Source organism: Kribbella ginsengisoli (genome assembly GCF_039537185.1).
GTDB lineage: Bacteria > Actinomycetota > Actinomycetes > Propionibacteriales > Kribbellaceae > Kribbella > Kribbella koreensis.
In genome coordinates this window covers 230,687-288,357 of record NZ_BAABAA010000009.1, presented here as the reverse complement: position 1 = coordinate 288,357, position 57,671 = coordinate 230,687, and the positions used below count along the sequence as shown (strand labels likewise).

At 68.8% G+C, this 57,671-nt stretch carries 49 protein-coding genes (2 of these 49 running past the window's edge); 36 read left to right on the top strand and 13 right to left on the bottom strand.

Annotation, left to right across the window (positions count from 1 at the left end; translation table 11 throughout):
• Together ABD768_RS30305 and ABD768_RS30300 are read right to left on the bottom strand one after the other, a co-directional pair.
• A protein-coding gene (locus tag ABD768_RS30305; protein WP_344846336.1) for a GGDEF domain-containing protein crosses the window boundary here: on the bottom strand, nt 1–384 show its start. The gene continues 807 nt to the left of window position 1, outside the view; 384 of the gene's 1,191 nt are visible here — the first part of the coding sequence; it begins with the start codon at nt 382–384; its stop codon lies off the left edge, out of view.
• Between the two features lie 304 nt (nt 385–688).
• Nucleotides 689–1,930: an MFS transporter gene (locus tag ABD768_RS30300; RefSeq protein WP_344846334.1), complete on the bottom strand. Its 1,242-nt coding sequence runs from the start codon at nt 1,928–1,930 to the stop codon at nt 689–691.
• 149 nt (nt 1,931–2,079) lie between these two features.
• On the opposite strand from ABD768_RS30300, the gene ABD768_RS30295 reads away from it, so the two are divergent.
• From ABD768_RS30295 to ABD768_RS30250, 10 genes are all read left to right on the top strand, one after another.
• Nucleotides 2,080–2,274, top strand: coding sequence for a hypothetical protein (locus ABD768_RS30295; protein WP_343965964.1), 195 nt, complete (start codon nt 2,080–2,082; stop codon nt 2,272–2,274).
• A 145-nt stretch (nt 2,275–2,419) separates the two neighbouring features.
• Nucleotides 2,420–3,808 carry a replication-associated recombination protein A gene (locus ABD768_RS30290; RefSeq protein WP_343965961.1) on the top strand — a complete coding sequence of 463 codons (1,389 nt, stop codon included), beginning with the start codon at nt 2,420–2,422 and terminating at the stop codon, nt 3,806–3,808.
• 483 nt (nt 3,809–4,291) lie between these two features.
• Nucleotides 4,292–5,425, top strand: coding sequence for a Gfo/Idh/MocA family protein (locus ABD768_RS30285; RefSeq protein ID WP_344846331.1), 1,134 nt, complete (start codon nt 4,292–4,294; stop codon nt 5,423–5,425).
• Entirely contained in the window at nt 5,422–6,588 is a 1,167-nt protein-coding gene (locus ABD768_RS30280) for a DegT/DnrJ/EryC1/StrS family aminotransferase (protein WP_343965956.1), read from the top strand. The genes ABD768_RS30285 and ABD768_RS30280 overlap by 4 nt, the downstream gene beginning before the upstream one ends.
• Complete coding sequence (locus ABD768_RS30275) at nt 6,585–7,280, top strand: acyltransferase (protein WP_344846329.1); 696 nt, start codon at nt 6,585–6,587, stop codon at nt 7,278–7,280. Before ABD768_RS30280 ends, ABD768_RS30275 begins: the two co-directional genes overlap by 4 nt.
• A gap of 83 nt (nt 7,281–7,363) precedes the next feature.
• Nucleotides 7,364–7,963, top strand: coding sequence for a sugar transferase (locus tag ABD768_RS30270; RefSeq protein ID WP_343965952.1), 600 nt, complete (start codon nt 7,364–7,366; stop codon nt 7,961–7,963).
• Nucleotides 7,960–9,666 carry a murein biosynthesis integral membrane protein MurJ gene (gene murJ / locus ABD768_RS30265; RefSeq protein WP_344846327.1) on the top strand — a complete coding sequence of 569 codons (1,707 nt, stop codon included), beginning with the start codon at nt 7,960–7,962 and terminating at the stop codon, nt 9,664–9,666. Before ABD768_RS30270 ends, murJ begins: the two co-directional genes overlap by 4 nt.
• Nucleotides 9,663–11,204 carry a hypothetical protein gene (locus tag ABD768_RS30260; protein ID WP_344846325.1) on the top strand — a complete coding sequence of 514 codons (1,542 nt, stop codon included), beginning with the start codon at nt 9,663–9,665 and terminating at the stop codon, nt 11,202–11,204. Before murJ ends, ABD768_RS30260 begins: the two co-directional genes overlap by 4 nt.
• Nucleotides 11,201–12,583 carry a tyrosine-protein kinase domain-containing protein gene (locus ABD768_RS30255; RefSeq protein WP_343965945.1) on the top strand — a complete coding sequence of 461 codons (1,383 nt, stop codon included), beginning with the start codon at nt 11,201–11,203 and terminating at the stop codon, nt 12,581–12,583. Before ABD768_RS30260 ends, ABD768_RS30255 begins: the two co-directional genes overlap by 4 nt.
• Nucleotides 12,570–13,580, top strand: coding sequence for a hypothetical protein (locus ABD768_RS30250; RefSeq protein WP_344846323.1), 1,011 nt, complete (start codon nt 12,570–12,572; stop codon nt 13,578–13,580). Before ABD768_RS30255 ends, ABD768_RS30250 begins: the two co-directional genes overlap by 14 nt.
• Here the strand turns inward: ABD768_RS30250 and ABD768_RS30245 are convergent.
• The 4 genes from ABD768_RS30245 to ABD768_RS30230 are packed head-to-tail and all read right to left on the bottom strand — an operon-like array spanning nt 13,536 to nt 18,604.
• Nucleotides 13,536–14,747 carry a glycosyltransferase family 4 protein gene (locus ABD768_RS30245; RefSeq protein ID WP_344846321.1) on the bottom strand — a complete coding sequence of 404 codons (1,212 nt, stop codon included), beginning with the start codon at nt 14,745–14,747 and terminating at the stop codon, nt 13,536–13,538. The genes ABD768_RS30250 and ABD768_RS30245 overlap by 45 nt on opposite strands.
• 4 nt (nt 14,748–14,751) lie before the next feature.
• Complete coding sequence (locus tag ABD768_RS30240; protein WP_344846319.1) at nt 14,752–16,179, bottom strand: polysaccharide deacetylase family protein; 1,428 nt, start codon at nt 16,177–16,179, stop codon at nt 14,752–14,754.
• Entirely contained in the window at nt 16,179–17,384 is a 1,206-nt protein-coding gene (locus tag ABD768_RS30235) for a carboxylate--amine ligase (RefSeq protein WP_344846317.1), read from the bottom strand. Before ABD768_RS30235 ends, ABD768_RS30240 begins: the two co-directional genes overlap by 1 nt.
• The gene (locus ABD768_RS30230) at nt 17,381–18,604 is read right to left on the bottom strand and encodes an FAD-dependent oxidoreductase (protein WP_344846315.1); all 1,224 of its coding nucleotides are present in this window, start codon (nt 18,602–18,604) and stop codon (nt 17,381–17,383) included. The genes ABD768_RS30235 and ABD768_RS30230 overlap by 4 nt, the downstream gene beginning before the upstream one ends.
• A gap of 233 nt (nt 18,605–18,837) precedes the next feature.
• On the opposite strand from ABD768_RS30230, the gene ABD768_RS30225 reads away from it, so the two are divergent.
• The 10 genes from ABD768_RS30225 to ABD768_RS30180 all read left to right on the top strand — a co-directional run bounded on the left by ABD768_RS30225 (nt 18,838) and on the right by ABD768_RS30180 (nt 28,657).
• Entirely contained in the window at nt 18,838–19,260 is a 423-nt protein-coding gene (locus ABD768_RS30225; RefSeq protein WP_328325242.1) for a DUF948 domain-containing protein, read from the top strand.
• Nucleotides 19,257–19,496, top strand: coding sequence for a DUF6167 family protein (locus ABD768_RS30220; protein WP_344846313.1), 240 nt, complete (start codon nt 19,257–19,259; stop codon nt 19,494–19,496). The genes ABD768_RS30225 and ABD768_RS30220 overlap by 4 nt, the downstream gene beginning before the upstream one ends.
• A 4-nt stretch (nt 19,497–19,500) precedes the next feature.
• Nucleotides 19,501–22,170 carry an alanine--tRNA ligase gene (alaS, locus tag ABD768_RS30215; RefSeq protein WP_344846311.1) on the top strand — a complete coding sequence of 890 codons (2,670 nt, stop codon included), beginning with the start codon at nt 19,501–19,503 and terminating at the stop codon, nt 22,168–22,170.
• Between the two features lie 94 nt (nt 22,171–22,264).
• Entirely contained in the window at nt 22,265–22,723 is a 459-nt protein-coding gene (gene ruvX, locus ABD768_RS30210) for a Holliday junction resolvase RuvX (RefSeq protein WP_344846309.1), read from the top strand.
• Nucleotides 22,720–23,922, top strand: coding sequence for an endolytic transglycosylase MltG (mltG, locus tag ABD768_RS30205; protein WP_343965925.1), 1,203 nt, complete (start codon nt 22,720–22,722; stop codon nt 23,920–23,922). The genes ruvX and mltG overlap by 4 nt, the downstream gene beginning before the upstream one ends.
• Nucleotides 23,923–23,926: 4 nt before the next feature.
• Entirely contained in the window at nt 23,927–24,751 is an 825-nt protein-coding gene (locus ABD768_RS30200; protein WP_343965923.1) for a shikimate dehydrogenase, read from the top strand.
• Nucleotides 24,738–26,207, top strand: a complete 1,470-nt coding sequence (locus ABD768_RS30195) for an FAD-binding oxidoreductase (RefSeq protein WP_344846306.1) — start codon at nt 24,738–24,740, stop codon at nt 26,205–26,207. Before ABD768_RS30200 ends, ABD768_RS30195 begins: the two co-directional genes overlap by 14 nt.
• Nucleotides 26,208–26,238: 31 nt before the next feature.
• Nucleotides 26,239–27,273, top strand: coding sequence for a DUF2330 domain-containing protein (locus tag ABD768_RS30190; RefSeq protein ID WP_343965918.1), 1,035 nt, complete (start codon nt 26,239–26,241; stop codon nt 27,271–27,273).
• Nucleotides 27,274–27,365: 92 nt separating this feature from the next.
• A complete protein-coding gene (locus ABD768_RS30185; RefSeq protein WP_344846304.1) occupies nt 27,366–27,851 on the top strand; it encodes a hypothetical protein in 486 nt (161 codons plus the stop codon).
• An 86-nt stretch (nt 27,852–27,937) separates the two neighbouring features.
• Nucleotides 27,938–28,657 (top strand): prepilin peptidase, encoded by a 720-nt coding sequence (locus tag ABD768_RS30180; RefSeq protein WP_344846302.1) that lies wholly within the window; start codon nt 27,938–27,940, stop codon nt 28,655–28,657.
• 114 nt (nt 28,658–28,771) lie between these two features.
• On the opposite strand, the gene ABD768_RS30175 is transcribed toward ABD768_RS30180, so the two are convergent.
• Entirely contained in the window at nt 28,772–29,887 is a 1,116-nt protein-coding gene (locus ABD768_RS30175; RefSeq protein WP_344846300.1) for an ADP-ribosylglycohydrolase family protein, read from the bottom strand.
• A 147-nt stretch (nt 29,888–30,034) separates the two neighbouring features.
• Here ABD768_RS30175 and ABD768_RS30170 point away from each other — a divergent pair, with 147 nt between their 5' ends.
• From ABD768_RS30170 to aroB, 5 genes are all read left to right on the top strand, one after another.
• A complete protein-coding gene (locus ABD768_RS30170; RefSeq protein WP_343965913.1) occupies nt 30,035–30,241 on the top strand; it encodes a hypothetical protein in 207 nt (68 codons plus the stop codon).
• Nucleotides 30,242–30,283: 42 nt separating this feature from the next.
• A complete protein-coding gene (locus tag ABD768_RS30165) occupies nt 30,284–30,718 on the top strand; it encodes a VOC family protein (RefSeq protein WP_343965911.1) in 435 nt (144 codons plus the stop codon).
• A 73-nt stretch (nt 30,719–30,791) separates the two neighbouring features.
• Entirely contained in the window at nt 30,792–31,997 is a 1,206-nt protein-coding gene (gene aroC, locus ABD768_RS30160) for a chorismate synthase (protein WP_344846297.1), read from the top strand.
• On the top strand, nt 31,994–32,545 hold the full coding sequence (locus ABD768_RS30155) for a shikimate kinase (RefSeq protein WP_344846295.1): 552 nt from the start codon (nt 31,994–31,996) through the stop codon (nt 32,543–32,545). Before aroC ends, ABD768_RS30155 begins: the two co-directional genes overlap by 4 nt.
• Nucleotides 32,542–33,681: a 3-dehydroquinate synthase gene (gene aroB, locus ABD768_RS30150; protein ID WP_344846293.1), complete on the top strand. Its 1,140-nt coding sequence runs from the start codon at nt 32,542–32,544 to the stop codon at nt 33,679–33,681. The genes ABD768_RS30155 and aroB overlap by 4 nt, the downstream gene beginning before the upstream one ends.
• Here aroB and ABD768_RS30145 read toward each other — a convergent pair.
• From ABD768_RS30145 to ABD768_RS30135, 3 genes are read right to left on the bottom strand one after another with little or no spacing between them, the layout of a single operon-like run.
• The gene (locus ABD768_RS30145; RefSeq protein ID WP_344846291.1) at nt 33,674–34,744 is read right to left on the bottom strand and encodes a hypothetical protein; all 1,071 of its coding nucleotides are present in this window, start codon (nt 34,742–34,744) and stop codon (nt 33,674–33,676) included. The genes aroB and ABD768_RS30145 overlap by 8 nt on opposite strands.
• Nucleotides 34,741–35,373: an RNA polymerase sigma factor gene (locus ABD768_RS30140; RefSeq protein WP_343965898.1), complete on the bottom strand. Its 633-nt coding sequence runs from the start codon at nt 35,371–35,373 to the stop codon at nt 34,741–34,743. Before ABD768_RS30140 ends, ABD768_RS30145 begins: the two co-directional genes overlap by 4 nt.
• A 19-nt stretch (nt 35,374–35,392) precedes the next feature.
• Nucleotides 35,393–37,498, bottom strand: coding sequence for a HelD family protein (locus ABD768_RS30135; protein ID WP_344846289.1), 2,106 nt, complete (start codon nt 37,496–37,498; stop codon nt 35,393–35,395).
• Between the two features lie 60 nt (nt 37,499–37,558).
• On the opposite strand from ABD768_RS30135, the gene ABD768_RS30130 reads away from it, so the two are divergent.
• From ABD768_RS30130 to ABD768_RS30120, 3 genes are all read left to right on the top strand, one after another.
• A complete protein-coding gene (locus ABD768_RS30130) occupies nt 37,559–38,182 on the top strand; it encodes a TetR family transcriptional regulator (protein ID WP_344846287.1) in 624 nt (207 codons plus the stop codon).
• A gap of 90 nt (nt 38,183–38,272) precedes the next feature.
• Entirely contained in the window at nt 38,273–38,719 is a 447-nt protein-coding gene (aroQ, locus tag ABD768_RS30125; protein ID WP_343965891.1) for a type II 3-dehydroquinate dehydratase, read from the top strand.
• Nucleotides 38,720–39,006: 287 nt separating this feature from the next.
• On the top strand, nt 39,007–39,687 hold the full coding sequence (locus tag ABD768_RS30120) for a LuxR C-terminal-related transcriptional regulator (protein ID WP_343965888.1): 681 nt from the start codon (nt 39,007–39,009) through the stop codon (nt 39,685–39,687).
• Between the two features lie 71 nt (nt 39,688–39,758).
• Here ABD768_RS30120 and ABD768_RS30115 read toward each other — a convergent pair whose 3' ends face one another.
• Nucleotides 39,759–45,566 (bottom strand): choice-of-anchor D domain-containing protein, encoded by a 5,808-nt coding sequence (locus ABD768_RS30115; protein WP_344846285.1) that lies wholly within the window; start codon nt 45,564–45,566, stop codon nt 39,759–39,761.
• Between the two features lie 203 nt (nt 45,567–45,769).
• On the opposite strand from ABD768_RS30115, the gene ABD768_RS30110 reads away from it, so the two are divergent.
• From ABD768_RS30110 to ABD768_RS30080, 7 genes are all read left to right on the top strand, one after another.
• The gene (locus ABD768_RS30110; RefSeq protein ID WP_344846283.1) at nt 45,770–46,345 is read left to right on the top strand and encodes a Pvc16 family protein; all 576 of its coding nucleotides are present in this window, start codon (nt 45,770–45,772) and stop codon (nt 46,343–46,345) included.
• Nucleotides 46,342–48,369: an AAA family ATPase gene (locus tag ABD768_RS30105; RefSeq protein WP_344846281.1), complete on the top strand. Its 2,028-nt coding sequence runs from the start codon at nt 46,342–46,344 to the stop codon at nt 48,367–48,369. The genes ABD768_RS30110 and ABD768_RS30105 overlap by 4 nt, the downstream gene beginning before the upstream one ends.
• A complete protein-coding gene (locus ABD768_RS30100) occupies nt 48,369–51,401 on the top strand; it encodes a hypothetical protein (protein ID WP_344846279.1) in 3,033 nt (1,010 codons plus the stop codon). Before ABD768_RS30105 ends, ABD768_RS30100 begins: the two co-directional genes overlap by 1 nt.
• A 111-nt stretch (nt 51,402–51,512) precedes the next feature.
• The gene (locus ABD768_RS30095) at nt 51,513–53,057 is read left to right on the top strand and encodes a phage tail sheath family protein (protein WP_343965877.1); all 1,545 of its coding nucleotides are present in this window, start codon (nt 51,513–51,515) and stop codon (nt 53,055–53,057) included.
• Between the two features lie 25 nt (nt 53,058–53,082).
• Nucleotides 53,083–53,532, top strand: a complete 450-nt coding sequence (locus tag ABD768_RS30090) for a phage tail protein (protein WP_343965874.1) — start codon at nt 53,083–53,085, stop codon at nt 53,530–53,532.
• Nucleotides 53,532–53,984, top strand: coding sequence for a hypothetical protein (locus ABD768_RS30085; protein WP_343965872.1), 453 nt, complete (start codon nt 53,532–53,534; stop codon nt 53,982–53,984). The genes ABD768_RS30090 and ABD768_RS30085 overlap by 1 nt, the downstream gene beginning before the upstream one ends.
• Nucleotides 53,921–54,139, top strand: coding sequence for a DUF6760 family protein (locus ABD768_RS30080; protein ID WP_343966599.1), 219 nt, complete (start codon nt 53,921–53,923; stop codon nt 54,137–54,139). Before ABD768_RS30085 ends, ABD768_RS30080 begins: the two co-directional genes overlap by 64 nt.
• A 104-nt stretch (nt 54,140–54,243) precedes the next feature.
• Here the strand turns inward: ABD768_RS30080 and ABD768_RS30075 are convergent, their stop codons facing one another.
• On the bottom strand, nt 54,244–55,008 hold the full coding sequence (locus ABD768_RS30075) for a hypothetical protein (protein WP_344846276.1): 765 nt from the start codon (nt 55,006–55,008) through the stop codon (nt 54,244–54,246).
• A gap of 2,019 nt (nt 55,009–57,027) precedes the next feature.
• Between ABD768_RS30075 and ABD768_RS30070 the strand changes: the two genes are divergently transcribed.
• The gene (locus tag ABD768_RS30070; protein WP_343965865.1) at nt 57,028–57,471 is read left to right on the top strand and encodes a phage tail protein; all 444 of its coding nucleotides are present in this window, start codon (nt 57,028–57,030) and stop codon (nt 57,469–57,471) included.
• Between the two features lie 12 nt (nt 57,472–57,483).
• Here the strand turns inward: ABD768_RS30070 and ABD768_RS30065 are convergent, their stop codons facing one another.
• On the bottom strand, nt 57,484–57,671 hold the final stretch of the coding sequence (locus tag ABD768_RS30065) for an ATP-binding protein (protein WP_344846274.1). It continues 2,563 nt past the right edge of the window; 188 of the gene's 2,751 nt are visible here — the last part of the coding sequence; its start codon lies beyond the right edge, outside the window; the stop codon is at nt 57,484–57,486.

Genomic DNA, 57,671 nt, shown 5'->3' with positions numbered 1-57,671 from the left:
GTGGTTGCTCGGGTTGACGGCTGCCAGACTCACCGACGCCGCGGCCGAGCCGACGACCACGCTGGCAGCGGAGAAGATCGTGCGATGGGGAGCGCTGCGTCGCAGCCGGATCCCCGAGTGCAGGAAGCTCAGCGCGGTGATCCCGATCGCGAGCAGCGGTGGCAGCACCAGCACGGCCGCGAAGATCCACATCGACTTCAGATTCGCGTAGGTCGCGCCTTCTGCCGCCGACCAGCGAAGCCGTTCGATCTCTCGGCCCGCCTCGGTCTGGATCGCCGAGCCGAGGGCGAGCACCCCGAACCTGATCCAGTCGTCGCCGCTGATCGAGAGGTCGCGGAACGACGCCGCCAGCAGGACGAACGCCAGCACGTCGATGGCCAGCACATAGAACAGAACAGGCTTGGGCGCCGACCACAGCGCCCAGCGGGCAGGCGCCCATGAAGAAGCGGTGTCAGTCTCGCGCCTACGCCTGCGCTTTGGTCTCCAGTACCTGATACTCGACATAACAGTTCCCCCAGCCCCACTGGTTCTCGTGTAACAGCGTAAACGCGAAGTCACCCATTGTCATCGCCAGAGGGGCCAACGGTAGGCGGACCGTTAGTCCGGGAGGAGGTGGGCTCAGATGCGCGTACACGAATGGCCGTAAACCCGCAGACGTGCCGTCGTGTTCGGGCACCCGGTCACCCGGTCAGCCGGGCTGATCGGCCCGTCCGTAGCCGCGAGCAGCGCCGGCCGCGAAGAGGACACCCAGGACACCTGCGCCGGTCACGACCAAGGCCGGCCGGACGCTGTCGGCGGCGACACCGGCGGCCAGGATCCCCATCCCCTGAGAAACCGTGAGCGCAGTGCGGGCCAGACCGATCACCTGACCGCGCTGCGCGTCAGGAACATCCTTCACGAACGTGGTCTGAGCTGTGATGAGGTACGACGAGCAGGCGCCGGACAGCATCCACAGGGCCACGGTCACCCACAGCCCGGGTGAGACGACGCAGGCGATCAGCGGGGCAGAGGCGCCGATCGCGAGCGGCCCCATCAAGGCGTGGCGCCTTGATGGGGCCAGTCGGCCGAAGCCCCAGACGCCGAGGACGTAGCCGGCCGGGTTCGCGGCGAAGAGCACGCCGACGGCGACCGCGCCGCCGCCGAGCGTCGCGGCGTACGGGGTCGCCAGGCCCTCGACCGAGATGTAGAAGCCGGGCAGGCAGATCAGCGCGGTCAGGTACCGCAGCCTCCGGTTCTGCCAGACGAGCCGGGCTCCCGCGGACAGCGAGCCCCACCAGCTCGGCTTGGCGGTCGGCTCCGTGCCGGCCGCGGCCGGTCGCTCCTTGATGCCGAACCGCAGGACCACCGCCGAGACGGCGAAGGAGATCGCGTTGATGATCAGGGCCTTGCTCGCGCCGAGCCCGGCGACGATCGTGCCACCCGCGACGAACCCGGCGAGCTGGGCGAGTTGCAGGGTGATCGCCGAGACGCCCATCGCGGCCGGGTACCGGTCGCCGCTCATGATGGTGGCCATCGAGGCGATCCGGGCCGACTGGAAAGGTGCCGCGAGCAACTGTACGGCGACCAGCAGTACGCAGAGGATCAGCAGCGGGGTGCCGGGAATCGCCATCAGCCCGACCAGGCCGGCCCTGGCGACGTCGCAGCCGACCATCACGGTACGCCGGGGGTACCGGTCGGCGAGCCCCGACAAGAGCGGGCCTCCGGCGATGTCGGGCAGCAGAGTGAGCGCATAGGTCAGCGCGGACAGACCGGCCGATCCGGTCCGGTCGAACACCAGGACCGCGAGCGCGACGCGGGCCAGTTGATCCCCGATCACCGAGCCCAGCAGCGCTCCCCACAACCAGCGGAACTCCGCTACCGCGAAGACGTCGCGATAGGTCGCCGGCCGGTCGGCAGGATCAGTCGTGCTGGGTTCATGGGGGCGGGCCATGCCGGCCAAGTTACCCAGGGTCGGGGGGCGTCGGCTGGCGGTAGCGGTGAGCCGTTATCCGTTCGAAGCCGGGCGGTCGTGAAACGTTGTCGTCCTCTTCAGCGATACACCGGGCAGGGGAGAACTGGGGACTCATGGGAGAAGACGAAATGGCACGGCGGGTGGGGGCTGATTCCGCGGAGCTGGAGCTCGCGCGCCGGCTGCGTGCGTTGTGGGCGATCGTCACCGTACCGGTGCCGATGGCGACCGAGCACGGGGACGAGGAGTTACTCGATCGCTTGATCAGCTGCAGCCCGAGGCCACGCCGGATCCGCCGGCGATGCCGGTACCGGAAGAGAATCTGAGCAGCGCTGCCCGAGAGGTGCAAGGGTCAGGTTCGGGCCGTGGAGCCAGTCCGCCAGCGGGCTCGCCGGTACCGGAGGGCTGGCCCTTCGCCTTGTGGTCGCGGTGGTTTCGTGGACTGTCGGTGGCGGCGGTTAGGGTCGGGGGGTGAGTGATGGGTTGTTCGAGTTGCCAGGCGTGCCTGCTTCCAGTCGTGGGGGTGGGAGTCTGGCCGACGCCGATCACACCTCGGCGCCGTTGGCGGTCCGGATGCGGCCGCGCGGTCTGGACGAGCTGGTCGGCCAGCAGCATCTGCTGAGTCCGGGGTCGCCGTTGCGGCGGCTGGTCGAGGGGGACCAGCCGATGTCGTTGCTGTTGTGGGGGCCGCCCGGGACCGGGAAGACCACCATCGCGGCGGTGGTGTCGCACGCCACCAACCGGAAGTTCGTCGAGCTGTCGGCGGTCACCGCGGGGGTGAAGGAGGTCCGCCAGGTGATCGACGCCGCCCGGCGCGACCTGACCCGGGCCGACACCGTCGAGACCGTGCTGTTCATCGACGAGGTCCACCGCTTCACGAAGGCCCAGCAGGACGCGCTGCTCCCGGGCGTGGAGAACCGCTGGGTGACGCTGGTCGCGGCGACCACCGAGAACCCGTTCTTCTCGGTCATCTCGCCGTTGCTGTCCCGCTCGCTGCTGCTGACTCTCGAGTCGCTGACCGACGAAGACATCGCGGTACTGCTCCAGCGCGCCCTCGTCGACGAGCGCGGGCTGAACGGTGAGTTCGAGCTGGCCGACGACGCCTTGGATCACCTGCTCCGGATGGCCGGTGGCGATGCACGCCGCGCGCTCACGTACCTGGAGGCAGCGGCCGGCGGCGCCAAGGCAAGAGCTGCCGAAGGCAACGAACCGGGCGAGGGCGCGGTGCTCATCGACCTGTTGACGCTGGAGACCGCGGTCGACCGGGCCGCCGTCCGGTACGACCGGGCCGGCGACCAGCACTACGACGTCGCGTCCGCGCTGATCAAGTCGATCCGCGGCTCCGACGTCGACGCCGCGATGCACTACCTGGCGCGGATGATCGAGGCCGGCGAGGACCCCAGGTTCATCGCCCGGAGGCTGGTGATCTCGGCCAGCGAGGACATCGGGATGGGCGACCCGACCGCGCTCGGCGTCGCCGTCGCGGCCGCCGAAGCGGTGCAGCTGATCGGGATGCCGGAGGCAAGGATCAATCTGGCCCAGGCCGTCGTAGCCCTCGCGCTCGCGCCGAAATCCAATGCGGTCATCCTGGCCATCGATGCCGCGATCGCCGACGTCAAAGCGGGCAAGGTCGGCCCGGTGCCGCCGCATCTGCGCGACGCGCACTACGCCGGCGCCAAGAAGATCGGCCACGGCTCGTCGTACCAGTACTCCCACAACGATCCGCGTGGCGTGGTCGGCCAGCAGTACGCGCCGGACGTCGTCGACAAGGTGGACTACTACCAGCCCACCCGGCGCGGCGGCGAAGCGGCCTACGCCGAGGCGCTGACGAAGATCCGGGAGATCCTCCGGAAGCGCTGAGTGATCTGCTGATTTCATTGTGAATAACTCCGGTATTTCCGGAGGATAAACCAAGAGAATTACCGGGCCCGTAACAATTGCCCAGGCCCGATCGGCAACGAGACGCTTCGGTGTCGAATATTTCGCCGTCGAGGCCGGCCCGGATCCCTTCAGGGTGGCTCCGTTCGCGACCCCTGGCAGGTAAAGGAGTTCCGGCCGAAGTCCCGGTGAACAGTGAGAAACTGCCCAGAAGTCGAGCCTTCCAGCCCTTGCGGCTGCCCGTTGGACTGTGATTCTCTGGAGTCGTTCGATTACCCAACGAGTTCGCGACACGCGAGCCGATGAAGGCCTGTACGTGGTCTGAAAGTCGGCCTATTGTTTCGTTGTCGGTTCAATCGACATTTGCTGGCCGGGGGGTCGGTCAGGGGGTCAGCGGGGGCTGAGAGGCACCGCTGGTTGCAGGGTCAGGGGTGGTCTCACTATGGGGGTTTTCCGGCAATGGCAATGACGAACGTTACTGGCCTGCGCGTAGGCGTGGTCGGCTGTGGTTACTGGGGCTCCAAGCACATCAGGGTGCTGCACTCGCTCGAGTCGGTCGGCACCATCGCGGTGATCGACCCGAACCCGGATCGCGCGCTCCAGTTGTCCCGCAACTACCCGGCGCTCGAGGCGTACAAGGATCTGGACGAGGCGATCCCGCACCTGGACGCCGTGATCATCGCCACGCCGCCGAGCACGCACAAACCGCTGGCGCTGAAGGCGATCGCGGCCGGCGTGCACGTGATGGTGGAGAAGCCGCTGGCGACCACCGCCGCCGACGCACGCGAGATGATCGCGGCCGCCGAGGCAGCAGGCGTGGTGCTGATGGTCGGCCACACCTTCGAGTACCACTCCGCGGTCTGGCAGCTGCGCGAGATGGTGCAGAAGAAGGAGCTCGGCGATCTGTACTACCTGGACACCGCGCGGCTGAACCTCGGTCTCTACCAGCACGACTGCAACGTGCTGTTCGACCTGGCGCCGCACGACGTGTCGATCCTCAACTACGTGCTCGGCGCGACTCCGGTCAGCGTCCAGTGCTGGTCGTCGCACCACGCGAACGCCAAGCTCGAGGACGTCGGCTACCTGCGGCTGCACTACAAGAACCCGGACGTGACGGCCAACGTGCACGTCAGCTGGCTGGACCCGTGCAAGGTCCGCCGGGTCACCATGGTCGGCAGCCAGAAGATGGTCATCTTCAACGACCTCGCGTCGGAGGAGCGGATCAAGGTCCACGACAAGGGCGTCTCGCAGGGACCGCAGCTCGGGGACGACCTGACCCAGCCGCCGATGTCCTACCGGTACGGCGACGTGGTGTCTCCGCACCTGGTGATGAACGAGCCGCTGATGGTCGAGGACGAGCACTTCGTCGACTGCATCCTGACCGGGCTGACCCCGCTGACCAGCGGCGCCAACGGCCTGGCGGTGGTCGAGGTGCTGGAGGCTGCCCAGCTGTCGGCGACCCAGGGCCGCGAGGTGCTGATCGAGGAGCTCGCCGGAAACGGGCCGGCCAAGGTCGTGCTGGACAAGGCGAACGGAGTCATCCACCAGAACGGCGTTCTGCACCAGAACGGTTCGGCCCCGGTCGGTGACCTGCGGTGAGCACCGGTACCCCGACCGGCCGGCCGACGCCGGTGCGGTCTTCCGAACCTGTGCCCTTCCTGGACATCTCCGGCGCGACCAACGACGTCGCGGAGGAGATTCGCGCGGGCTGGGACGAGCTGCTGCGCAACGGCCAGTACGTCGGCGGTAAGGCGGTCGCGGCCTTCGAGAAGGAGTGGGCCGAGTACTGCGGAACCGAGTTCGCGGTCGGTGTCGCCAACGGCACCGATGCCCTGCACCTGGCGATCCGTGCCCTGGGCATCGGTCCCGGCGACGAGGTCATCGTGCCCGCGAACACCTTCGTGGCAACGGCCGAGGCGGTCGTCCTGGCCGGCGCGGTGCCGCGGTTCGCGGACGTCGACGACGGCACGCTGCTGCTCACGCCCGAGACGATCAAGGCCGCCGTCACGCCCGCCACCAAGGCGGTCGCGGTGGTCCACCTCTACGGGCAGCTGCCCGACATGACCGCGATCACGCAGATCTGCGACGAGCTCGGGCTCGTACTGATCGAGGATGCCGCGCAGGCCCAGGGCGCGACCTGGAACGGCCGCAAGGCCGGCTCGTTCGGCAAGGTCGGCTGCTTCAGCTTCTACCCGGGCAAGAACCTCGGCGCCTTCGGCGACGCGGGCGCGGTCGTCACCTCCGATGCCGGGCTGACCCAGCTGATGCTGTCCGTCCGTGACCACGGCCGGATGCAGAGCGAGGGTGGGCACTACTCGCACGGCGTGCTGGGGATGAACAGCCGGCTGGACGGCGTACAGGCCGTGGTGCTGTCGGCGAAGCTGCGGCACCTCGACGGGTGGAACCAGCAGCGGCGCGCGCTGATGGCGACGTACCGGGAGCTGATCGATCCGGCCCGGGCGAAGCTGGTCGAGCAGCTCGAGGACGGCGAGGGCGTGCACCACCTGGCCGTCGTACAGGTCGACCAGCGCGACCGCGTCCGTGAACTCCTGCAGGAGCGGGGGATCGGGACCGGCATCCACTATCCCGTTCCCTGCCACGTGATGGGGCCCTACGAGCAGTACGCCGACGGGCCGCTGCCGGTCGCCGAGGCGGCCGCCGCCCGCCAGCTGTCCTTGCCGATGTTCCCGCATCTGTCCCAGGACGACGCGCGCCGGGTCGCCGAGGGACTGAACGAAGTACTCGCGGAGCTGGACCGATGAGCAGCCACCCACCGATCAACGCCGATCCGGGAGTCGAGATCGGCTACCCGGCGGCGCGGGTGGCCGGCGCCGAGCTGACCATCGGCGAGGGCGCCAGACTGCGCAGCGGCACGATCCTGTACGCCGGATCGCGGATCGGCGACCGGTTCGAGACCGGTCACCACGTGGTGGTCCGGGAACAGTGCGAGATCGCCGACGACGTGTCGGTCTGGAGCAACTCGGTGATCGACTACGGCTGCCGGATCGGCGCCGGGGTGAAGATCCACACGAACTGCTACGTCGCGCAGTACACCGAGATCGGCCCGGGCGCGTTCCTCGCGCCCGGGGTCACGATCGCGAACGACCTGTATCCGGGCAGCGCGGAGTCGGCCGAGGTGATGTCCGGCCCGTCGATCGGGGCCGGCGCCCAGCTCGGCGTCAACGTCACCGTGCTGCCGTTCGTCCGGATCGGGGCGAACTGCCTGGTCGGAGCGGGCTCGGTCGTCACCCGCGACCTGCCCGCCGGAACCGTCGCTTTCGGGAACCCGGCCCGCGTCCGCGGTCTGGTCGGCGAGCTGGAGGACATCAGCGCGCGGATCCGGCCGGACGACGGATCGGCCTCGCGCTTCCGGTTCTCCAACGGTTCGGACGCGAGTCCGGCCGAGGACAAGACGGGGCTTGGCGTCAGTGTCACGATGGAGGTAGCGGGATGAGTCTCCTCCGCGGTAGCCGGGCAACCCCCGTAACCCGGCCTATTCCCGTCCGCGGAGTGAGCCGCATCATTCCGGTGGGACTGGTGAAAAGGTCGCTTGACCTGATCCTTGCTCTCACCGGGATGGTGCTGGCTGCGCCGATCCTGCTCGGTATCTACCTGTGGATCCGGTTGACCAGCCCGGGCAAGGGGCTGTTCCGTCAGGTCCGGCTGGGTGCGGACCAGCGCGAGTTCGTGATGTACAAGTTCCGGACGATGCGTACCGACGCGGATCCCAAGGTCCACCAGGAGTATGTCCGCGCGATGGCGGCGGGTGAGGTCGAGAAGGTCGACGGCCTGTACAAGCTGCACCAGGACCCGCGGATCACCAAGCCGGGCAAGTTCCTCCGCAAGACCAGCCTCGACGAGCTGCCGCAGTTGCTCAACGTACTGCGCGGCGAGATGTCGCTGGTCGGGCCGCGACCGGTGCTGCCCTTCGAGGCCGAGCTGTTCCCGGAATGGGCGTTCGACCGGTTCCAGGTCAAGCCCGGGCTGACCGGGCTGTGGCAGGTGAACGGCCGCAACCAGCTCACGATGGATGAGGGCCTGCGCTGGGACCTCGAGTACGTCTCGACCCGGAGTGTCCGGCTGGATCTGCAGATCATCTTCAAGACCATTCCGGCCTTGCTCGGGGGAGCGCGTTGACAACAGCCGATCAGAGCGAGCAGATCACGTCGCCGGAGCCGATGGCCGGTTCCGGCGACGAACTGCGCGAGGACCTGACCAGTGCGTCCGGTACCGCGCGGGACTCGGTCACTGTCGGTGCCTGGACGGCGCTAAGCCGTGGCACCGGTGTCATCCGGGTAGTGGTCATCGGTGCCGTTCTGGGCCCGACGTTCCTCGGCAACACCTACCAGCTGACCAACTCGCTGCCGAACCTCATCTACTACGGCTTCCTGGCCGGCTCATTGTTCGTGTCGCTCCTGGTGCCGGCACTGGTCCAGCACATCGACAACCACCGTCCCAAGGACAGCGCACGCGTCGCCGGAGGCTTCCTCGGGATTGCCATGGTCCTGCTGGGACTGCTCGCGCCGATCGCCGTACTGCTGCTCCCTGAGCTCCTACGCGTCACCTCACTCGGCGGCGTCGGTCTCAGCGAGGTGACGCGAGACAGCGGCCAGATCGGCGTAACCCGGCTCCTGATCCTGCTGACCATCCCGCAGGTCTTCCTGTACGCCGTAGTCGGCTCCGCCACCGCGGTCATGTACGCGCACCGCCGCTTCGCCCTGGCCGCTGCAGCGCCACTGGTCGAGAACATCGGCATCATCCTCGTACTGGTCCTCGTCGGCATGATCTATGGCACCGGTAAGGAGTTGGGCGCTCAGTCGACCGGTGAAGTGCTCCTGCTCGGCCTCGGCTCGACAGGTGCCGTCGCAGCCCATGCAGCGATCCAGTGGTGGGGTGCGCGCCGGGCAGGGGTGCTCCTGCGCCCACGGGCCGGCTGGCGCGATCCGGAAGTGCTCGTGACGATCCGCAAGGCGTTGCGCTCGGTCAGCCAGGCGGGGCTGCTCGCAGTACAGCTCCTGGCGTTGCTACTGGTCTCGAACCGGGTCGCAGGCGGTACTGTCGCAATACAGATGGCATTGAACTTCTACTATCTGCCGATCGCGCTTGCTGCCACCCCGGTCGCCCTGGCGCTCCTGCCGAGGTTGTCGCGGTTGCACCAGAGCGACTCGACAGGTGAATTCACCAGCACGTTCATCGAGGGTTTGGGGCTGGCCTTGTTCATGGCGATCCCTGCGGCGGTCGGCTTCGTAGTACTGGCCGACCCGATCGCGCACACCATCGCGGCGGGCCAGATGGCCTCGCCGGAGGGTCTGCGGATGATCGCCCTGGGGCTCGCTGCGCTGGCGCTCGGGTTGGTGGGGGAGACCACGTTCTACGTGACCACACAGGCTTCCTACGCGCGTGGTGACACCAAGACGCCACTGGTCTCGATGGGCGTCCAGGCGGTCTTCTGCCTCACTCTGTGCGCTTTGGCCGCCTTCGCTCCGGCCAGGCTGCTGGTACCGGCAATCGGCGGCGCGTACGCCATTGGAGCGGTCATCGGCGGTGCACATCTGTTCCTGCGGATGAGCAGGGGCTGGCAGCGGCGGGAGCTGTGGAGCTCGCTGGTCCGGATCACCTTCGGCTCGATCGTGATGGCCATTCCGGCGTACTTCAGCGCACAGCTCATCAGTTCGCATCTTGGCGGCAGGCCCGGGCAGGCGCTCGCGCTGGTCACCGGAGCTGCGGTCGGCGTGATCGTGTACGCCCTCATCCAGCTCCTGTTGCGGTCGCCGGAGTTCGCCTGGCTGACCTCAGGACTCCGCAATCGTGGCAAGACAGCGGTGGTGGAGACCGGATGACGGTAGCCGCTCCGAGTGTGCTGTTGGGGTCCGGTCAGGCGACTGACCGGGCCCGTCGGCTGCGCCTGGACCTCGTCGGCCTGGTGGCGGCGGGTGTCTGCCTCCCCGTGATGCTGGGTGCTCTGGTGGCCGTCTCGGCGATGGCAGCACTCGCGGTGACCGCGGTGATCGGCTTGTCCATCGTCATCTGGCGCAAGCCCGCCGTAGCGGCGTACCTGATCATCTTCATGACTCCGCTGGTCGCCGGTATCGACCGCGGCCGCATCGTTCCGGTACTGCGCCCCAACGAGGCGCTGGCCGTCTTCTTCGCCGGCCTGCTGACCCTGAGGTTCTTCGTCCAGTACCGCCCCGGTACTCCGTTGCGCCTGCGAGTAGGCCGCATCGAGGCGTCCCTGATCGCGATCGCCATCACCACGTCGATCACCCCGCTGGCCTGGATGTTCCTGCAGGGTAAGGAGATCACCGGCGACGACATCACCTACGCACTGGTGCTGTGGAAGTTCCTGGGTGTCTACGCGATCGTCCGGGGGACCGTCCACACCCAGCGGCAGGTCTGGTTCTGCCTCTGGGCGTCGGTGTCGTCGGCCGTGATCCTCGGCGGGCTGGCCATCCTGCAGACCCTCGACGTGCTCGGGGTCCGCGCGCTGCTGATGAGGTACTGGGTGCCGTTCGGGTTCGAGGCGCAGCTGGAGATCCCGCGTGGCAGCTCGACGCTGTCGTTGCCGGCGGCAACTGCCGACGTGCTGATCTTCAACCTGGCGATCGCGGTGGCGATGCTGTGGAAGAGCCGGCGTCATATCGCGCTGCTGGTGATGGCCTGCCTGGTCTTCGTGATCGGCACCTTCGCCGCCGGTGAGTTCTCCAGCGTGCTCGGCCTGGTGGTCGCGGTCATCTGCATCGCGTTCGCGCTGCGCCGACTCGACCTGCTCAAGTACGCGCCGGTCGGGCTGTCGGTCGCGGTGATCGCGGCCTGGCCCGCGGTGACGCACCGGCTGGAAGGGTTCCAGTCCGCGCAGGGCCTGCCGAACAGCTGGATCGTGCGCTGGTACAACCTGCAGACCTACTTCTGGCCGGACCTGTTCCACGGCTCGAACGTGTTGTTCGGCGTCCGGCCGTCGGCCCGGGTCGTGGTGCTGACCCAGGGCACCGGTTACGTCTGGATCGAGAGCGGTTACACCTGGTTGCTGTGGGGTGGCGGGATCCCCCTGTTCGCGGCCTACGTGTGGTTCTGCCGGGTCGCCATCAAGGACCTGTGGATCCGCTGCCGGGACCTGACGGACTGGAGCGCGGTGGCGGCGGTAGGAGCCTTCACCGCTGTTGTGGTGATCATCGTCTTGATGAACTTCGACCCGCACCTGACCTACCGAGGGACCGCCGACCTGCTGTTCGCCCTGCTGGCGCTGGCGGCGATCGGGAAAGATCCGCCGGAAGCTGCCTCGGCTACAGCTGAGGCACAAGAAGTGGAAGATACTGTCGAAAAACCGCAACGGGGAGCGATGATGAGATCAGCAGACACACTCACGGGAGTGGACAGATGAGCCGATCGACCCATCGCACCGCGAAGTCACGCGGGATCGTCCGTAGCTACCTGTGGGTGATCATCCTGATCACTTTGCTCACCACCGCCGCAGCCGGCGCCACGGTGATGTCCAGGCCGAAGATGTACGTCGGTGCCGCCCAGGTGGTCGTCTACCCGGATGCGGCCCGTGGTGGCGGCACCGTGGCGCCTGACATGGGCACCGAGCGTGAGGTCGCGAACTCCGGCCTCGTCTCGGCCGCGGCGGCCAAGGCGATGGGGATCGGCGTCACCGAGGCCACCAAGTCTCTCTCGGTCTCCGTGCCGGTCGACGCCCAGGTACTGCAGTTCAAGTACTCGTCGGAGATCCGCTCGCGGGCACTGGCCGGCGCAGCCGCCTTCACCGACGCCTACGTCGACTACCGCAACAAGGGCCGGTCGGCGAAGCTCGCGGAGGTCATCTCGCCGGCCACCGTGCCGACCGAGCCGGAGGCGGCGAACATGCCGCTGATCATCGGCCTGGGCCTGGTGCTCGGCCTGATGCTCGGCATCGGCTTCGCCTTCGTCTGGGACCGCGTCCGTGGCCGGCTCCGGGGCGCTGCCGACGTCACGCGGCAGACCGGGCTGGAGGTGCTCGCCCAGATCCCGGTCGTCAAGCAGCACTTCCCACTGGCGCCACAGATCGGGCCGTCGACCCCGGAACGCGAGGTCTTCGGCTATCTGGCCGCTCACCTGACCACGCTGACCACGCGCGGCAAGGGTGCTTCGCTGCTGATCACCAGCCCGTCGCCGGGCGCCGGCAAGACCACCGTGGCCGCGCAGCTGGCGATCGCGATGGCGGCCACCGGCAAGGAGGTCGTGCTGATCGGCGGCGACCTGCGGCACCCGGATCTGCATCTGCTCTTCGGGCTCCCGCTGACACCCGGCCTGACCGACGTACTGGCTGATTCGGGCAAGCTCGAGCGGTCCGTGCAGTCGACCGAGTTCGTGAACCTGCGGGTGCTGCCTGGTGGGACCCCGCGGGTCGGCGCGTGGTTCAACGTCGAGGACCTCGAGTTGTTGCTGCAGGCCCTGTCCAAGCACTCCTTCGTGATCGTCGACGCGCCGACCGCGATCGGCGCGACCGAGTCGGCCGTGCTGGCCGGCCGGACCGACTTCACCCTGCTCGTCGTCGACGGCCAGCGGGGCTCGCGCGCAGTGGCCGCCGAGGCCGTCTCCGCCCTCTCCGGTGTGGGCGGCAACCTGATCGGCTGCGTGACGAACACCCCGCGCTCGCGGCGGTTCCAGCGCAAGACGGTGCCGGCGTCCCATGAGCGGCACAGCGGCCAGGGGAGCGTGCAGGGTGACGGTCACCCGGTAGGCGACGGACCGGTCGCCAAGTCGGAACATGTCGGGCACTGATCGGATGCGTCTGGAGGGCCGAATACAGCGGCGCGTAGTACGGGGACTCATCGCCGCGGTGACGCTGGCCGGCGTGTATCTCGCACTACCCGGGCTACACAGCCCGGGCGACGATCCGCCGGCAGCTGACGGCTACTGGCAGACCATGCCCGCAGGATCGTTCGCCCAGCTGCCCACCGAGGCCGAGTGCACCGAGCGCGTGCACCGGTCGGAGTGGGAGCCTCGCCCGGGCAACAGCAAGCCCAACCAGACGATGCCGGCAGTGGAGCAGGTGCACACCTCACTGGCCGTCCGGCCGCGCGCTACTCCCGCAGAGGCGTACGACACCCGCTGGGACAGCCTCGGACTGGCCCGGGTGACCGGACACCACACCGGTACTACGGACGAGAACATTCAATGGGCCGCCTGCAAGTGGGGGCTCGCCGACAACCTGGTGCGCGCAGTCGCCGTGACCGAGTCGACCTGGTACCAGAAGGACCTGTACCCCTCTGGTGCCTGCGTCGAGAAGCGAGGCTGTGGTGACCTGTTCCCCAAGCCGACAGCGGCCTCAGGCGAGTACTGCAACGAGATCAAGCTCGCCGGCTACGACTACCAGCGTGACTACGGGCAGAACCTGTGCCCGAAGACGTTCTCGATCATCGGCGTGATGTCGTGGCAGGACCCGGCCTGGGGGCAGATGGCCGGCAACCAGAACGGGACCTTCCCGTTCAACCGCGACTCGACGGCCTTCGCGCTCGACTACTACGGCGCGTACATCCGTGGCTGCCTCGAGGGCTGGGCCTGGTGGCTGACCGGCAAGGACAACCCGGTCGACCCGGCGAAGCGGCTGGACGGCTGTGTCGGCGCCTGGTTCGCAGGTGCCTGGCACACCAAGCCTGCCGACGACTACACCGCACTGGTGTACAAGACGATGGAGGAGAGGCCCTGGCTGAACAGGACCTGGGCCTCACCGTCAGGCGTCTGCTCCTGGATCCGCCGCTGCGGTAGCAACAACTGACGGCTCCCAGCCGATCGCCTTCAGGTAGATCGGCGTCTGGCGCTCCCAGGACAGCTTCTCCGTGATCAGCTGCCGCCCGGTGTCGCCGAGCTGCTTGCGCGTGGTTGGGTCGTCCAGCAGCTCGACCACCTTCGCCGCGAGCGCCGGGATGTCGCCGGCCGGAGTGAAGACGCCTGCGCCGTCCGCGAGCAGCTTGCTCTCCTGCAGGTCGAAGCAGACCACCGGCAGCCCCTGAGCCATGTACTCCATCACCTTCACCGGCGACACCTCCACCTGCAGGCTGCAGTCGATGCCGAGGTCCGCGGTGGCCAGGTAGCTGAACAGGTCCTTCTCGGGAATCCAGCCAGGGAAGGTGATCCAGCGCTCCAGCCCACGGTCCTTGACCGACTGCTGCAGCTCCTCGACGCACTCGCCGTCGCCTAGCAGGACGAAGCCGACGTCCTCCCGGCCGAGCTCGCGGATCACGTGCTCGGCGACGTCGATCGTCAGGTCCACCCGGTCCTGGCGGCCCATCTTGCCGGCCCAGGCGACCAGGTAGCGGTGCTCGCCGTGCAGACTCGGCTCGGGGACGGCCAGCGAGGTACGGGCCAGCACGGGGCCGTTGTAGACAAGGGAGATCGCGTCCGGCTTGGCGCCGGCTTCCACCATGCGGTTCTTCAGGTAGGAGTTCACCGTGAGGCTGTGGTGGGCGACCCGCTGGGTACGGCGCTCCAGCCAGTGCATGGCCTTGAGCATCAGCTTCGGCGGCTCGTCGTACCGGCTGCCGAGTAGCTCGGGCATCAGATCACGCTGGTCGACCAGGATGCGGGTGCCGGCCCAGCGCAGTACCCAGGCCAGTGGGAAGTAGATGTCCGGCGGCTGGCAGATCTGCAGTACGTCGATCCGCCCGCGCAACCGGAGCTTGGTCAGGTACCAGCTGGCCCAGGCGAAGGATTGCAGGTACTCGCCGACATACCCGACCGGGCCGGATGGCTGCTTGGGTGCCGGGTACTCGAAGATCGTCAGGTTCGGTATGTCGCGGTAGCGGGCGTTGTCGTCGTCCCGCATGGTGATGACCGACAGCTGGACCCCGGCCTCGATCAGGTTGTCCACCTGCTTGCGCAACCGGGTGTCGACGCCCAGTGCGACGTTCTCGACGATCACTGCGACGTGCAACGGCTTCGGCATCTTGCTAGGCCTCCTGGTTTGCGAGCGGGGCGTGCTGAACCCTGGCACGGCCCTCAGCAGGCCCTGTCAACGTCCACCCGTCCGGGCTCTGGCGGAGCTCACTGGACGCGCGGTCACGCCACCAGGACGCCACATCTCGCGGTAGTGCCTTCCATGCCGTCTCATCGCTCTGGAACTCGTCCAGGAGCTGCTGCCAGCCCTTGGCCAGCCGCGGGTCCTCGGCGTAGTCCGGGTGCGCGAGCACCAGCACCATGCCGCGTCGCTCCCGGATGTCGCGGGCCTTGCCGACCCACAGCTCGCCGTCGTCGTGCTGCAGGATCTCGAACAGCGTGTGGTCCTGCGGCAGCGTGATCGGCAGCTCGACCTGGCCCTCGTTGAAGAACGGCAGGTACGTGCAGCAACCGCCCGGCTGCGGCTCGTAGGGATCCGAGTCCGTGTACGACGAGTCGTAGTCGAAGCCCATCGTCGGCATCAGCTCCCACGACCGCTGGGTCGCGGGGGAGCGGAAGCCAACCGCACCCCAGTGGTCCGCGTGCTTGCGCATGGCCGGCAACCGCTGCCCCAGCATGCGCTTGGACGCCACATCCCGGCCATCGTGCCGCAGACCGTGTACGCCGACCTCGCAGTCGTCCGCCTTGACCCTGGCCACCACCTCGTCGGACACCTCGTACCGCTCGGCCACGAAGTTCCAGGAGGAGACATAGCCACGGTCGCGCTCCGGCGCCCGCAACAGCTCCATCTCGTCGCGCCCGAAGCCCGTCTCGACGTCGTGCGTGAGCACCATCGCCCAGGAGTGGCCATCCGGCCACAGATCGATCCACGGCACCGGCGTACCGGCCAGCCGCGTGGTCAGGTCGAACAGCCAGTCGTAGAACGAGTGCAGGCTGGGCTCGAGCGGCCAGGACGGGAACGACGGAGCATTCTGGCGCTTGGCCAGGGTCCGGCGCATCTTGAGCTGCAGCGGCCGGGGGAGGAGCGGGCGGACCACGTAGTAGCCCTTCACCATTCCCTTGCGCACAAGGCGTTTGACGTTGGCGCTGCCGACCGTCTTGTAGCGTTCGGACCACAGGAAGTTCATCGACTCGCCCGGGTCGAGTGGCAGGAACACGTTGCCCTGCTGGTCCTCCCAGACGGCTGCTACCTCGGTGCCGTGGCCGTCGAGGATCGGCTCCACCTTGTGCCAGGTCTCGTCGACCGGCGACAGCGCAGTACCGGTGTAGAGGTGGCAGACGACGGAGAAGCCGGCCAGTTGGTAGCGGCCGGCCTTGTAGTCGCTGCGGGACTTACCGCCGTTGGCCCGGATCCAGGTGAGCTGCTTGCCGGACGTACCGGCGGTGACCACGCCCAGCCGGGTCTCTGGCGAGTCACCGCTCAGGTCGTACGGGACACGCCAGTAGTCGAAGAACGCAAAGGGATGCGTCGACTCGAACATCACAACCCCCGCTTGAAGAACAGGTACGGCAGTAGCGCCACTTCGTACAGGCCTGGCAGTGGGTCGCGCAGGCTGAACACTGCCTCCGTCTGCACGCCGCGGAAGGTCTTCAGGTACGGCCAGACCTTCAGCTTCCCGGCCTTGATGTCCAGTGCCGCGTTGGGCAGGTCAGTGGCGAGCCGTAGCCACCTGACACCTGCACGGGCACGGCACTCGGTCACCGGCAGCCCCAGCTGGTCGCGGTAGACCAGATAGGGGAAGTCGGCACCTGCTGTGTAGCCCAGCGAGTGGTAGCCCCACGTGCGGGCGTTGACGTCCAGCAGTTTGTACTGCCCGTCGCGCTCGTCCTGCTTGTACTCCAGCTCGACCAGCCCGTAGTACCCGATGTCGCGCAGGAAGGTCAGCGAGTGCTTGGCCAGCTCCGGCAGGTCGATCGTCTCCACGAACGTGCTCGCCCGGCCGAAGTCGGACGGGTGCTGACGCAGCCGGCGTACCGTCATCTCCGCGACCGCCTCGCCGTCCTTGAAGAAGGCGCAGTAGCCGAACTGCCGGTCACCGCCGCCCGGGATCAGCTCCTGGACGATGATCTCGGCCTCGCCGACGATGTCGACCGCCTTGCGGTACACCGCCTCGAGCTCGGCCCGGGTGTCGACCCGCCACGCCTTGGCGCGGGTCTCGTAGAAGAAGTTCTCCTTGATCGCCGGCTTCAGGATCACCGGCGAGCTGAGATCGATCTGGTCCAGGTCGGCGAAGGACTCCGGGAACCAGCACCGGGGAATGGGGATCCCGAGCCGCTCCGCCCGCTGGTAGGTCTCTCTCTTGTCCCAGGCCGGCTGCACCGCCTGCCAGGCGGGAGTCGGCAGCTTGTAGTACTCGCTGAGCTCCTCCCGGTTGGCCGCGATCGCGGCGACCGTCTCCTCCCTGGTCGGGTAGAGCACGGCGCCGTGCAGACCGAGTCGCTTGCAGGCGTCGATCAGGATCCGGACCGTCTCGCCGGCGTCCCGGAGCTCGGGCACGCGCTCGTGCCCGGTGACGTACCGGGACACGCGCGAGATGGACCGCTCGTCGTCGAGCACAGTCACCGGTACGCCGTACCGGCCGAGGCTGCGCACGATGCCGAGGCCCTGGTAGTCGCCTCCGACGACTACCGCCCCTACTCCAGAACCCGGTCCGGCAGCGTTCTTGCGGAACGGGTGTCTGTTCATACGCCGTCGCCTGTGGGTTCCAGTCGGCCGGCACCGCTGGTAGCGGTCTTGCGCCGGCTGTTGCGAACCAGCCTGGTGAGCGACTCCGCGCCGTACCAGCCGCCGGCCACGAACCGCATCAGCGGGCCGAAGCTGCGGGCGCCCGGTGCGCCGAGGAAGTGCAGGCCGGGGACGGACGACTCCATACCCGGCTTCATCAGCGGGTAGCCGTCGAGCGTCCGGACCTGCAGCGCCAGCGCCGGGTCGAGGAACGGGTACCGCGTGATGTCGACCTTGTAACCGGTACCGAACATCAGGTGGTCGACCTCGCGGGCACTGCCGTCACTCAGCTCGACGTGCACCCGGTCGCCGACCGCCTTGGCGCTCGTGACCTGGATACCGGTGCCGACCTGTACGTCCGCCAGCCGGGGAATCAGCCAGGCAGCACCGGCCGGCCGGATCGCCCGGTAGGCCAGCGGGTCCTGGATCGAGCGCGGCAGGGCGGTGAACAGGCCCGGCTTGGCGACGATCTTGGACAGACCCATCGGGCCGACGTCGGTCGGCGCGTAGACCAGCGGCACCAGCTTCGGGCCGAGCATGCGGTGGTACTTGCCGCCGTGCAGCCAGTTGATCTTCTCGGCCCGGGCGACGACCTCCACGTCGGCGCCGGACTCGCTCATCAACGCGGCCGACTCGAGCGCGCTCTGCCCGCCGCCGACGACCAGGACCTCCTGGTTCTTGAAGACCGACAGGTCGGCGTGGTCGGCCGTGTGCGAGGCGAGCTCGCGCGGCAGTCCGGACATCACGCCGGGGCGATTCACGAAGTCGGCGATACCGGCCGCGACGACCATCCGCCGGGCCCGCAGCTGGGACTCGTCACCCAGCGTGAGCACGAACCCGTCACCGTCCTTGGCGACCTTCGTGACCCACCGGCGGTCGACGTCCGGTGCCACCTTCGACTGCACCCAGGTGCCGTACGCGATGAAGTCGTCCAGCGGCACCGGCTTGGTCACCTTGGCGCCGGTCTCGGCGATATAGGAGTCGAGATTGAGCGGTCCGTCGTACTCCGCGATACAGGTCGCGGTCCAGTTCGATCTGAGCCACATCCCGGCCGGCATGGTCCGCCAGAACGACATCGGGTCGCCGAAGATGCGGACTTCTTCACCTGCCCGGCGAAGGTGTGCGGCTGCGGCGAGGCCATGCGGGCCCGCGCCAAGGACAGCAATGGCTGTCTCGTCCATTAGGTGGTCTCCCCCCACGTCCTGAACACTCCCCCCGGAGCTTCGGCCAGTATTGCGCATTCGTGGCGCTGCGTCACGGGTCCGCGCGGCGAACTTCTGCCGGATTGCAGATGTGTTGCTGACCCGGCAGTGAGGGTGTCCCTGTGTCCGGGACTGTGCTATCCGCGCGATAAGGTCCCTGAGGTACCCGGGGTCTCGGGACGGGGCAGACGAACGGAAGGCGGATCGTAACCATGAGCGTCGGTGAAGTCGCGGGGCTGATAGCAGCCTGCGCACTGCTCATCTTGGTGGGCCTGCTGGCCTATCCGATCCTCAAGCTCGGCAAGGTGTTCGAAGAGACCCGCGTGATGGTCAAGGGAGTTTCGGACTCCAGCGTTCCGTTGCTCGGCGAGGTGACCAACACGGTCGCGACCACGAACGCCCAGCTGGCCAAGGTGGACACGATCACCGACAACGCCACCACCGTGACAACCAACGCGGCCGCGCTCGCGTCTTTGTTCGCGGCGACCGCCGGCGGTCCGCTGGTGAAGGCGGCCGCCTTCACCTACGGCGTCCGCAAGGCGCTCGGCGAGAACCAGCGCCGCGACGTGTCCCGCCGGGTGAAGGACGAGATGAAGGCCGAGCGCAAGGCGAAGAAGCGGGGTGACGTGCGATGAAGCGGATCCTGTGGCTGATCGTGGGCATCCTGGTCGGTGTGTACGCGGTGACCCGGCTGAAGAAGCGGGCCCAGCAGTTCGCGCCGGAGGGCCTGCAGCAGTCGGCGGAGAAGATGGCCAGCGCGATCCGGCACTTCGGCGACGAGGTACGGGCCGGGATGGCCGAGCGGGAGACCGAGCTGCGCGACGCGCTCGGCATAGACACAGCGGCAAGCGAACGTGAGGACTACCGGTAACACCATGGAAACCAGTGAGATTCGCCGGCGGTTCCTGAGCTACTTCGAGGACCGCGGCCACACGGTGGTGCCCAGCGCGCCCCTGCCGTCGCCGGACCCGAACCTGCTGTTCAACGTGGCCGGCATGGCCCAGTTCGTGCCGTACTTCGTCGGCCAGCAGACGCCGCCGTACCCGCGCGCCACCAGCGTGCAGAAGTGTGTCCGGACCCTCGACATCGAGGAGGTCGGCAAGACCACCCGGCACGGCACGTTCTTCCAGATGAACGGCAACTTCTCCTTCGGCGACTACTTCAAGGAACAGGCCGTCCAGTACGCCTGGGAACTGGTCACCAAGCCGCAGAGCGAGGGCGGCTACGGCTTCGACGAGTCCGTCCTCTACGCCTCGGTGTACTACGAGGACGACGAGGCGATCGACATCTGGAAGCGGGTCGCCGGGCTGCCCGACGACCGGATCGTCCGGCTCGGCATGAAGGACAACTTCTGGTCGATGGGCATCCCGGGTCCGTGCGGCCCGTGCTCGGAGATCCTGATCGACCGCGGCCCGGAGTTCGGCGCCGACCGGGACTGGGAGGCGGGCGACCGCTACCTGGAGTTCTGGAACCTGGTCTTCATGCAGAACATCCGCGGTGAGGGTGGCGGCAAGGAGGGCTACCCGATCCTCGGCGAGCTGCCGAAGAAGAACATCGACACCGGCCTGGGGCTGGAGCGGGTCGCGTACCTGCTGCAGGGCGTCGACAACATGTACGAGATCGACGAGATCTTCCCGGTGATCGAGAAGGCGTCGGAGCTGAGCGGCCGCAAGTACGGCGCGGACCACGTCGACGACGTCCGGTTCCGGGTGATCGCGGACCACGTCCGCAGCGCGCTGATGCTGATCGGCGACGGCGTCACCCCGGGCAACGAGCAGGGCGGCTATGTACTGCGCCGCCTGCTGCGGCGCTCGATCCGGTCGATGCGCCTGCTCGGCTACGAGGACCCGAGCCTGGTGGAACTGCTGCCGACGAGCCTCGTGCAGATGAAGAAGTCGTACCCGGAGCTGGAGGCGGACTTCCCGCGGATCAGCCAGATCGCGTACGCGGAGGAGGAGGCGTTCCGGCGTACTCTCACCGCCGGTACGACGATCTTCGACCTGGCCGTGAAGAACGTGAAGGCTTCCGGTGAGGCGCAGTTGGCCGGCAACCAGGCCTTCCAGCTGCACGACACGTACGGGTTCCCGATCGACCTGACCGTCGAGATGGCCGCCGAGCAGGGTCTGCAGGTGGACACCGACGGCTTCCGGTCGCTGATGAAGGAGCAGCGCGAGCGGGCCAAGGCGGACGCGCGGGCCAAGAAGGCCGGCCACGCGGACACTTCGGCGTATCGCGAGCTGCGTGAGAAGGGCGTCACCGAGTTCACCGGGTACGACGAGCTCGCGACCGACTCCCAGATCCGCGGCGTGCTGCGGGACGGCGCGGTGGCCGGTGCCGCCGAGCAGGGTGAGACCGTCGAGGTGGTGCTGGAGAAGACCCCGTTCTACGCGGAGTCCGGTGGCCAGATCGCGGACGAGGGCCTGATCGTCGGTGACGGGTTCAAGCTGAAGGTGCTCGACGTGCAGCGGCCGGTCAAGGGCCTGATCGTGCACCGCGTCGAGGTCGTCGAGGGTGCTGTCCAGGCTGGGCTTGATGTGCATGCTCAGGTCGACAAGGAGTGGCGGATCTCGGCTTGCCAGGCGCACTCGGGGACGCACGTCGTCCACGCTGCGTTGCGTCAGGTGCTGGGGCCGACCGCGTTGCAGAGCGGGTCGTACAACAAGCCTGGGTATCTGCGGCTCGACTTCGCTTGGGGGTCGGCGCTGGATCAGGCGACCCGGAGTGAGATCGAAGAGGTCGCGAACCTTGCTGTTCGGCAGGACCTGCAGGTCTCGGCGCAGTACATGACGCTCCCGGAGGCTCGGGAGTGGGGTGCGCTGGCGCTGTTCGGCGAGACGTACGACGACTCCGTGCGGGTGGTGGAGATCGGCGGGCCCTGGTCGCGCGAGCTCTGCGGTGGCACGCATGTGAAGCACTCGTCGCAGGTCGGTGCGCTGACGTTGACGAGTGAGTCGTCGGTCGGTGCCGGGGTGCGGCGGCTCGAGGCGTTCGTCGGGATGGACGCGCTGCATTACCTGGGGCGCGAGCGGGCGTTGGTGCGGCTGCTGTCGGAGAACCTGAAGACGCGTCCGGAGGAGCTGCCCGCGAAGGTGGCCGATCTGGCGGAGCGGTTGCGGGTCGCCGAGAAGGAGCTGGAGAAGATCCACGCCGGCCAGGTGCTCGCTGCCGGCGCCGAGCTGGCGAAGGCGCCCAAGGACGTCTTCGGTGTCGCGTATGTCGGTCACCGTGCGCCTGACGGCGTCAACGGCGGCGACCTGCGCAAGCTGGCGCTCGACGTCCGAGGCCGGATGCCCGCCGACAAGCCGGCGGTCGTCGCAGTACTGAGCGTCAACGACGGCAAGCCCGGCGTAGTCATCGCGTTGAACGACGTAGCCCGCGAATGGCGCCTGAAGGCCGGAGACCTGGTCCGGATCGCCGCTGAGCAGCTGGGCGGCCGAGGCGGCGGCAAGGACGACGTAGCCCAAGGCGGCGGCACCGACCCAGCAGGCGCCGACAAGGCCCTAGCAGCCGTAGAACACGCCATCGGCCAACTAGTAACCGGTTAACGATGAACCTCCGCCTCTGTACATCTTCGAGCCGCCGCGCTGCACCGCAGCGCGGCGGTCGGTTGTGCTGGTGGACCTTGGGCGGGGCACACTAGTGCGCCGCGGGGTTCGGGTTGCGCTGGATGTCGGGGATGCGAGGATCGGCGTCGCCAGTTCGGATCCGCACGGGATTCTTGCTACTCCGGTGGAGACGGTACGGGCTGGGGCTGGGGCGCTCGAGCGGATTGTCGGGCTGGTGGTCGAACTGGAGGCGTTCGAGGTGGTCGTGGGATTGCCCCGGTCGTTGTCCGGGGGTGAGGGGCCGGCCGCGGTGAAGGTCCGGGACACCTCGGCGCAGCTTGCCGAGAAGCTCCAGCAGGCGAGTGTTGAGGCGGAGGTACGGCTGGTGGACGAGCGGTTCACCACCGTGACGGCCGAACGGATGCTGCGGGAACGGGGTAAGAAGGGTTCCAAGCGGCGGGCCGTGGTCGACCAGGCCGCGGCGGTCGTGATTCTGCAACACGCGCTCGACTTCGAGCGCGAGACCGGCAACCCACCCGGGAGGCCCCTGTGAACGGGACATCGGTGAACGAAGACCGCGACGACCAGACCGACGACTTCCGGGACAACCTCGGCATGCGCCCGGAGTCCCGGGTCGAGCGCCGGGCCAACCGGCGCAAGACCCGCGCCCGTCGCGGCTTCGGCTGCTTCGCCGGCCTGCTCTCGCTGCTCGTCGTCGGCGCGCTGGTGGCCGGCCTCGCGGTCGGTTTCGGCAAGGGCCGCGACGCGCTGGAGAAGGTCTTCGCCGCCCCCGACTACGAGGGCACCGGCAGCAGCGAGACCGTCACCGTCGAGATCGCCGCCGGTCAGAGCTCCCAGTCGATCGCCGACACCCTGGAGAAGAAGGGCGTGGTGAAGAGCGCCAAGGCCTTCGAGCGGGTCGCCCGCGACGACCCGCGCTCCAAGAAGATCCAGGCGAACCTGTACACGTTGCACAAGCAGATGTCGTCCAAGGCCGCGCTGGAGCTGCTGCTCGACACCGCGAAGTCGGTGCTCGTCACCCGGTTCACCATCCCGCCGGCCCGGACCAAGGCCGAGATCGTCGCCCTGCTGCAGAAGAGCAAGGCGGCCAAGCTCCCGCCGGGCGCCGCGCAGGTCGCGATGAGCAAGCCGGCCCAGCTCAAGCTCCCGTCCTGGGCGAAGAACAACCCCGAGGGCTTCCTGCTCCCCGGCACCTACGACATCCCCAAGGATGCGAACGCCTACACCGTCCTCCGGCTGTCCACGGCCGGCTTCACCAAGGCCGTCGCCGACCTGCAGTTCATCCAGAAGGCGCAACGCAAGAACGTCGACCCGTACCAGGCGGTGATCGTCGCCAGCATCATCGGCGCCGAGACCAACCGCAAGGAGGACTACGCCAAGGTCGCGCGGGTCATCTACAACCGGCTCCGGGTCGGGCAGAAGCTGCAGATGGACTCGACGATCCACTACATCGTCGGCCGTACCGGTGGCGTCTACACCTCCAAGGAACAACGCGAGACCGAGTCGCCGTACAACACGTACCTGCACGACGGACTGCCGCCGACGCCGATCAACTCGCCGGACAAGGACATGCTGCGAGCAGCCGTCAACCCGGCGACCGGCACCTGGAAGTACTTCACGCTGGTCAACCTGGACACCGGCGAGACCCGCTTCGCGACCACCGGGGAAGAGCACCAGAAGAACGTCGACCTGTTGACGGCGTGGTGCAAGGCCCACACCGGTCGGTGCTGACCCGATGACCCGTTGCGCCGTACTCGGTCAACCGATCGCGCACTCGCTGTCGCCGGCCATGCACAGGGCGGCGTACGCCGAACTCGGACTCGACTGGCGGTACGAGTCCTACGAGGTCGGCGAGGACGAGTTGCGCACCTTCCTCAGCACGCTCGGCGACGACGTGCGCGGACTGTCGCTGACGATGCCGCTGAAACGCGTCGCGCTCGAGCTCGTCGACCGGGTCGACCCGGTCGCGGAGTTGATCGGCGCGGCGAACACGATGCTCTTCGAGCCGGACGGATCACGGTCGGCCCACAACACCGACGTACCGGGGTTGGTGTCGGCGTTTGCGGAGCGGGGGATCACCGGCGCCGACACGGCCGTAGTACTGGGTGGGGGAGCGACTGCTGCTTCGACGCTGGCTGCCCTGCGGGGGTTGAAGGTCAGCGAGGTGACGCTGGTCGTGCGCGATCTCGCGAAGGTCGAGCGGCTGAGGGATCTCGCGGCCGAGCTGGGGCTGAAGGTCTCGGCGACGGACTTCAACCAGGTCGAGCAGATCGGTGGCTTCGACCTGTGCATCTCGACCCTGCCCGGCGGTGTCGTGGACCCGTGGGCCGACCACTTCGCGCAGGTCGCGCCGGTGGTCTTCGACGTGGCCTACCACCCGTGGCCGACTCAGCTCGCGATCGCGGCGCACCGGATCGGTACAGAGCTGTTGAACGGCCTTGACCTGCTTGTGCATCAGGCGACCCTCCAGGTGGAGATGATGACCGGTATGTCGCCCGCGCCCCTGGCGGCAATGAGAGCCGCCGCGCGTGAGGAGCTGAACGATCGTGAGCCCAGTTGACCGCCGTACCGTACTGAAGGCAGGCGGGGCGCTTGCCGCAGTAACGCTGACCAGCTGTTCCGAGGTCAAGCCGGCCAGTGCCGGTCCGGCCGGGGCGAACCTGACGGCCGCAGGGCCGGACTGGACCGCGTTCCAGAAGAGCGTCAAGGGCACCGTGTACCGGCCGGGCCAACCCGGCTACGCGACCGTCCGCCAGCTCTTCAACCCGCGCTGGGACGCCGTCGCGCCGGCTGCCGTGATCCGCACGGCCAACGCGACCGACGTCCGCACGGCGATCCAGTTCGCCCGCAAGAACAAGCTGGTCTCGGTGCCGAAGAGCGGCGGGCATTCGTACGTCGGCGCCTCGACGGTCAACAACGGCCTGGTGGTGGACGTCAGCGCGATGCGCTCGATGAGCTACTCGGGCAACGTGCTCACCGTCGGCGCGGGCGCGAAGCTCTACGACGTGCATGCGTTCCTGGACAAGTACGGCAAGTCCCTGCCGACCGGGACCTGCCCGACCGTCGGTATCGCCGGGCTCACCCTCGGTGGCGGGATGGGCGTGCACACGCGGGCCTTCGGCCTGACCTGCGACCGGATCCAGTCGATGGGCGTGATCACCGCCGACGGCGTCGCGCGCAACGTGAGCGCGACGGTCGATCCTGATCTGTTCTGGGCGTTGCGGGGTGGTGGCGGTGGCAACCTCGGCATCGTGACGTCGTTCAAGCTGATCACGATCCCGGCGGCGAAGCTCGGCTTCTTCCGGCTGACCTGGCCGGAGTCGAAGGCGGCGGCCGTCATCAAGGGCTGGCAGAAGTTCGCCCAGGTGGCGCCGATCACCGCCTGGGGCAACGTGCACATCGATGCCAAGAGCAACGGAACGCTGCAGATCCACGTGCTCGGCTGCTCGACCACCGGCAACGGCGCCGCGGCGGCCGCTCAGCTGGAGTCGTACGTCGGCTCCAAGGCGACCACCCGGACCTTCGCGGTCCGGACGCACATGGAGGCGGTCAAGTACCTCGGCGGCGGCACGACCAGCGCGCGCCAGGGCTGGCTGGCCGGTTCCGACGTCCTGAAGCCGATGTCCGCCAACACCATCGCCGCCTTGCTGGGCGCGATGAAGACAGCCGCCCGGGCGAAGCTCCCAGCCGCCGCGATCCTCGACCCACTGGGCGGCCAGTCGGCGAAGATCCCGTCCGGCGGATCCTCGTGGGGTCACCGATCCGCGGTCGGCGTCGTCCAGTGGTACTCCGGACTGCCGGCCCACCCGACAGCCGCCCAGATCAAGGCCGCCCAGACCTTCATCACCAACGGCCACCGTGCGGTGAAGCCTTCATCGGCCGGCGGCTACGTGAACTACGTCGAGGCCGGCCGCTCGGTCAGCACGTACTACGGCGCCAACTACGCCCGGCTCCAAGCGGTCAAGAAGAAGTACGACCCGACGAATTTCTTCAAGAACGCCTACACGATCGCCTGACCCGGCCCCACCCGCCACTAGCCTTCGGGCCATGAAGCTCTGGCGGTTGGTGGCGGGCGTACTCGGGCTGGCTCTGCTGGGAGTCGGTGTCGCGCCTGCTTGGGCGTGCGCTTGCGGCGGGTACCTGCCGGACGCGGAGTCGCGCGCCCGGGTGTTCGGCGAGAACGCCTTGGTCCGCTACGACGGCGGCCAGGAGGAGATCGTGTTGTCGATGTCCGTCCAGGGGCAGTCGAAGAAGGCCGCCTGGATCATGCCGGTGCCCGCGGCCGCGAAGGTGGAGCTCGGCGACGACGGCCTGTTCTACCGCCTGCAGTCGATCACCCGGCCGAAGGTCGTCACCCGCAAGACGTACTGGCCGTTCCGCGATCTGGGGATCATGGGCAGCCGCGGCGACACCGCCGGTGCGCCGCGGGCCGGCGGGGGAGTGGACGTGCGGCAGCAGATGCGGCTCGGCCCGTTCCAGGTCGCGCGGCTCAGCGGATCCAGCGGTACCGCGGTGACCGACTGGCTGCACACGAACGGGTACGCCGCTCCCGAGAGCCTGGCCGCCAACCTCACGCCGTACCTGACCGAGAAGTGGGAGATCGTCGCGGTCAAGCTCGCCCCGAAGGACGACGGCACCCCGATGACCGGCTCGACTCCGCCGCTGCGGCTGACCTTCGCCTCGCCGCGGATCGTCTACCCGATGCGGCTCAGCAAAGGCGCGACGACGGCTCAGACGGTGACCGTGTACGTCGCGGCGCCGTACCGGGTGGACGCCTCGACCCTGCCCGACCCGGACGTGAAGCCCGAGCTCCTGTACGCCGGACGGCTGGCGGGCGAGGACGCTCCACAGCTCGCCTCGTCGGCGTTCCTGACGGCGTACTCGGTGACCTATCGCGAGCCGGAGCGGATCAGCGCCGACTTCGGGTTCACCCAGGCGGCGAGCGACGACGCGTTCGAGCGGGTGACGTACGTGACCGAGAACGACGGGTTGTGGAGCACTGTCGCGGTGCTGTTCGGCGGCGTACTGCTGATCGGCGGGGCCGCCGCGCTCGTCGGGCGCAGGCTGGTGAAGCGCCGGTGAGACTCCGGTGAGATGCCCCCGGGCGAAGGTTGCTGCGAAGGATCCCGTGTTGGGGCATCGGAGCAGGAACATTCTCTTGGGGGAAGACCAGAATGAAGATCCGGGTAACGCTCGCCGTGCTGGTTCTCGGCGGACTGACGCTGCTGACCGGCTGTGGCGACAAGGACACCTCGAAGGCGGCCGCACCGCCGCCGGCGACCAGCCGGCCGCAGACCACCGAGCCGCAGTCGGAGGACACGCCCACCGCGCCGGAGTCGGAGGAGAGCAAGCCGGCCGCGTCCGGCGACGCCAAGGAGTTCTGCAAGAAGCTCGCGTCGAAGGCGGAGGACATGGGCACCGGCAAGCAGGCGTCCGAGCTGAGCGACGACCAGCTGCAGAAGGTCAAGGAGACCATCGAGGACCTCGCCGAGGACGCGCCGGCCGATCTCAAGCCGTCGCTGGAGGCGATGCTGCCGCTGTACGACAAGGCCAAGGCCGGGACGCTGCCGGTCGAGGACCAGAAGAAGGCGGCCGCGGCGAGCCTCAAGTACGTCGAGTGGCTCAGCACGAACTGCGACCCGGCGGACTTCGGCCACTGAGCCGTTTGTTCCACTGAGCGCGTTGTCCACAGGCACGGCGCGGTCCGGGAGCAGGGGCGGTCAGCGATCGTCTAGGCTCCTGGATCGTGCCGGCTGACAACGCTTTGCTCGCCGCAGGGGCCGGTTTCGTCCTCTGCGGCGCCGCTGCGTTCACGCTCGGCCCACTGGTGATGCGCCGGCTCCCGGAGCCGATCCTCGAAGACGGCGACACCAAGATCCGGTACGCCGAGCTGGCCGGCGAAGGCGTTGCCACGAAGGCGGCGTACTGGTGTGGCGCGACCGCAGCCGTCGCCGGCGGGCTGCTCGGCTGGACGCTCGGCACGTCCGCGGGACTGGCCGCTTGGCTGATGCTGGCCGTGGTGGGTTCTGTTCTCGGATACATCGACGCCCGGACGAAGTACCTCCCATCAGCGATCACCTGGCCGTCGTACGGACTCGTCGGGCTGGCGCTGGCGATCGGCGCCCTGGCGACAGGGGATTGGGGATCACTGCTGCGAGCCGTGATCGCCGGGGCGGTCGCCTATGGCCTGTTCGAGCTGCTCTTCACGGTGGTGCGCCGAGGCGTCGGCTACGGTGACGTCCGGCTGTCGGGCCTACTGGGCATGGCCTTGGGCTGGCTCGGCTGGGGTGAGGTGATCGTCGGCCTCTACGCCGGCTTCTTCGTCGGCGCGGTGAACGGCGTCGTCCTGATGGTCGCGAAGGGCTACTCCCGCAAAGACATGCTCCCGTTCGGCCCCTTCATGCTCCTCGGCGCCCTCATCGGCGTACTGGCCGGCCAGCCGTTGGTCCGGCTCTACCTAGGCTGATCGGCGGTCCCTTCAAGGCGACCTCCCAGCCGCGTAAGGTGTTCTGCCACCGGCCGGGACGCCGGGCCTGATCCTCGGGGGACGGGCCGGACGTCCCGGCCGATCCTTTGCCGGTCACCAGCCGGGGTAGCGGGTGGTCCAGGTGGTGTGCGGGCCGTAGTCGCCGTGGAGGTGGGTGGCCCGGGTGAACTCGAGGATGAAGTCGTCGGCTAGTTGGAGGATGGTGCCGCGGCCTTCGAGGGGGTAGACGAGTTCGGGTGGGAGAGCGGTCTCTCCGTGCAGGGTGCCGAGGATGTTGCCGCAGATGGCGCCGGTGGAGTCGCTGTCGCCGGAGTGCGTGACCGCGAGCGCGAGGGCGTCGAGGAACTGTTCGGGTTCGGGGTAGGCAAGGGCGCAGTACACCGCGATGGAGAGCGCTTCTTCGGCGATCCAGCCGCCGCCGAGCCGCTCCACGGTCGCTGGGCCGGGCTCGAGGGGTTGCGCGGCCAGTTCACGGGCGGCGGCGAGCGCAGTACTGGTTTCATCATGGCCCGGGCGGGAGGCGAGCAGTGCCTGCGCTGAGTCGAGGGCTGCGTTCAGATCGGCACCCTGGTTGAGTTGGTGGACGATCGCGGCGAGCGCGCCCGAGGCGAGCTTTCCTGTCACGTGGCCGTGGGTGTAGCCGGCGAGCTCGGCCGCGGCGTCGAAGATCCACTCGGCGTCGAACCTGGGCAGCAGGCCGACGGGTGCCACCCGCATCACTCCGCCGCAGCCTTTGGAGTCGTTGACGGCCTGCTCGCCGAAGCGCTGGATGCTGTCATCACCCTTGCGTGCCTCGGTCAGCGCGGACAGGCAGGTGTTGCCGGGAGCCCGGCGTGCGTACAGCCACCGCTGGCTCTGCAACCAACCGTCGCGGTCGCCACTCGGGATGAGCAGCAACTGGGTGTCCAGCCACCTGTCGTAGGCGTGCTGCACGACCCCGAGCGTGAACCCGATCCCACGATCGGTCCGTACGCCGGCCCGGATCAGCCCCTCGACCGTGAACAACGTCATCTGGGTGTCGTCGGTCACCGTACCGGCCGGCCAGTGCGGGCCCTTGGCAACGAAGGTCCGGACGCCGTCGGGGTGCTCGGCGACGATCGACTGCGCGTCGCTGAACTCCACCGGGCCGCCGAGCGCGTCGCCGATCGCGCCACCGAGCAGGCAACCCCTGACCCGGGCGCGATAGGCCTCTTCATCGGTCCTGGTCATCGGTGCCTCCCGGTCATCGGGTGATCGCAAGAAAGTGGGCATGGTGGCGCTAGCACTACCTCTAGACGGGTCCCAAGGCCAGTTCGTTCCGCCTCGCCGGCTCATAGCTTGGTAGGTACCGAAGCACGGACCAACGAGGAGGACGCCATGACCAGCAAACTGCGCCGCACCGTCGCCCGAACGGCCGCCGCAGGCCTGGCCACCGTTGTACTGGGTGGCGCCGCGGCCGTGGGTGCCGCCGCCGCTGCGCCGCAGAGCCACAACCCCTGCGACACCAACCCGGTGGCCAAGGCTCTCGACGTCGCCCTCTCGGTCCGCAGCGCCCTCGACCCGGAGCGCGCCACCGCCTGTTAATTCGCTCCATCCTTGGCACTTTCCGCCTTTAAGGTGGGCCGCATGGCATCGGTCAAGAAGTTCCAGGTCACCTTCGACTGCGCGGATCCGGAGCGGGTCGCCCGCTTCTGGTGCGAGGTGCTGGGGTACGTCGTCCCGCCACCGCCGGAGGGGTTCGCCGACTGGGACGCGTTCAACAGCTCGCTGCCGGCCGAGCTCCAGGGTTCGGCGTTCGCCTGCGTCGACCCGGCCGGGGAGGGCCCGCGGCTGTTCTTCCAGCGGGTCCCTGAGGGCAAGGTGGTCAAGAACCGGGTGCACCTCGACGTACGGGCCGGTACCGGGCTGGTGGGGGACGAACGGCTGGCCACCCTGCGGGCCGAGGCCGAGCGCCTGGTCGCGCTCGGTGCGACGGTGTTCCAGGAACAGGTCGCCGACGGCTTCAACGAGTCGTGCATCACGATGCTGGATATCGAGGGCAACGAGTTCTGCCTCGACTGACGGGCGCTGGTAAGTGACTAGGTAGCGCGAGACCGCTCCCGGCCGGTGGGTGGCTTCGTGGGAGGATTGCGGCATGTTGCGCTGGCTCACCGCCGGCGAGTCGCACGGACAAGCGCTCGTCGCCGTACTCGAAGGTCTTCCCGCAGGCGTCCAGGTCACCACGGATGACGTGGCCGACGCCCTGGCCCGTCGTCGTCTCGGTTACGGCCGTGGCGCCCGGATGAAGTTCGAGCGGGACGAGGTGACCTTTCTCGGCGGGTTCCGGCACGGACTGTCACTCGGCAGCCCGGTCGCGATCCAGGTCGGCAACACCGAGTGGCCGAAGTGGGAGCAGGTGATGTCGGCCGACCCGGTCGACCCGGAGGTGCTGGCCGATCTGGCCCGCAACGCGGCGCTGACCCGTCCTCGGCCCGGCCATGCGGATCTGGCCGGCATGCAGAAGTACGGCTTCGACGAGGCCCGGCCGGTGCTCGAGCGGGCTAGTGCCCGTGAGACTGCCGCTCGGGTGGCGCTCGGTGAGGTCGCGGCCAGGTTCCTCAAGCAGGCGTACGGCGTGACGATCGTCAGCCATGTCGTCGAGCTGGGCACCGTCAAGGCGCCGTACGGCGTGATCCCGTCGTACGACGATGTCGCGCGCCTCGACGCGGATCCGGTCCGTTGCCTGGACCCGGACGCGAGCAAGCAGATGGTCGCCGAGATCGACCAGGCGCAGAAGGCCGGTGACACCCTGGGCGGTGTCGTCGAGGTGATCGTCGACGGGCTTCCGCCGGGTCTCGGCAGCTACGTGCACTGGGACCGGCGGCTGGACTCCAAGCTGGCCGGCGCGCTGATGGGCATCCAGGCGATCAAGGGCGTCGAGCTCGGCGACGGCTTCGAGCTGGCCCGGACGCCGGGGTCGAAGGCGCACGATGAGATCGTCGCGGAGGGTGGCGCGGTACGGCGTACCAGCGGTCGCTCGGGTGGTACCGAGGGCGGCATGAGCACGGGGGAGACCCTGCGGGTGCGCGCGGCGATGAAGCCGATCGCGACCGTGCCGCGGGCGCTACGCACGATCGACACGGTCACCGGTGAGGCGGCCGCGGCCCATCACCAGCGCTCCGACGTCTGCGCCGTACCGGCCGCGGGAATCGTCGCCGAGGCGATGGTCGCCCTCGTCCTGGCCGACGTCTCGGTCGAGAAGTTCGGCGGCGACTCGGTCACCGAGACCTCCCGCAACCACCAGACCTACCTGGCAGGCCTCCCCACCACCATCACCCCACGCGAGTGGAGCGCCGAGTGAGCGACACCGCGCCCGCCGCCGACGCAGCCCCCGGCGGCAGCAGCTCACGGGGACCGGTTGTCGTGTTGGTTGGCCCGCCTGGCTCCGGCAAGTCGACGGTTGCCGAGCTGATTGCTGCGAAGCTCGGCAAGGCTCACCGCGATACCGATGCGGATGTGGAGAACACGGCGGGGAAGCCGATCTCGGACATTTTCGTCGACTCCGGTGAGCCCGCGTTCCGGGCGATGGAGCGGGCGGCGATCGCGGCGGCGCTGACTGCTGACGATGTGGTGCTTTCGTTGGGTGGCGGTGCGATCCTCGACGCCGATACGCGAGCTGATCTGGCCGGGCACAACGTCGTCTTCCTCGACGTGTCAGTCGGCGAGGCGGCCAAGCGGGTCGGGCTGGGTGTCGCCCGGCCGTTGCTGCTGGGCAATGTCCGCACCCAGCTGAAGAACCTGATGGACGCCCGCCGGCCGCTGTACGCCGAGGTCGCCAAGCACACGGTGAGCACCGACGGCCGGGCGCCCGAGGAGATCGCCGCCGAGATCCTGGAGCACCTCGGATGACCGACCCCACCAGCCCGACCCCAGCGGTCGGCCCGGAACCGGGCGGTGCGAACCGGATCCGGGTTGCCGCGGCTTCGCCGTACGACGTTGTCATCGGCAACAATCTGCTCGGGGAACTGCCCGGTCTGCTGGGCGATGACGTCCGGCGAGTAGCCGTCATCCATCCGCGTGCGCTGCGGACCAGCGGTGACGCGATCCGCGATGACCTCGTCGCCGGCGGATACACGGCGCATGCGATCGAGATCCCCGACGCCGAGGAAGCCAAGTCGGCGGAGGTGCTCGCGTACTGCTGGTCGGTGCTCGGGCAGGCGGGCTTCACCCGGTCCGACGCGATCGTGTCGATCGGTGGCGGGACGACGACCGACCTGGCCGGCTTCGTCGCGGCGACCTGGTTGCGTGGCGTCAAGGTGGTGCACATCCCGACGACGCTGCTCGGCATGGTCGACGCGGCCGTCGGCGGCAAGACCGGGATCAACACGGCCGAGGGCAAGAACCTGGTCGGCGCGTTCTGGGAGCCGGCCGGTGTGCTGTGCGACCTGGCCGCGCTGGAAACGCTGCCCCGCAACGATTACGTGAGCGGCCTGGCCGAGGTGGTGAAGTGCGGCTTCATCGCCGATCCGGTCATCCTCGAATTGGTGGAGGCGGATCCGGAGGGGGCGTCGTCACCGGCGTACAAGCACACCGAGGAGTTGATCGCCCGCGCGATCCAGGTGAAGGCCGACACCGTCGGCGCGGATCTGCGGGAGAAGACGACGTCGGTCGGCGGGCAGATCGGGCGCGAGGCGCTCAACTACGGGCACACGCTCGGGCACGCGATCGAGCGGGTCGAGCGGTACAAGTGGCGGCACGGTGCCGCGATCAGCATCGGGATGGTGTTCGTCGCCGAGCTCGCCCGGGCGGCGGGCAAGCTCGACGACGCGACGGCTGATCGGCATCGGGCCGTACTGGAGTCGCTCGGGCTGCCGGTGAAGTACCGCGCCGACGCCTGGCCGCACCTGCAGGACGCGATGAAGCTGGACAAGAAGACCCGGGCCGACCGCCTCCGCTTCGTCATCCTCGACGCCCTCGCCAAGCCCACCATCCTCGAAGCCCCCGACCCCAGCCTGCTCATCGCCGCCTACGCCGAGATCAGCTGACGTAGTAGTCGCTGTACTTGTAGGTCTTGTTGAAGCCGAATCCACCGCTCGTCACCACGGTCGTCGGGCCGGTGGAGCCAGGGATCTCGACCAGCCGGTTCGACTTGTCGAGGAACTGCACCTCGACCGTGTACTTCGCGGATCTGCTGACCGGCGCGTCGATCCAGGCCTGGGTGAAGCTGAGGCCGTCGACCGACTTGCTGCTGAACCACGGCGATTTCGGGGTGCCGTCGACGAGGATGCGCTGACGGACCCGATCGACTGTCGACGGGGTCCGGATCCACATCCGGCTCGCCCACTTCTTGTCCGGCTCGGCCTGCAACTGGATCAGCTCCTGCGGCCGGAAGCTGTCGTCGTAGCGGGGCTGGATGAAGCTCTCGCCCTTGGGCAGGTTCGCGAGCTCCTCCTCGCTCAGGGCAGGCCCACTCGTGGAGAAGAAGTTCTCCCACCAGATGCCCTGGCTGGCCAGGTCCTCCGCGGTGGTCTTGACCGGATACCCGCTGCAGGCGATCAACCGCCCGTCGCCCGGCGGGACCCCGTCGCCGCCGGGGTCGTGACCCTCGACGGCCACCGTCCAGTCCTGACGTTTTCCCCAGGCGGTGCGGATCTTGGTGGCGTGCAGAACGCGGTAGGGCTGCGGCCAGGGCCGGCAGATCCCGAGCAGCTTCGCGATCTCGGCCTGTGACAGCGGCCCGAGGTCGAGGTCGACCTCGGATTCGGCCGGTCTGCTGGCCGGGGTGACGGCCGGGTCGCCGGACTTCATGGTCTGCGGGACGACCAGGATGGCGCCGACGATCGCGGCCACCGCTGCGCCCGCCAGGACGGGAACGGCCCAGCCGGGCCACCGCCGCTTCGGCGCCGGCCAGTCGCCTCCGGAGCGCGTCGGTTTCGGCGCCGGCCGCTCGCGTCCGGAGCGCGTCGGCTTCGTGGTCGGCCCGACCCGGAGCCGGTCTGCTTGCCGGCGGAGTCGGCCGGGCTCCGGTGCGTTCGTCGGACCGGCGAGGACTCGGTCGAGGATGTCCTGCTTGTTCGGCAGGGTTCGCTCGGCGGGTGGCTTGGTCATTGCGTTCCCTCCGTGGTGTCGAGATCGATCAGTCCGGCCAGCCGGCGGCGGGCTCGCGCCAGCCGGGATTTCACGGTGCCTTCGGGTACGCCGAGGACCTGCGCCGCCTCGGCCATCGAGCAGCCGGACCACGCGACCAGCTCGACGATCTCGCGCTGATCGGCCGGTACCTTCGCCAGCGCGCGGCGCAGAGCGCTCATCGCCCGCTCGTCGTCGACCTTCGCCACGGCCAGCGCGGAGTGGTCGGGGGTTTCGGTCGAGCCGCCGAGGGTGCCGAGCCGCTGGCGCAGGGCGGTCAGCCGCCGGCTTGATCTGGCCGCGTTGGCGCATTCGTACCGGGCGACGGTCAGCAGCAACGGGCGTGCGGTGCCGAAGGTCAGCTCGTCGAGCCGGCCCTCGCCGGCCCGCCGCCAGACCGCGGTGAAGGTCGCCTGGACGATGTCCTCCGCGAGCGACCAGGAACTCGTCCGGCGGAACGCGAAGTTGTAGACGGCGTCGCTGTGCCGATGGAAGAGCTCGGTCAGGGCGAGCTCGTCAGCCGACCGCAGCCGTTCCCACAGCTCCAGATCCGAACTGACAGCCTGCCCCGTACCCTCTCCCATCAGCACCCCCACGATCGGTGTACTCATACCCGGAAGAGTCCGGAAATCAGGCTTTGGTTCCATCCAGCTCCGGCGGGAGGGCACGGGAGTGCAGGACGTCCAGCCGGGACACTGCCCGGGTGAGCACAACATAGAGCCGGTTCAGGCCACGCGGCTCGGCCTCGACGATCGCGGCGGGCTCGATCACGATCACGTGGTCGTACTCCAGGCCCTTGGCCAGCGCGGCCGGGACCAGCGCTACCCGGCCGTCGCCGTCGGCCTCGATCGTGTCGATGCCGTCGTCGTGCAGCGTCGTTCTGAGGTGGTCGATCGCCTCGTCGGCGGCGATCACGCCGATCGAGCCCTCCTCTGTCAAAGCAGCCCGTACTGCCTCAGTGCAGGTCTTGGCGAGGTCGCTCGTCCGTTGGATGCTCAGGCGGCCGTCGGAGCGGAACGATCTCGTCGGCGGGACGTCGATGCCGAGGTTGCCGAGGAGGCGGTTGGCCACCTCGACGACGGCCGCGGGGACGCGGTAGCCGGTGGTGAGGGCGACGACCTGGCTGTCGGGCTTGCCGAGGTGGGCGAGTTGCGCGGGCCAGTCGCGGGTGGCCCAGGGCGTTGTCCCTTGGGCGAGGTCGCCGAGGACGGTGATCGAGCCGTGTTCGCTGCGGCGGGCGATCGCGCGGCACTGCATGGGGGAGAGGTCCTGGGCTTCGTCGATGATCACGTGCCCGTAGGTCGGGCCGCGCTCGAGGAGAGCGCTCGCTTCGTCCAGCAGCACAGCGTCGGCGGCGGTCCACAGAGCGCTCTTCGGTTTGCGGGCGCGCTTCCAGCTGATCGCCGCCTGCTCGTCTTCGGTGAGGATGCCGTCGGCTGCGGTGGCGAGGGCGGTGGGGTCGCTGAGTAGTCCGGCGAGCAGTTCGTCGGCTTTGACGGCGGGCCAGACAGCGTCGACGGCCGGGGTCACCGCGCGGCCCATCTTGCGCAGCCAGTTGCCGTTGCAGTTCTGACCGCGAGCCTCGGCCTGGCGCTGGAGTGCGGCGACGAGGCGGGAGATCACCCGCTCCCGGCCGAGCAGGTACGCCGTTGCCTCCTGCCGCGCGTCGTCGACCATCTGCTCGAACTCGTACTGGTTCACCCGCCACCGGTACGACGAGTCCGGCACGACCACCGCGTCCTCGGGCGTTTGGATCCGGCTGTAGAGCGCTCTGCGAAGGACCTCGGCCATCCGCTTGTCGTGCTTGGTCTCCACAGCCCCGGGGTCGTCCGTACTGCGAATCGGGTGCTGCTCGCCGGTCAGCAGCTCCTCGATCGTCGTCTGCTCGACGTCGACCTCCCCAAGCGTCGGAAGAACCGCCGAGATGTAGTGCAGGAACGCCCGGTTGGGCCCGAGCACCAGCACCCCGTTGCGCTGCAACCGAGCCCGATGCACATAGAGCAGGTACGCCGCCCGGTGCAGCCCGACCGCCGTCTTGCCGGTCCCCGGAGCCCCTTGCACACACAGCGATTCATCCAGCTCGGCCCGCACGAGCAGATCCTGCTCGGGCTGAATGGTCGCCACGATGTCCCGCATCGGCCCCACCCGAGGCCGCTCGATCTCAGCCCGCAGAATCCCCGACACCACCCGGCCGGCGTCCGCCCCGTCCGCTGCCGTCGCGTCGCTTCCGGCGTCGGCTCCGTGCTCCGACTCTTGCCCGCCCGCGCCCGGAGGGTGCGGACGGCGGGTGAGGTGCTCGTCTTCGTAGCCGGTGAGGGTTTCGGTGGACCAGCCGAAGCGGCGGCGGGTGGTGATGCCGCGGGGGTCGGTGGGGCTCGCGCGGTAGAAGGAGGTCGAGACGGGGGCTCGCCAGTCGATCACCAGGGGCGGGCGGCCGATCGCGTCCGAGATGTGCCGGCGGCCGAGGTAGTAGGTCTGGTTGCGGTGCTCGCCGGCAGTGTCGTCGTCGCCGTAGCCGATCAGGCCGAAGAACGGCGGTCCCGTGCCTTCGTCGCCGAGCTCCTGCGCCAGGCTCCGCAGGTAGTAGCCGAGCCGCTCGGCCGTGTACCGATCACCCCAGGTCAGCTCGCCGACGACCACGTTCTCCCGCGCCCCGGCGATCATCGCCTGGAGCGCGAGGCGGCAGCGCTCGGCATACTCGCGTTCCCCGTCCAGTCCCCGCATTCGCCCGCCCATGCTCAAAAGGTTAACTCGGTTAATGTTTTGACCAGGTTAACACTTTGCTATCGTCAGGGCATGGCCGGACTGCGGGACCGCAAGAAGCAGCAGACGCACGACGCGCTCTCCCAGGCGGCGATCGAGTTGTTCCTCGAGCACGGGTTCGACGAGGTGTCGGTGGCGGACATCGCGGCCGCGGCGGACGTCTCCAAGCCGACCCTGTTCAAGTACTTCGCCACCAAACAGGACCTGGCCCTGCACCGGATCGCCGATCACGCCGGCGAGGCGGCCCGCGTCGTCACCGCGGCAACCACCAACCCGGCGGCAACCACCAACCCGGTGGCAATCATCGACGCGGTGCAGGCATTGCGTGACCACTTCGTTGACGGGCTCAAGCGCCGGGATCCGGTCACTGGGCTCAACGACAACCCGGCCGTGCTCGCCTACTACCGGCTGATCCTCCACACGCCGGCCCTGGCCACCCGGGTGCATGAATTCGTCGCAGCCGACCAGGCCGCGCTCGCTGAGGCGCTCGGCGGCGGACTGACCAACGAGCTGGCCGCCGCGGACCTGATCTCGACCCAACAGGTCCTGTCCCGCCGCAACTGGGTCGCGCTCACCGGCGGTATCACCGCAGACGCCCTGTACCGGACGGCCGTCGCCGAGGCGAAACAGGCCTACGGCCGCCTGCTCCGCCGATGAAACGGCCCGATGGCGGGTCGCTTCGCCGATAGTGCCCAAGTCGGGACTTGTTTCGCGGGTCGGTGGGTGCTGAGCACTACGCTGAGTCCCGTGACTGATGCAGACGGACGCCGCGTACTGGTACTGAACGGCCCGAACCTGGGCCGCCTGGGTTCCCGGGAGCCCGACGTCTACGGCGCGACCAAATTCGCCGACCTGGTCTCCGAATGCGAGAAGACCGGCGCCGAACTCGGCCTGGAGGTAGAGGTCCGCCAGACCGACGACGAGGCGGAACTGGTCGGCTGGCTCCACGAGGCCGCGGACACCAAGACCCCGGTGGTCCTCAACCCGGCGGCCTTCACCCACTACTCCTACGCCCTCCGCGACGCCTGCGCCCAGCGCACTGCCCCACTGATCGAGATCCACATCACCAACCCGGCCACCCGCGAGGAGTTCCGCCACACGAGCGTCGTCGCGGCGGTCGCCACCGGTACCATCGCCGGCTTCGGCCTCGACTCCTACCGCCTCGCCCTGCGCGCCCTGACCACTCTGTCCTGACCGCCCTGGCCTGACCACCGCCGGCCTGATCACGCTGTCCTGACCGCCCTGGCCTGACCTCCCGGAGGGGCTGTTTCATGGGGGCGGGTGGACAAGAGATCGGCATGAGACGTCGGTGAAATGCGCCCGCGTCACCCTTGGGTTTGAGTCGGGGTACCGCCTGCAGCCGAAATTTAAGGCTGGCTGAAGGTCGGGGATCACGATCGGATTGACGACTTTGGGGGTTCGCCGTGACTGCGGATTCGATCCGTTCCGTTCCACAAAAACGCTCTGGGGGAGTGACGTACATGACGCAACAACGCATACCCGTCTGGGTGAAAGCGCTCGACCCGCTGTCGCAGTTCGGGTTGGTGCACGCGCTCAGGCAGCGTCCGGAGATCCTGCTGATCGGCGACGCCGAACTGGCCGAGTCGCAGCAGGCCCAGTCGCAGCCGGGTCGGGCCGACCAGCGCACCACCCCGCCAGTGGTGGCTCTGGTCGCGGTCGACTCGCTGGACGCGGGTGCGGTACAGGTACTGCGCTCTGCCACTCAACGCGGCTGTCGCCGGACCGTGCTGATCGGCAGCACGATCGACGACGAGGCGCTGATGACCGCGGTCGAGCTGGGGGTCTCGGGTGTGCTTCGGCGTACCGACGCCACTGCCGACCGCATCGTGCACCTGCTCCAGGCTGCGGCTGCCGGCGATGGCAGCCTGCCGCCTGATCTGCTGGGCCGGTTGCTCGGCCAGGTGTCGCGCATGCAGCGGCACGTGCTGGCACCGCGGGGCCTGTCCCACACCGGGCTGTCCGACCGGGAGACGCAGGTACTGCGCCTCGTGGCCGACGGCAAGGACACCCAGGAGATCGCCCGGGAGCTGTCCTACTCGGAGCGGACGGTGAAGAACGTCCTGCACGACGTCACCAGCCGCCTGCAGCTGAAGAACCGTTCGCACGCCGTCGCGTACGCACTGCGCGAGGGCCTCATCTAGTAGTTCCACCCACCACGGCCGGACCGGGCTCAGCTCGGTTCGGCCCTTTGCTGTCCGGCACCGTGCTGTCCTCACCAGCGGAGGACGAAGTTCGGAGGCTGCGGGCCGAGCGGCATCACCAGCACCGGAGCACTCAGCACCGGCACCGGCTGAGCCGCCATCGTCGCCGTGAGGAACCGCTGCCCCAGCACGTCCCGCCGGAACACCAGTACTGCGTCCTGGAACCGCCCAGCCTGGTCAGCAACCACCTTCTGCGTCCCCAGCCCGTTCTTCCAAGCCAGTACCGCCGCCTGCCCCGGTGGGAAGTTGGTACCAGTCGCCAGCACGATCTGCCCGGGCCGAACCACCGGCGGCTCGACAACCAGCGTCGGCGCCGCAGTAGCCCCCGACATCCGCACCAACGCCGGGAACGGAGCAGCAGCCCCTGTAGCAGTCGCAGAGACCATCACCGCGCCAGCCTGCGTACCAAGCGCCCGCGGTACGAACCGCACAGCGACCTGGCAAGCCTGCCCGGGCAACAGCGTCCGGCAAGCAACAGCCGTAGCAGCAGTGAAGTCGCGCGCCGCGGTCAGCCCGCTGACGTTCAGCGGCACGTTCCCCGTGTTGGTGACGACCACCGCCTGCGGAGCACTCGCCGTCGTGAGGATCTGCGGGCCGAAGACCAGCAGCTTCGGTGTCACCGTCATCGAGGCCACCGCCGCTCCGGGCTTGCCCACCCCGACGCCGCTCAGCCCCACCGTCACATCAGCAGGACTCTTGACCAGCGGATCCTGCGACCTCGGCCGGAACAGGATCGACCCGACCCGCGCACCCGCCTTCCGGGCCACGAAGCTGACCGGAAAGTCACAAGTTGCCCCGGGCATCAACGTCGTACAGGCGGTGTCGTCCACTCCGAAGTCGCCCGCCGAGGTCAGTCCCGCCGCGACAGAGAGCGCGACCTGACCCGTGTTCCGCAACGTCACCTTCGACGCCGGCCCGGCCTTACCGACCTCCGACGAACCAAAGGCAAGCTTCCCTGGTACGACGCTGAACCCCGCGACCGGCGGCACCGTCGTACCCGTGCCGGTCAGCCCGGCCGAGACCGACGGCCCAGCCAAGTACCCCTGCGTGCTCGGCAACGTGAGCACCCCGTTGACCGTTCCCGCCACCACAGGCACGAAGCGCGCGTCGACCGTGCAGCTCTCGCCCCGATGCAACGTCACCTTGCAAACATGCGTACCGGCAGCGAACGGCGGATCGACCTTCGACGGCCCAGCAGCCACCGGCCCAGGTCCGAGGTTGCGCACCATCAACTCCCGCGCACTCGACGTCTTGCCCACCTGCACCCCACCGAAGTTCACCGACACCGGCTCGATCACGAGCTGGGCCGGCCGGCGGCGTACGTAGACGTCCCGGTAGTCGTCGGTGTCGGTGCCAGCCAGCTTCGACGTGGAGTCGAAGGCCGTGAAGGCGCCGTCGGAGCTGAGCGCCGCCGCGTCGCTGTCGCCCTCGTCCTGAGGTACTGCGCCGTCGGCCGTCAGCGAGACGCGTTCGTTGAAGCGCTCGGCCACCGCTGCGCCGGAGAAGTCCGGGTCCAGATTGCGCACGTAGATCGCGTCCCCGTTGTTGCCGGCCTCGGTGACCAGATCGTCCGCGGTCGAGGTGTAGCCGACCGTCGACCCGTCATCGGACAGCGAGGGGTCCCAGCTGAAGCCGTCGCCTTCGGTGGTCGGCTTCCCCGAAGCAGCCGACACGAGCACGGTCTTGCCCGAACCGATGTCCCGGGCCCAGACCTCGCTCGGGTAGTACAAGGGATTGTCGTCCGCCTTGACCGCCGCAGCCTTCTTGCGGGTCACATAGGCCTCGCGAGCGGTCGGCTTGCTCTTGGCGGCGAAACCGTGGTTGCGATAGCCGTCGGTGACGAACGCGACCCGGTCGCCGGAGGCGGACAGCGACGGCGCGAACGCACCCTTGGTCGAGACCTCGCCGTCGGGCATCTGCGACACCAGGATCGTGCGACCGGAGACCAGATCACGCCGGTAGACCTGATCGCTGAACCCGGCCGGCCGGCCGATGATCGCCGACGACGCGAACGCCAGGTAGCGACCGTCGGCCGACAGCGACGGCTCGGTCCCATCGATGGGCTGTCCCGCGTCGTCCCGGCTGCCGATCCGGACCGGACCCGAGAAGGACCCGTCACCGGCCGGATCCGTCCGGGTCAGTACGACGTCCTGGAACCCGCGCGACGTGAAGCGGTACAGGGTGCTGGTCCCGCCGGACGCATACAGGGTGGCCGACGAGACGTCGGCGGCCTCGGGCCGGAAGCCGATCACAGCGGTGCAGGTGGTGTTCGCCGGGAGCACCTGCCCGTTGACACAGGGCTTGGGCTTGTCCGGATCGGGTTCGGTCACCTGGACCAGGCCGAAGTCGCAACCGGACTGGAACTTCAGGGTCTGGTCCGTCGCCACGCCGCCGACCACGGTCGCCATGTAGTTGGCCGTGCCGACCTCGGACGAGTCGCTGACCAGCGGATTGTCCGCGTTGGTCTTGCCGGCGCCCGACGCGTATGGCGTGTAGGGCGCCGGCGGGATCGGCGCGCAGTCCGCCGCCCGCACCTTCGGCTTGTCGACCTCGCCACCGGTCAAGTGGATACAGGTGTCGTCACTCATCAACGGAATGGCCGTCTGGCCATCGGGAGTCGCACCGTGCAGCCGCAGTACGCCGGTGAGCTTCCCGCCGCAGGCCTGGTGGTAGAGCTCGGCCGTGCAGCTGGCCCCGGCCTCCAGTACGCCGGTACAAGTGCTGCCGTCCGCGACGATGAAACCCGAGTCGGGATCGGTCGTCGGCGGACCGGTGAAGCGGATCGGCCGATCGGTGGTCACGGTGAGCTTCTGGCCGGCCGACGAGGTGCCGAAGTCGATGACGTCGTACACATCGACCGGGTCCTGGCTCCCGGTGCTGACCTCGAGCTTCAGCCAGTTCGCCCGCGGGTCCAGATGGGCGGGATAGGCGATCGTCTTGCCGTCGCCGGACAGCGCCGGGCGGCATTGCCGATCGCTGTCACCGGCCTCGCGGCGATTGCACTCCGCGTAGCGCTGGTAGCGCAGGTCGGTCTCGGTGCCGCTGATCGGGTGCGCACCGGCCTTGTCGGCGACCATCGTCCGGTGGCGCTTGCCGTCCCCGGGTTGCGCGGCGCTGTCGACCGCGTTGTACCCGACCCGCGTCCCGTCCGCCGAGATCGTCGTCGGGCCGACGCCGTCATGGGAGGCGAACTGGGTGATCTGCTTGGTCGCCTGATCCTTGACGTTGATCTGCTCGGCCGGCGCGTCGGGGTTCTCGGGACTGGTCTTGTACGCGACGAACTGACCGTTGTCGCTGATCGACGGATCGGTGTGCCGGCCCTCGTTCGTCGACACGTGCGACGTCTCACCGGGCGTCCGCGCATCGCTGCTCCCGGCGCCCTGCAGCGTGGTCTGCACGTAGGTCGGCTGCGCGCCGCCGTCGGTGTCCGCCGCGAACCGTTCGGACCGCGGACCGACGTACGCGGGATGGAAGGTGAGCAGGTACGAACAGCTCTGCCCCGGCCGCAGGATCATCCCGGTGCACTGGTCGCCGGCGAGCGAGAACTCCCGCGGGTTGTAGAGATCCGGCTTCGCGAACCGTACCGGCGCCAGCCCGTCGTTGGTCAGCGTCAGCGGTTGCGTGCCACTCGTGGCGCCGACCTTGACGGTGCCGAAGTCCAGGGGAACCGGGGCGATCGTGACGCTGCCTGCCCGCCGGGCGTGGTAGACGTCCGGGTCGTTGTCGCCGTTGGTGTTGTCGCTGGTGAGCATCGAGTCGTTGCTGGCGAAGGCGACCTGGGTCCCGTCCTGGCTGACGCTCGGGAAGCGGTCGGAGCCGTTGCGGCCGAGGCCGTCCGCGCGGACCGAGATCAGCTCGTTGGCGCCGCGGCCGCCGGCCAGGTCCTTGGTCAGATCGCGCGCGATGATCCGGCCGCCGGCCAGGTCACCGACGCCTAGGTTCGACGCGCCGGACCGGTAGACGACCGTGCCGCCGTCGCCGGACAGCCGCGGATTGTCGGTCCACTCGTCGGCGCTGGTCCCGTCTGGACCGGCCGACGCGAGGATGCTGCGGCTGGTGGCCCGGTCCCGGACGTAGACCTGCTTGAAGTGGTCCTGGTTCGGTGCTCCGGTCGTCGGTTCCCAACTGGTGAAGGCGATCCGGCTTCCGTCGTCTGAGACCGACCCTTCGTCCGCCGTCAGTGGCAACGACCCGTCGGCCTTCAGTGACGCCAGCACGGTCTGGCCTGGCTTGTGCGTGCCGTCGCCGTCCGCATCGGTGTCGTGCAGGTAGACCTGAGTCGGCGACTGAGCGGCGTTCGGGTCCACGTCCGGACGGCCGAGCGAGGCCACCGAAGTGAAGCCGACCCACCGCCCGTTCGCCGACACCGTCGGGCCGGTCGCGTCCATCGGAACGTTGTCGGTGCCCTGGACACTCACCAGCTGCGCGGGCCCGAAGTTGCCTGCGGCCCCCGGATCCCGCCAGGCCGCGACCGCTCGCCGGGTGGCGTGACCGCTGATCCGGTACGTCGCTGAGCCCGCGACCCGCAGCGTACCGAGGAAAGGCGCGACGTCGGGGAACATGTACTCGACGTACGCCGTGCAGCCGCTCTGCGGGGCGATCGGCTCGCCGGGCTTGCAGCTCGTCGCCGGGTCGGCGTCGGCCGGCAGAACGAGCTTGAGCTGACAGCCGGGAGAAGTCAGCAGCGGAGCCTGCGGCGTGTCCGAGTAGTTCTGGATGTTCAGTGCGGTGATGCCCAGCTCGTTGGCGGGGACGGCGCCGACGCCGAAGACGCGGATCGGGTGTCCTTCGCTGGCGACCGTCGGGTCGTCACCGATCGGCAGGCCCCACTTGTACTGGCTCGGCCCGGTGCAGTCCGGAGCCGCCGCAGCCTGCGCGGACGGTGGGAAGGCCTTCAGCAGAAGGCATTGGCCGAAGTCGAGCAGGCTGACGGCCGTCTGACCACCACTCGTGGTCGCCGGCAGCCGGAGCTGGCCGAAGTTCTGGGAGCCGCACTGGCCAACGGCGTCGGAGTGGACGGTGACGGTGCAGCTGGCGCCGGCAGCCAGCGTGTTCGCACAGGTGGTGCTCTTGACGCTGAAGCCGGGGCCTTCGATCATCGGCCCGGTCTCGGGGTAGACGATCGGCAGGGTGCCGTTGTTGGTGACAGTGAGGGTGGACTCGCCGAGGTAGAAGTTGTCCATCATCGGGAGCAGTCCGCGGTCGGTGTTCAGGTTCATACCGGGGATCCCCAGGCTGAGCCGCGGCGAGTCGACCGACTGAACGACCGGAGCGACCAGCGTGGTGCCGTCCCTCGACAGCTGGGGCTCGCAGCCGGAGTCGTCGCCGTCGCCGGTGTTGATCGCGCAGTGGACCATCCGCTGGTACGGCAGGTCGTTCGCCGTCTCGGTCACCGGCTTGACCTTCGGAGCGTCGGGAGTCCGCCGGTCGACGACGTAGATGTCCGGGTCCTTGGGCTGCGACTGGGTGCCGCCGGCGACGTCGCCGATGAAGCTGACCAGACCGGCGTCGCCCGAGACCGACGGCGTACTGGCCTCGGTGTCGTTGGTGGGGAGCTCGAAGGTCTGGTCGCTGGTGACGTCCCGCAGGCGCAGCTTGAGCTTGTCGCTCTCGATGCTCTGGTAGGCGACGTACCGGCCGTCGCTGCTGATCGCGGAGCGGTAGGAGAACGCGTTGCCCAGGCCGGAGGAGGCGAGGACGAAGTCCGGGGTCTCCTGCGCGGCCGAGGCGTTCCGGCCGAAGGAGAGCACGGCGAGGCCTGCCGTCAGGAGGGCGGCAGCGGCGACGATCGCGGTCGGGACACGCGGAATACGGCTCACGCCGACCAGCAAACCGTCGTGGCGGTCCGGCGGGCAGAGCGCGCCGCGCCGCCTGCGGGGCAGCAGTGTCTGCCCAACCGCGCAATGTCCCCAACCACAGGGGTTCCGGCAGCATCCGGCTGCCTGATGGGGCAACCAGCCGGACCCTTCGTACGGCGCTCGCGCACCTGCCCGCGATCACCGCCGGAACCTAGCTTGGCACAGTGATCTCCGAAGCCGACGGTGCCCTGGCCGCCCTGCTGCGCCGTGAGCTGCTCGACGCCGCGCGGGTGCAGGTGGTGTTCGATCCGCCGACGAAGGAGTGGGCCGGCAAGCGCAACGGACCGGCCGTGAACCTGTTCCTGTACGACATCCGCGAGGATACCCGTCGCCGGTCGAGCGGCCTGGTGCCACGGTTCAACGAGAGCGGCCGGGTCGTCGCCCGGCAGACGCCGCCGCGGATCTTCCGGCTGTTCTACCTGCTGAGCGTCTGGGGTCAGCGGGCCGAGGACGAGCACCGGCTGCTCGGCCAGTTGCTCGACACCTTGCTGGTGCATGACGTGGTACCGGCGGATTTGTTGCCTGAAGCACCTTCTCCGGTGGGCCTCGCGATCGGTCTGCCGCCCGAGGACGACCGTTCCTTTGCCGACGTCTGGTCCGCGCTCGGCGGTGAGCTGCGGCCATCGATCGATGTCGTGCTTTCGTTGCCGATCGAGGCCGGTCGCCTGACCGCTGCCGGACCGGCGATCGTCGAGCCGTTGCAGGTCGAGCTTGCCGACCGGGATCAGGCGGTCGAGTGACTGCGGGACTCAGCTACCTCCTCGGCCGGCTGGCGCTGGTCGAGGAGCGCGTCCGGGCGCTCGTCGCGCTCCGCAAGCCGCTCGACCCGGCGCCCAACGACGCGTTTCGTGGTCTGTTCCTGACTCCAGCCGCCGTCGAGAGTCTGTTGGCAGGCCGACCGGTCGGGGTTCCCGATGAGCTCGCCGGGAAGCTGGCCGAGGTCGAGGCGGCCGGCGACGCGATGGAGGCGGACGGTACGACGCCCCGCCTGCGCGGCCTGATCCGCTCGTTCGGCCTGACCGACCTCGACGTCGAGATCCTGCTCATCGCGGTCGCGCCCGATCTCGACGCGCGCTTCGAGCAGCTCTACGGCTACCTCAACGACGACGTGTCCCGGCGCCGCGCGACCCCGCGACTCGCGCTCGACCTGCTCGCCATTCCTTCGGCCGACGCTGGAGCGCGAGCCCGCTTCGACATCTCGGCTCCGTTGATCGCGGGTGGGCTGATCGAGCTGGAAGATCCGGCTCGTCCCTTCCTGACCAGGGCGATCCGGGTCCCGGACCAAGTGACGGCGTACCTGATCGGCGGTTACGCGACCGAGCCCGCGCTGCACGATCTCGTCCTGCCGTCACCCCTCGTCGTCTACAGCGAGCTCGAGAACTCGACCGAGCAGTTGATCCGCGTACTGCGCCCCGGTCAGCCCGTCTACCTGCGCGAGAAGCCGGGGAGCGCCGCCAAAGGCCTGGCCGCGACCGCCTTCGCCAAACTCGGCCTCGGCGTCCTCTCCCTCGACCTGGCCCGCCTCCCGGCCGACGTCGATGCAGTCTCCTTCGCCCGTACGACGGCCCGCCACGCCCGACTCAGATCGGCCGGCGTCCTGGCCGCCCCGGTCGAATCGATCAGGCCCGACGTCCTGCGCGCACTCACAGTCGCGCCCGTCCCCGTCGTACTCATCGGCACACCCACGTGGGACCCGTCGTGGTCGGCCGTCGTACCCGCCGTACTGGATGCGCCGTCGCTGACCGCGAGCCAGAGTGCGACTCTGTGGCACGCGATGCTGCCGCCCGAGTCGACCACCTCGGACCTGGACGCCGCCGCGGAAACCGCCACCTTCCGGCTCGACGTCGACCAGATCGCCCGGACCGCCGAGGCGGCCGGCACGCGGGCGGCGCTGGACGGCGTACTGGTGAACGGGGAGATCCTGCGAGCCGGTGCGCGGTCGCAGAACGGCGCCGGGCTGGAGCGGTTGTCGCGCCGGATCATCCCCGCCGTCTCGTGGGAGGACCTCGTGCTGCCGGACGACCAACTCGATCGGCTGCGCGAACTCGCGATCCGGGCGCGGCATCGCGAGCAGGTGATCCGCGGCTGGGGAATGCGTCCGGGTGGCGGTCGCGGAGCGGGCGTATCCGCCTTGTTCACTGGCGAATCCGGCACCGGCAAGACGCTGTCGGCCGAGGTGATCGCGCGTGAGCTCGGCGTCGATCTGTACGTCGTCGACCTGGCGACCGTGATCGACAAGTACATCGGTGAGACCGAGAAGAACCTCGAACGGATCTTCACCGAGGCGACCGGCGTGAACGGGGTGCTGCTGTTCGACGAAGCGGACGCGATCTTCGGCAAGCGGTCCGATGTCCAGGACGCGCGCGATCGCTATGCGAACGTCGAGGTCGCCTACCTGCTCCAGCGGATGGAGAGTTTCGACGGCCTCGCGATCCTCACCACCAACCTGCGCGCCAACCTCGACGACGCGTTCAGCCGCCGGCTCGACATGGTCGTGCATTTCGCCCAGCCGGACGAGGATCAGCGGCTGCTGCTCTGGGACCGCTGCCTCGGCAACGCAGTACCGCGCGACCCGTCGCTCGACCTGTCCGTGCTCGCCGGAGCGTTCGACCTCGCCGGCGGCGACATCCGGTCGGCCGTCGTCACTGCGGCGTACTACGCGGCCGCGGCCGGGCGAGCGGTCACGATGGCCGACCTGATCACCGCCGTGGATCACGAGTACACCAAGCTCGGCCGGCTGCCACCTTCACCCGGAGTACGGTGATGGACCCCGACTACGACGTCGCGCCGACTCCCGCCACGCGGTCGACCACGGATGCGAACCCGGACACCCTGCCGGCGGACCTGCGAAGCGCGGCGGGAAACCAGGCGATGGTCGATGTACGCCAGCAGGCCGGGCAGTTGCGTCTACCCCTGCTCGAGCTCAAGGACCAGTTGCTGCGGGACTATCAGGAACGCGAGGAACTGCTCCTCGAACTCGAGGGGCTCGAGGAGAGCAAGGAGATCACCGAGCGCGGAAAGGAGGCGAAGGCAGAGCTCACCGCCAGGCAGGAACGCGCTCTCGACGCCTATGCCAAGGCGGATGCCGACCTGTTGCTGCTGGACCAGCCCGGCGTCGCGGACGGGCAGCTGAACGAGCTGCTGGCCCGGCGGGGCGCTACCGCAGATGTTGCCGCGAGCAACCAGAAGGTCAGTAAGAACACGGTGGACGCGTCGGGCTGGGCGCTGAAGGTCGACGACAAGACGACGCTGACCCAGGGCCAGAACACCACGGTGAGCGGGAAGAACCAGAAGTTCGAGCTGGGCTCCGGCGGTCCGGCGTACACGTCCGGGATCAGCAGCGACACCACCGAGGTCGACAGCGAGGGCGGCACGACCAAGACGAGCAGCTCCGTCTCGAACAAGTACGACACCTCGGGCTGGTCCAGGACCAGCGAGAGCAACGTCGAGCTGGGCGACTACAAGGCCGGTACGAAGGAGAGCTTCGGGGTCAAGCGGGGCGATGGCAAGCTCGGGACCGAGCGATCGATCACGACCAGCCAGACCGGCACCGAGGTGACCAAGACGTCCGCGCAGGGAGTCATCGCCGGTCCAGACGGTGCTGGTGCGTACAAGTCGGCGACTGCGGGCCTGGGCCAGACGAGCAAGAGCGGCGTCAAGACCGGGCAGACGGTCGGGATGGACGGCAAGTTCGTCGTCGACGTCAAGAAGGTCGAGGGGTCGGAGCCGGCGCAGTACCAGGTCAGCCTGACCATCAATCTCGGCGCGAAGGCCGGGCTGACCGGGAGCAAGGAGTGGGAGCAGTCGGCGGCCGGCACGAAGTCTGACGTCTCGGGATCGGCGAACGTGTCCGCTTCGCTGACCGGGACCTTTGTTCACCTGCTCAGCGATGAGGACACGAAGAAGTACCTGGCCGCGCTGGACGCCAAGGGAACCGGCGGCGCGGGCAAGGAGTTCGACGTGATCCGGGCGGCTGCCAAGGGCAGTTACGCCGATGCGCAGCAGTTGCTGAGCGGACTGAAGACGGCAGCCTTCTCGCCGGCCGGCGCGGCAGCGATGGCCGAAGGCGACAGCGTCGATCTCGAGGTCGGTGGGACGGCCGATGCCAAGCTGAGTGGCGGGGGAAGCGGCGGCGGGTTCGGGCTCAAGGCCGAGGGCGGTGTCACCGCGGGCGAGACGCTGAAGCGCACGGTCGCCGTGAAGGGCGGCAAGGTCGTGATCACGGTCAGCGTCGCGACGACCAAGGGCTGGTCTGCCGGTGGTACCGCCTCGATGGAGGCAGCCAGCGGTGGCTATACGCACGGGTCGACGAGCAAGGCGGGGGAGTCGGTCACCTTCACGCTCGATCCGAAGGATTCGCACTACAACGACGACTTCGCCCTGATCGCAGATCGCGCCACGATCGCCGACCTGCGCAAGTTGGGCGTCGAGCATCCCGATCTGATCAGCGCCAGTACTACGTCCAGCGGCGAGTCCACCTCGGATTCGGTGACCGCAGGTGTGGCCGGTGTGTCGTTGGGGATCGACGAGACGCACAGCCTGGACCGGTCGGTGACGAAGGACGAGTCGGGGACGACGACGAGTGTGACCGGTCGTACCGGCGGTGGCGCCTCGGTCTCCGCACTCGGGGGCAAGCTGAGCTATTCGGAGAAGGAAACCGCGGCCATGCAGGTCGGGCCGGGCAACGTCGGTAGTGGCGACATCAGCAAGTCGACCTCGGAGACCGACTTCGGCGCGACCTGGGACAGGCTCAAGGAGACCTGGTCCAAGACGCCGGTCGGGCTCGGTGTCGGCCTGGTCACCGGTGGCGCGAAGGTCGCGCAGGAGAAGACCGATGTCGCCGGGATGAAGCTGGACGACAACGACTTCTCGATCATCTTCGGAGTCGCTCAGGACTCGAAGGCGTGGTCGAAACCGGTGGCCTCGCCGCGGCACTTCGCGGCTTGGCAGGCGACCGGACGCACGGTCGCGGCTTCTGGTGGAGATCGGCAGAAGATCGCCGACGCCTTGGCGGGGTACGCCGCTGAGCACGACGGCGCCGCGGCCGCGATCACCAGTATCGTGCGGTCGCCCGGATCCGCTGAGGGCGGTAAGGCGTACGAATGGCCGAACGACATGGCCGCGGAGAAGGTTGTCTTCGACTCGCTCGTCGACGGTGATCCGCTGAAGCCGGTGACGGCGTTGGAGACCAGCGGCAAGAACAAGGAAGCACTGGAGTCGATCGACGGCAGCCTGAAGAAGCTGGACAAGCTGACCGCTGGTCTCGAGGCCAAGAAGGATCAGTTCACCACCAGCGCGCTGGGCGAGATGCTGGGCCGGCTGGCCGAGCAGCGGCGGGCACTGGCGACCCGCAGTTCGATCATCAATCGCCAGGTCGAGGTCAGTGGCGTGGACGCACCTGCCGTCACGACCGTGCCTACTGCGGAGGATCAGGCAGCGGGGGAGAAGGCTGGTGCCAAGGCTGCCCTAGAGGGCATGCTGCCGGCCCTGCGTGGGTTCGAGGCCGATCAGACGCGTCAGTTCCAGCTGATCGGCGCGGAGCGGTCCAAACGGGACGGGTTCCACTTCAGCAGCCCCAGCGTCATCGTGATGGTGACCGCGTTCAACGAGTTGCGCGATCACGTCTACCCGCTGTGGGAGAAGGCGGTGGACAAGGCGCTGGAGACGGCCAAGATGGCCGGCGTCGACCTGGCCGAGGTGAAGCCGCGGCCGGCGAAGGGGTGGTGCAACTCGCAGTACAAGGAGGAGTTCGGCCAGGAAGCCTTCGTCGCGCCGCGGACCGGCGTCGATTGGTGATTGCCCTTACGTGCAGGCCTTGCTTCCCTCTGCTGGGACCTGCAGGACGTACCGGCTCCGCGCCCGGACCGCGACGCTTGATCCGAGACCAGACCAGCTGAAGGAGTGACCATGCCGACGTACTTGTCGCCCGGTGTTTACGTCGAGGAGGTGGAGGCCGGGCAGCGGCCGATCGAAGGCGTCGGCACGGCGGTTGCGGCGTTCGTCGGCTTCGCCGAGAAAGGTCCGCTGAACACCCCGACCCTGATCACCAACTGGACGCAGTTCACCCAGACCTTCGGTGACTTCGTCGAGGGCTCGTACCTGGCCCACGCTGTCTTCGGCTACATCCAGAACGGCGGCTCGGCGGCGTACATCGTCCGGATCGGTGGGGATTCGACCTCGGCCGACGCCGCCAAGCAGTTGCCGGCCGGGCCGCCGCAGACCGTGCTCGGGCACTACAAGGTGGTTGCCCAGCTCAATGGCGCCAAGCCCGCCGACGTCTCCATCGAGGTGTCCGACACGGCTGCCGAGAACCCGCCCGAAGGCGCGGTCAAGCTGACCGTCCGGGCCAACGGCCGCCAGCCGGAGGAGTACGACCCGGTCGTACCGGACCGCCGCGCGGACAAGGCCGTCAACATCGCCACCGTGGTGAACGCCAAGTCGAAGACCGTGAAGGTCGAGGAGCTGGCCGCCTCCGCCGCGCTGGAACCCGTTGCCAACGGCAAGAAGCAACTGGTCGCCCCGGCGCCGGCCGCGGTCGAGGGAGTCGGCGCGGACGACTACGTCGGAGACGTTGCCCAGCGCACCGGTTTCTCCGGGCTGGAGGCGATCGAGGACGTCACCATCGTCGCCGTCCCCGACCTGATGAGCGCGTACCAGCAGGGCGCGATCGACCTGGAGACCGTGCACTCGGTCCAGCAGGCCGTGATCACGCACTGCGAGCTGATGGGCAACCGGATGGCGGTCCTCGACCCGCCGCCGGCGCTGAACGCCCAGCAGATCAAGGACTGGCGGATGAACCAGGCCGGGTACGACTCGAAGTACGCGGCCCTGTACTGGCCCTGGGCGAAGACCTTCGACCCGGCGTCCGGGCGCAACATCCTGGTCCCGCCGTCCGGTCACGCGGCCGGCATCTGGGCCCGGACCGACGAGACGCGCGGTGTGCACAAGGCGCCGGCCAACGAGGTGGTCCGGGGTGCGATCGCGCTGGAGACCCAGATCACCAAGGCCGAGCACGACCTGCTGAACCCGATCGGGGTGAACTGCCTGCGCTCGTTCCCCGGCCGCGGGATCCGGATCTGGGGCGCGCGCACGCTGTCGTCCGACCCGGCCTGGCGCTACGTCAACGTGCGCCGGCTGTTCAACTACATGGAGGAATCCATCCTCGGCGGCACCCAATGGGTCGTCTTCGAGCCGAACGACGACGCACTGTGGGCCAGGATCCGGCGCACGATCAGCTCGTTCCTGATCAACGAGTGGCGCAAGGGCGCGCTGTTCGGGCTGACCGCGGACGAGGCGTTCTTCGTCAAGTGCGACCGGGAGACCAACCCGGCCGAGGCGATCGACGCCGGCCAGGTCACCTGCCAGATCGGGATCGCGCCGGTCAAGCCGGCCGAGTTCGTCGTCTTCCAGCTGTCGCAGTTCTCCGGCGGCACCAGTCTCGTCAACGAGTAACACCCATTAATCCAAGGAGATTGTCATGCCGCTCGCCGACGCCATGGACATGGCGACCGCGTATTCCTTCAGCGTCTCGGTCGACGGGATCGAGGTGCCGTACGTCATCGAGGTCTCCGGGCTCAAGGCCGAGGTCGACATGGTCAGCTACCAGGAGCAGGCCAAGGACGGCAAGTACGTCGCCCGCCAGGTGATGGGCCGGTCCAAGCCCGGCCAGTTCACCGTCACCCGGGGCCTGACCGACTCCAAGACGGTCACCGACTGGCTGAAGTCCGTCATGCAGGGCGACATCAAGGGCGCCCGCAAGACCGCGGAGGTATGCATCTACACCTCCGACGGCCAGCAGCTCAAGCGGCTCAACTTCCGCAACGTCTGGGTCAAGGACGTCGAGCTCGGCGGTTCGCTCAAGGCCGGCTCGACCGAGCCGCTGACCGAGAAGTTCACGGTCTGCTGGGACGAGATGGAGTACGCCTGATGCGCAGGACGCACGGTACGGCGGTCGCGGACGCGGCCGTAGTACCGGCATCTTCTTCGGCGGCTGTTGCTGAACCGGAGCGGATGCGGACGGAGTTCGACTTCGAGCTGCCACGTGGGTACGTCGATGGCGACGGGCGGGTGCACAAGTCGGGGACGATGCGGCTGGCGACGGCGCGGGACGAACTGCTGCCGCTGTACGACGCGCGTGTGCAGGAGAACCCGGCCTTCACCACCGTCGTCCTGCTCGCCCGGGTGATCACCCGTTTGGGCGATGTCGCGCGGATCGACGGCTCGGTGGTGGAGAACATGTTCGCCTCTGATGTCGCCTTCCTGCAGGACCTGTACCGCCGGATCAACTCCGAGGGCCACACCCGCGCCTCGGTCACCTGCCCGTCCTGCAGCCAGGCCTTCGCCGTCGACATCGCCGGCGGCCGCCTGGGGGAATCCTGACGTACGCGACCGACCGGCTGCAGGAGGAGATCGCGTACGTCGCCTACCACTTCCACTGGCCCCTGAACGACATCCTCGACCTGGAACACCCGGCCCGCCTGCGCTTCGTCGACGAAATCTCCAAAATCAACCGCCGCATCACCGAGGGGGACTAAGTGGCCGGGATCGGTGCCATCGGCAACGCCCCCTCGACCTTGCGCCCGGCAACCGGCGACTGGATTCCGTCCTGGCGCTCCCCGGCGTTCACCGGCGAACTCTCTCACCAGCTGGACCCCACCGCCCCGAGCGGCGTGGTGGGCAACCTGGTCACACCGGGCACCCCCCAGCCTTTCCAGCCGACGACGGACCTGGAGGTCAGCCAACCGCCGGCAGGTGAGCAGTCGCCCTTGGTGCGAGCCTTCCAATCGCTCCGCAGTACCTTCTCTGGCGGCCGCGTGTCATCCGGTGGGGTGGGGAGTTCTTTACCCCCGATTGCGTCCAGTTCCCTCCCCAGTCCGGTGACCTCCGGTACTTCGCCTGCCCAGGACGACTCCACTGGCCTGCTCGGCACCCTCCCCACCATCACCTCGTTGCCCACAGCAACTGCATCCGCGCCCGGCAACGCCCAGACCATCGCCCCGCCTCCCACGCTCGCCCGACGCGCACTTCCCGTAGTCCCTGCCTCGGCAGCCCCCACGCCGTCCGGATCAGCGCCCCCATCCGGCACGACTCCCACCGGACAAAGCACCTCGACCGCCCCAAACGCCACCACCCCGAGCGCCACCACCCCGAACGCCTCCGCCCCGAGCGCCTCCGCCCCGAGCGCCACCGGGCTGGGCGCCGCCGTTCCGAGCGCCACCGGGCTGAGCGCCATCGCTCCGAGCGCCACCGGGCTGAGCGCCATCGCTCCGAACGCCGCCGGGCTGGGCGCCGCTGCTCCGAACGCCAACGGGCTGAGCGCTACAGCCGGTATGAACGCTGTGGCCGCGCCGGCCGGTGTCACCGGTACAGATGCTGCGACCCTGCTCTCCGTCGCTTCGCCCATGGACCTCAGCCGCTCGACCCTCTCTGACCTCACCTCAGACCTCGGCGCGGCCGACCCTCTCGGCCCAGGCGTTCCCACCGCGTCATCACCCCAGTCGGCCGGCCCGGCGACGTCGGCAGGCCAAGCACCCCAGCCCGCCGCTCTCTCCCGCCGCCGGGCCGGCCTCGGCGCTCCCATCACCCCCGAAGCGGCCCAAGCCCTAACCTCCAGCACCCCCACCCGCCCCCTCCTAGGCGCCACCTCCGCCCCCGGAACCCTCAACGACGCCTCCGGAGACGCCGACGCAGGCGGGCGTGCTGGTGCAAGCACCGGCACCGCAACCGGCGTCGGTGCAGTAACCGGCAGCGGTGCCGGCGTTGGCGCCGCTGCCGGCCCCGGCGCAGGAACAGCCGCTGGAGGTGCGGCCAGTGGACCGGCCGGCACAAGCCGAGCAGTCGAGACAAGCGGAGGCACGGGCATCGCCACCGCTGCGAAGGCAACTGCTGGAGCCACCACGGAGGCGCAGGCGCCTGCCTTGGCACAGCGCGGCCTCTTGAGCAGCTCGTCTGTGGGCGCGTCACTCAACCCCTCCGACGACCTCGGCACGGGTCAGGTCCCCGGCGGCGGAGCAGTAGCAGGCGGAGCATCAGCAAGCAGCTCAGTCGTAGGTGGATCTGTAGTAGGTGACTCAGCTGGCAGCGGGCCGGTCGGTAGCCTCCGCACAGCCGCTGGCGGACCTTCCAACCTCGGTGTAGTCACCAACAACCTCGGCGCAGCCGCCAATGAAGTCGGTGCAGCCGCCAACAACGTCGGCGCAGATCTCGGCTCCTCTGGTGCAGGTGGTGGTTCTGGCGTCACCGGTGGAGCTGGTGGTGGTGAGCGTGGGCTGTTGGGGAGCTCGTCTGTGGGCGCGTTGCTCGACGCCGCCGGCGGCCTCGGCGTGGGGCAGGTTCCCGGCGGCGGGTCGGTAGCAGGCGGGTCGGCGGTGGGTGGCTCAGCTGGCAGTGGCTCGGTTGGTAGCGTCCGCGCAGCCGCCGGCGGAGCTTCCAACACCCTCGGCGCGGGGCAGGTCCCCGGCGGCGGAGCAGGCGTGGGCGGAGCATCAGCAAGCGGCTCAGTGGTGGGTGGATCTGAAGTAGGTGGATCAGCTGGCAGTGGTCCGGTCGGTGGTGTCCGCGCAGCTGCTGGTGAGGCGTCCAACGGCTTTGGTGCAGCTGTCGGTGGGGCGACAGGCGGTCTTGGCGACGGTGGTGCGGCGCTGGCTGCGAGCGTTGGGGCTTTGGCTGGGCGGGTGGGGGCGGTGGGTTCTGGCGGGCCTGTGGTGGCTGGGGGGTTTGAGGAGTTGGTGGGGAGTGAGGGGGCGACCGTCGCGTTGATCGGGGAGCGGGGGTTGGTTTCTGAGGTTGGGGGGTTGGGGCCGGATGGTTCGTCCGGTTCGGGGAGCGGTTCGGCGCAGCCGGTTGTCTCTTTGAACCGATCGGCTTCACCCAGCTCAGCCGACTCGACGGAGTCGGCTGGGGCGGTGGGCTCGTTGTCGTCGGTGGGGGCTTCCGGGGGTCTGGTGAGTGGCGTCGGGGGAGGGCGGCTCGCGGTACCGAGGCCGCCGGCCGTGGCTGGGGCAGCAGTGGCAGGGTCGGCGGGCGCGGGCGCAGGCGGGGCGGGTGGTGGTGGTGGTGGAGCGGGAGGCGGTGGTGTGGGTGTCAGTGGAGCGGGCGATCCCGTCGTACCGGCCTACGGCGGGGTGGTTGAAGGAAGCGTGGTGGAGAGTGCGGGCGGGGCGACCTCGGTGGCTATCCCGCAAGGTGGGGCGGGGAATGGATCCTCGGGCGTCGGGGCGGCGCTGGGGAGTGGCGCGGAGGGGGCGGGAGGCGCGGGGAGCGCGGTAGGTGGTGCGGGGAGTGGGGCGGGCGGGGTGGGGATGTCGGCGGCGGAGGTGGACGGGTTGGCTCGGCGGTTGTATGAGCCGATTGCCCGGCGGTTGCGGGCTGAGTTGTGGGTTGATCGGGAACGGACCGGGACGTTGATGGATCGGATGTGGTGATGAGTACCGGTGCTGCTGAGTTGATGCCGGCCGTCGGGGTCCGGTTCTTGGTGCAGGTGGATCAGCTGGATCTGGGGATGTTCACGAGCTGCGACGGGCTCGGGTGTGAGGTGGTGATCGAGCAGCGGTCGGAGGGTGGGAACAACGGGTACGTCGTACAGATCCCGTCCCGGCTGAAGTTTCCGAACATCAAGTTGAGCCGGCCGTTGACGAAGGAGACCGAGCGGGTCGCGCGCTGGATCTCGGGACTTGCCGGTGGCGTGAAGCGGCGTACCGGGCAGATCACCGCGATGACGAGTGACGGCACCGTCGTCGCGCGCTGGGGGCTCGTCGACGTGATCCCCGTCCGCTGGACCGGCCCGAGCGTCGCCAAGGGCCCGGCCGACATCCTCACCGAGACGATCGAGATCGCCCACCACGGCTTCATCGACACCGGCGCCTGAGCCGAGGATCGGTCAGCCGCGGGTGAGGACTTCGCGGACTACTTCGTCGAGGGTCAGGCGGCGGGTGGCGGCGGCGATCTCGTCGAAGCGTGGGCCCAACTCGGCTCGGACGAACTCGTCGGTGGCGGCCAGGTCCATGATCTCGTCGGCGATGGCGACTGGTTCGACGATCAGTTGCCGGCCGTGCATCGCCGCGGCTA

Excerpts from the sequence above, each read along its gene's own strand:
- ABD768_RS30275 (WP_344846329.1), top strand. The coding sequence starts at position 6,585 with ATGAGCAGCCACCCACCGATCAACGCCGATCCGGGAGTCGAGATCGGC.
- ABD768_RS30240 (WP_344846319.1), bottom strand. The coding sequence starts at position 16,179 with ATGTTCGAGTCGACGCATCCCTTTGCGTTCTTCGACTACTGGCGTGTC.
- ABD768_RS30175 (WP_344846300.1), bottom strand. The coding sequence starts at position 29,887 with ATGACCAGGACCGATGAAGAGGCCTATCGCGCCCGGGTCAGGGGTTGC.
- ABD768_RS30255 (WP_343965945.1), top strand. The coding sequence starts at position 11,201 with ATGAGCCGATCGACCCATCGCACCGCGAAGTCACGCGGGATCGTCCGT.
- ABD768_RS30135 (WP_344846289.1), bottom strand. The coding sequence starts at position 37,498 with ATGGGCGGGCGAATGCGGGGACTGGACGGGGAACGCGAGTATGCCGAG.
- ABD768_RS30235 (WP_344846317.1), bottom strand. The coding sequence starts at position 17,384 with ATGAACAGACACCCGTTCCGCAAGAACGCTGCCGGACCGGGTTCTGGA.
- ABD768_RS30130 (WP_344846287.1), top strand. The coding sequence starts at position 37,559 with ATGGCCGGACTGCGGGACCGCAAGAAGCAGCAGACGCACGACGCGCTC.
- ABD768_RS30140 (WP_343965898.1), bottom strand. The coding sequence starts at position 35,373 with ATGAGTACACCGATCGTGGGGGTGCTGATGGGAGAGGGTACGGGGCAG.
- ABD768_RS30095 (WP_343965877.1), top strand. The coding sequence starts at position 51,513 with ATGCCGACGTACTTGTCGCCCGGTGTTTACGTCGAGGAGGTGGAGGCC.
- ABD768_RS30070 (WP_343965865.1), top strand. The coding sequence starts at position 57,028 with ATGAGTACCGGTGCTGCTGAGTTGATGCCGGCCGTCGGGGTCCGGTTC.
- ABD768_RS30225 (WP_328325242.1), top strand. The coding sequence starts at position 18,838 with ATGAGCGTCGGTGAAGTCGCGGGGCTGATAGCAGCCTGCGCACTGCTC.
- ABD768_RS30120 (WP_343965888.1), top strand. The coding sequence starts at position 39,007 with ATGACGCAACAACGCATACCCGTCTGGGTGAAAGCGCTCGACCCGCTG.
- ABD768_RS30230 (WP_344846315.1), bottom strand. The coding sequence starts at position 18,604 with ATGGACGAGACAGCCATTGCTGTCCTTGGCGCGGGCCCGCATGGCCTC.
- ABD768_RS30190 (WP_343965918.1), top strand. The coding sequence starts at position 26,239 with ATGAAGCTCTGGCGGTTGGTGGCGGGCGTACTCGGGCTGGCTCTGCTG.
- ABD768_RS30185 (WP_344846304.1), top strand. The coding sequence starts at position 27,366 with ATGAAGATCCGGGTAACGCTCGCCGTGCTGGTTCTCGGCGGACTGACG.
- ABD768_RS30145 (WP_344846291.1), bottom strand. The coding sequence starts at position 34,744 with ATGACCAAGCCACCCGCCGAGCGAACCCTGCCGAACAAGCAGGACATC.
- ABD768_RS30295 (WP_343965964.1), top strand. The coding sequence starts at position 2,080 with ATGGCACGGCGGGTGGGGGCTGATTCCGCGGAGCTGGAGCTCGCGCGC.
- ABD768_RS30260 (WP_344846325.1), top strand. The coding sequence starts at position 9,663 with ATGACGGTAGCCGCTCCGAGTGTGCTGTTGGGGTCCGGTCAGGCGACT.
- aroB (WP_344846293.1), top strand. The coding sequence starts at position 32,542 with ATGACCGACCCCACCAGCCCGACCCCAGCGGTCGGCCCGGAACCGGGC.
- ABD768_RS30075 (WP_344846276.1), bottom strand. The coding sequence starts at position 55,008 with ATGGGCGAAGCGACGGAGAGCAGGGTCGCAGCATCTGTACCGGTGACA.
- aroC (WP_344846297.1), top strand. The coding sequence starts at position 30,792 with ATGTTGCGCTGGCTCACCGCCGGCGAGTCGCACGGACAAGCGCTCGTC.
- ABD768_RS30245 (WP_344846321.1), bottom strand. The coding sequence starts at position 14,747 with ATGCCGAAGCCGTTGCACGTCGCAGTGATCGTCGAGAACGTCGCACTG.
- ABD768_RS30300 (WP_344846334.1), bottom strand. The coding sequence starts at position 1,930 with ATGGCCCGCCCCCATGAACCCAGCACGACTGATCCTGCCGACCGGCCG.
- ABD768_RS30100 (WP_344846279.1), top strand. The coding sequence starts at position 48,369 with ATGGACCCCGACTACGACGTCGCGCCGACTCCCGCCACGCGGTCGACC.
- ABD768_RS30200 (WP_343965923.1), top strand. The coding sequence starts at position 23,927 with ATGACCCGTTGCGCCGTACTCGGTCAACCGATCGCGCACTCGCTGTCG.
- ABD768_RS30090 (WP_343965874.1), top strand. The coding sequence starts at position 53,083 with ATGCCGCTCGCCGACGCCATGGACATGGCGACCGCGTATTCCTTCAGC.
- ABD768_RS30085 (WP_343965872.1), top strand. The coding sequence starts at position 53,532 with ATGCGCAGGACGCACGGTACGGCGGTCGCGGACGCGGCCGTAGTACCG.
- ABD768_RS30170 (WP_343965913.1), top strand. The coding sequence starts at position 30,035 with ATGACCAGCAAACTGCGCCGCACCGTCGCCCGAACGGCCGCCGCAGGC.
- ABD768_RS30250 (WP_344846323.1), top strand. The coding sequence starts at position 12,570 with ATGTCGGGCACTGATCGGATGCGTCTGGAGGGCCGAATACAGCGGCGC.
- alaS (WP_344846311.1), top strand. The coding sequence starts at position 19,501 with ATGGAAACCAGTGAGATTCGCCGGCGGTTCCTGAGCTACTTCGAGGAC.
- ABD768_RS30220 (WP_344846313.1), top strand. The coding sequence starts at position 19,257 with ATGAAGCGGATCCTGTGGCTGATCGTGGGCATCCTGGTCGGTGTGTAC.
- ABD768_RS30165 (WP_343965911.1), top strand. The coding sequence starts at position 30,284 with ATGGCATCGGTCAAGAAGTTCCAGGTCACCTTCGACTGCGCGGATCCG.
- ABD768_RS30285 (WP_344846331.1), top strand. The coding sequence starts at position 4,292 with ATGACGAACGTTACTGGCCTGCGCGTAGGCGTGGTCGGCTGTGGTTAC.